Below are 56703 nucleotides of genomic sequence, written 5' to 3'. Positions count from 1 at the left end.
TCATCCAGGTCCGCGACCGCTCCAAGGACAAGACGCTCTTCCAGGTCGCCCGCGAGGGTGGCTTCGCCCCCGACGGCGAGACCCCGCGCTACCTCCAGGTGAACCTCCGCGCCCTGGCCTTCCGCCTGGACCGCGAGCCGAACCGCAAGGAGATCCCGGTGATCTGCGACGAGCAGCTCGTCGTCGAGTACTACGCCCGCTGATCACCAGCCGGACGCAGTACCACCTCAGCCCGTCGTCTCCCCGCCCTTGCGGGTGGGGGAGGCGGCGGGTTCGCGCATTCCGGCCCCGGTCCGGGCCTGCCGCACCGGCCCCGACGGCCCGGGCGGCACGGCCGGCGGCCGCGCCGGACGCCGGCCCAGCGCCCGCGCCACCGCCGCCCGACGGTCCAGCCCCGCCCCCTGCCGCCGGCACTCCTCGTACCGCCCGTCGCCCAGCGTCCGGCGCGCCGTCGCCTCGCACAGCTCGTGCGGGGCGTTGTAGTACGCCGAACCGAACAGCGGCAGCCCCACCGACGGCCACAGCCGGGCGGCCGCGCCCTGGAGCACCGCCGCCTCGGCCGCGTCGCCCTGCGTCACCGCCACCAGGGCCAGCAGCTCGATGGACAGCACCGAGCCCAGCAGGTCGTGGAAGGCGTGCGCATGACCGAGGCAGTCCGTCAGCAGCTCCCGGGCGCCCGCCGGATCCCCGTTGCGCCAGGCCGCGTACGCCAGTACGTACAGCGCGTACGACCTGGCCCAGCGCTCCCCGTGGTCCTCGCACACCCGGCGCACGTCCTCGCACAGCCGCACCGCGTGCGGCAGATCGCCCTGGAACGCCCGCGCCATCGCCAGCTCCACCTGAGCCATCAGCACGTTGCTGTTCAGCTCGCCGATCTCCCGGTAGCGCTCCAGCGCCGAGCACAGCAGCGCCTCCGCCCGCGGCATGTCGTCCGTGACCAGCGCCAGACAGCCGGTGCGGTGCTCCGCGTACGCCACCGCCGCCGGGTCGGCGGCCCGCTCCGCCGCCTCCCGGCACTCCCGCAGCGCGGCCAGCGCCGGCACCGTGTCGCCCTGGAGGATCGCCACGTACCCGAGCACCCACAGCGCCTTCAGCCGGGACTGCTCGTAGGGCGAGCGCAGCTCCACGCTCCGCTCCAGCCAGCGCCGCCCCTCCGACAGCCGCCCGCACCCCGCCCAGCAGAACCACAGCGCGCCCGCCAGGTACTGCCCCAGATGGGCGTCGTCGGGATCGGTCAGGCACTGCTCCAGGGCCACCCGCAGGTTCGGCAGCTCCGTCTCCACGCGCACGGCCACCTCGCCCTGGCGCGGGGAGAACCAGTCCAGCTCGCAGGAGGTGGCGAGCCCCAGGTACCAGTCGCGGTGGCGCCGCCGCAGCCGCTCCGCGTCCCCGGTCGCCTCCAGCCAGTCGGCGCCGTAGGCCCGGACGGTGTCCAGCATCCGGTAGCGCGGGCCGGCCGGGGTCTCCTCGCGGGCGGCCACCGACTGCGCCACCAGCTGGGCCAGCACCTCCAGCACGTCCCCGGCGGGCAGCCCGTCCCCGCTGCACACGTACTCGGCGGCCTCCAGGTCGAAGGTCCGGGCGAACACCGACAGCCGCGCCCACAGCAGCCGCTCGGGCGGCGTGCACAGCTCGTGGCTCCAGCCGATCGCGGTGCGCAGCGTGCGGTGGCGGGGCAGCGCGTCCGGGCCGCCGCCGGTCAGCAGCCGGAACCGGTCGTCGAGCCGCTGGAGCAGCTGCGCGGGGGACAGCACCCGCAGCCGGGCCGCGGCCAGCTCGACGGCCAGCGGGATGCCGTCCAGGCGCCGGCACAGCTCCCGTACCTCCGCGCAGTCCCGCACGGCCGCCCCCAGCTGTCCGGCCCGGTCCGCGAACAGCTCCACCGCCTCGTCCTCGCCGAGCGGCGCCAGCGGCACCAGCCGCTCGCCCGCCACCCCCAGCGGCCGCCGGCCCACCGCCAGCACGCGCAGGTCCGGCAGGTGGCGCAGCAGGTCGGCCACGAGCGCGGCGCAGGCGTCCACCAGGTGCTCGACGCCGTCCAGCACCAGCAGCAGCCGGCGCCCGGCCAGGTGGTCCAGCAGCGTCTCGCGCGGCGGGCGGGCGGTGTGGTCGGTCAGCCCCAGCGCCTCCACCACGGCGTAGTCGGTGAACTCCGCGTCCGGCACCGCGGCCAGCTCCACCCGCCAGGCCCCGTCCCGCGGCGCCGCGGCGGCCGCCGCCCGCGCGGCGAGCCGGGACTTGCCCACCCCGCCCGGACCGGTCACCGTCACCAGCCGGGACGCCTCCAGCGCGGCGGCCAGCCCGGCGAGTTCGGCGGACCGCCCCACGAACGCGGTGAGTTCCAGGGGGAGATTGCCGTCCGTACCGGGTCGCGTGCGCTGAGGATCTCGCATGGGACACGGAGGGTACTGAAGCGTGCGCGTTCCGTACAATCGCTTCCCCCAACTCCGGCACTTCACCCACGGCAATCCGGTATGGAGTCGCATCCCCGGCGCGATAGGCTCGGTCCACGACTTTTTCGATGTTCACGCACGTCTAGGGAGCGGGTGCGCACAGTGTCCGGTGGTGAGGTGGCCGGGATCCTGGTGGCCGTGTTCTGGGCGATCCTGGTCTCCTTCCTCGCCGTGGCACTGGTGAGACTGGCCCAGACGCTCCGGGCCACCACCAAGCTCGTCGCGGACGTGACCGACCAGGCCGTCCCGCTGCTCGCCGACGCCTCGCAGGCGGTGCGCTCCGCGCAGACCCAGATCGACCGGGTCGACGCCATCGCCTCCGACGTCCAGGAGGTCACCTCCAACGCCTCCGCGCTGTCGACCACCGTCGCCTCCACCTTCGGCGGCCCGCTGGTCAAGGTCGCGGCCTTCGGCTACGGCGTGCGCCGTGCGCTCGGCGGCCGCAAGGAGGACGTGCCCGCGAAGGCACCGAGGCGTACGGTGATCGTGGGCCGGACGGTCCCGGGCGCGCGGCGGGGCAAGCGGAAGTAAGGACTGTGACCTAGCGATGTTCCGCCGTACGTTCTGGTTCACCTCGGGTGTCGCCGCCGGTGTGTGGGCCACCACCAAGGTCAACCGCAAGCTGAGGCAGCTGACTCCGGAGAGCCTCGCCGCGACCGCGGCCAACAAGGCCCTGGAGACGGGCCGGCACCTCAAGGACCGGGCGGTCGGCTTCGCGCTCGACGTCCGCGACAACATGGCCCAGCGGGAGGCCGAACTCACGGACGCCCTCGGCATCCGCGAGGACCCCGAACTCCCCGCCCCCCGGCGGCACGCCGCCCTGGAGGACGGCACCGGCCCCCGGGCGTACGTCATCGAGGGCACCGCGTCCGAGCACCGCCCGGACCCGCACCGGATCGACGCGCACCGGCCGGACGCGCGCCGGACGGACACCGACAAGAAGAACCCGTACAACCGGAATGAGGACCACTGATGGAGTCGGCCGAGATTCGCCGCCGCTGGCTGAGCTTCTTCGAGGAGCGCGGGCACACCGTCGTCCCTTCGGCGTCGCTCATCGCGGACGACCCGACTCTGCTGCTCGTCCCGGCCGGCATGGTGCCCTTCAAGCCCTACTTCCTCGGTGAGGTCAAGCCGCCCTTCGCCCGCGCCACCAGCGTGCAGAAGTGCGTGCGCACCCCCGACATCGAAGAGGTCGGCAAGACCACCCGCCACGGCACCTTCTTCCAGATGTGCGGCAACTTCTCCTTCGGCGACTACTTCAAGGAAGGCGCCATCAAGCACGCCTGGGAGCTGCTCACCAGCCCCCAGGACAAGGGCGGTTACGGCCTCGACCCCGAGCGGCTGTGGATCACCGTCTACAAGGACGACGACGAGGCCGAGCGCATCTGGCACGAGGTCGTCGGCGTGCCCAAGGAGCGCATCCAGCGCCTCGGCATGAAGGACAACTACTGGTCCATGGGCGTGCCCGGACCGTGCGGGCCCTGCTCCGAGATCAACTACGACCGCGGCCCCGAGTTCGGCGCCGAGGGCGGCCCGGCCGTCAACGACGAGCGGTACGTGGAGATCTGGAACCTGGTCTTCATGCAGTACGAGCGCGGCGAGGGCATCGGCAAGGACAACTTCGAGATCCTCGGCGAACTGCCCAGCAAGAACATCGACACGGGCCTCGGCCTCGAGCGCCTCGCCATGATTCTGCAGGGCGTGCAGAACATGTACGAGATCGACACCTCCATGGCCGTCATCAAGAAGGCCACCGAGCTGACCGGTGTCTCCTACGGCGACGCCCACGAGTCCGACGTCTCGCTGCGCGTGGTCACCGACCACATGCGCACCTCCGTGATGCTCATCGGCGACGGCGTCACCCCCGGCAACGAGGGCCGCGGCTACGTCCTGCGCCGCATCATGCGCCGCGCCATCCGCAACATGCGGCTGCTCGGGGCCACCGGCCCGGTCGTCAGCGAACTGATCGACACCGTCATCGCGATGATGGGACAGCAGTACCCGGAGCTGGTCACCGACCGCGAGCGCATCGAGAAGGTCGCCGTCGCCGAGGAGAACGCCTTCCTCAAGACGCTGAAGGCCGGCACCAACATCCTCGACACGGCCGTCACCGAGACCAAGCAGTCCGGCGGCACGGTCCTGGCCGGCGACAAGGCCTTCCTGCTGCACGACACCTGGGGCTTCCCCATCGACCTCACGCTGGAGATGGCCGCCGAGCAGGGGCTGTCCGTGGACGAGGACGGCTTCCGCCGCCTGATGAAGGAGCAGCGGGAGCGCGCCAAGGCCGACGCCCAGGCCAAGAAGACCGGGCACGCCGGCGCGGGTGCCTACCGGGAGATCGCCGACAGCGCCGGCGCCACCGACTTCGTCGGCTACTCCGACACCGAGAGCGAGTCCACGATCGTGGGCATCCTCGTCGACGGCGCCTCCTCCCCGGCCGCCACCGAGGGCGACGAGGTCGAGATCGTCCTGGACCGCACCCCGTTCTACGCGGAGGGCGGCGGCCAGATCGGCGACACCGGCCGGATCAAGGTCGACACCGGCGCCGTCATCGAGGTCCGCGACACCCAGAAGCCGGTGCCGGGCGTGTACGTCCACAAGGGCGTCGTCCAGGTCGGCGAGGTGACCGTCGGCGCCAAGGCCCAGGCCTCCATCGACCACCGGCGCCGCAAGGCCATCGCCCGCGCCCACTCGGCCACCCACCTCACCCACCAGGCACTGCGCGACGCCCTCGGCCCGACGGCCGCCCAGGCCGGCTCGGAGAACCAGCCCGGCCGCTTCCGCTTCGACTTCGGCTCGCCGTCCGCCGTGCCGACGGCCGTGATGACGGACGTCGAGCAGAAGATCAACGAGGTGCTCGCCCGCGACCTCGACGTCCGCGCCGACGTCATGGGCATCGACGAGGCGAAGAAGCAGGGCGCCATCGCCGAGTTCGGTGAGAAGTACGGCGAGCGCGTCCGCGTGGTGACCATCGGCGACTTCTCCAAGGAGCTGTGCGGCGGCACGCACGTGCACAACACCGCCCAGCTGGGCCTGGTGAAGCTGCTCGGCGAGTCCTCCATCGGCTCCGGTGTCCGCCGTATCGAGGCGCTCGTCGGGGTGGACGCCTACCACTTCCTCGCCCGTGAGCACACGGTCGTCGCGCAGCTCCAGGAGCTGATCAAGGGCCGCCCGGAGGAGCTTCCGGAGAAGGTCTCCGCCATGCTCGGCAAGCTGAAGGACGCCGAGAAGGAGATCGAGAGGTTCCGCGCCGAGAAGGTGCTCCAGGCCGCCGCCGGTCTCGCCGAGTCCGCCCGGGACGTCCGCGGGATCGCCGTGGTCACCGGCCGGGTCCCGGACGGCACGACCGCCGACGACCTGCGCAAGCTGGTCCTCGACGTGCGCGGCCGCATCCAGGGCGGACGCGCCGCCGTGGTCGCGCTGTTCGCGGTCAGCAACGGCAAGCCGCTCACGGTCATCGCCACCAACGAGGCCGCACGCGAGCGCGGACTGAAGGCCGGTGAGCTGGTCCGCGCGGCCGCCAAGACCCTCGGCGGCGGCGGTGGCGGCAAGCCCGACGTCGCCCAGGGCGGCGGCCAGAACCCGGCCGCGGTCGGCGAGGCCGTGGAAGCGGTCGAGCGCCTGGTCGCCGAGACCGCGGCGTAGGAAGCGGCCGAGCGGATGAGAAGAGGACGCCGGCTCGCCATCGACGTCGGGGACGCCCGGATCGGGGTCGCCTCGTGCGACCCCGACGGGATCCTCGCCACCCCGGTGGAGACCGTCCCCGGCCGGGACCTGCCCGCGGCGCACCGCCGGCTGCGGCAGCTGGCCGAGGAGTACGAACCCATCGAGGTCGTCGTCGGGCTCCCGCGCTCCCTCAAGGGGGGCGAGGGCCCGGCCGCGGTCAAGGTGCGGGCCTTCGCCGCGGAGCTGGCCCGGGGCATCGCGCCGGTGCCGGTGCGCCTGCTCGACGAGCGGATGACCACGGTCACGGCCGCTCAGGGACTGCGCGCCTCGGGAGTGAAGTCCAAGAAGGGCCGGTCGGTGATCGACCAGGCGGCGGCCGTCATCATCCTTCAGCAGGCGCTGGAATCCGAACGGGTGTCAGGCAATGCACCCGGCGAGGGCGTCGAAGTGGTCATCTGATCGCGATACGGTAACGTTCCGCGCGATGCGGCGGTGTTCGAACAGCCGCCGCACAGAGAGAGGCGGAGCGGAAACCGGCCCAGCAGCCGCGTGACCGCCCGGCCTCGCGGCTCTAGGGGATCGATGACTGAGTATGGCCGGAGCCCGGGCTCCGAACCGTGGCATCCGGAGGACCCGTTGTACGGGGACGGCGGATGGGAAGGGCAGCAGGCGCAGCAGTCTGCCCACGGCGGCCGGCCGCAGCACCCGCAGGAGCAGCAGAGTCACGGCGACTGGAACGAGCAGTCCGCCGGGTACGGCCCGCAGCAGTACACGTATTACGACGAGCACGGCCGGCCCCGGTACGCCGACGGACAGCACCAGCAGCACCAGCAGTTCCAGCAGCAGCAACCCCAGCAGCAGTACGACGAGCAGCAGTACGCGCAGCAGTACGGCCAGCAGGGCTACGACCAGCAGCAGTACGCCGCGCAGGTCCAGCAGCAGCAGTACCCCCAGGGCACCTGGGACGCGACCGGCACCCACGGGCACGTGCCGTACGCCGCCGACCCCGGCGACCCCTACGGCCAGCAGCCCGTGGCGTACGGCGGGGAGCAGCCCGACTTCTACGGCACCGAGGACGCCTTCCCGCCGCCGCAGCCCCCCGGCCGCAGAGGCCCCGAACCGCAGGCCGAGCCGGAGACGGACTGGGACCCCGGCGAGGACCAGGGCGAGCACGCCTTCTTCGGCGGCGGCGATGACGACGACGATGACGACGCCGACGCGGACGACCCGAAGGCGGCTCGCGGGCGCGGGCGGAGCAAGGGCGGCAAGGGCGCCAAGAAACGCCGCAACGGCTGCGCCTGCCTGGTGGTCCTGCTGGTCTTCGGCGGCGGCCTGGGCGGTGTCGGCTACGTCGGCTACAAGTTCTACCAGAACCGCTTCGGCGTCGCCCCGGACTTCGCGGGCGACGGCACCTCCCAGGCGGTCACGGTCGAGATCCCCAAGGGCGCGGGCGGCTACGAGATCGGCCGGCGCCTGAAGGAGGCCGGGGTCGTCAAGAGCGTCGACGCCTTCGTGCACGCGCAGACGCAGAATCCCGAGGGCGGCACCATTCAGGCGGGCGCCTATCTGATGAAGAAGGAGATGTCCGCCGCCAGCGCCGTCAAGCTCATGCTCGACCCCAGGAGCCAGAACAACGTGGTCGTCACCGAGGGCGAGCGCGCGGTCGACGTGTACACGGCGATCGACAAGAAACTCAAATTGCGCTCCGGCACCACGAGAAAGATCGCCAAGAAGGAATACAAGAGCTTCGGACTGCCCGACTGGGCGCACAGCAGCGGCAAGGTCATGGACCCGCTGGAGGGCTTCCTCTACCCGGCCACCTATCCCGCCGCCAAGGGCATGAAGCCGGAATCGGTACTGAAGCAGATGGTCGCCCAGGCCAAGGAGAAGTACGCCGCCTACGACCTCGCGGGGCAGGCGAAGGCCATGAACCTGGACAGTCCGTTCCAGCTCATCACCGTCGCCAGCCTCGTCCAGGCCGAGGGCAAGACCCACGACGACTTCCGCAAGATGGCCGAGGTGGTCTACAACCGCCTCAAGCCCACGAACACGGAGACCAACCGGCTGCTGCAGTTCGACTCGACCTTCAATTACCTGAAGGGCCAGAGCAACATCCACATCAGCGAGTCCGAGATCAACAGCAACCGGGACCCGTACAACACCTACACCCGGGAAGGTCTCCCGCCCGGCCCCATCGGCAACCCGGGAGCGGACGCGCTGAAGGCGGCGGTGAATCCGACGCACGACGGCTGGCTCTATTTCGTGGCGACCGACGGTCAGAACAACACCGAATTCGCCCGGACCTACGAAGAATTCAAGCAGCTCAAGGACAAGTTCAATGCCACCTCGGGGAACTGACGCCCGCCGGGCCGCCGTGCTCGGTTCGCCGATCGCCCACTCCCTCTCCCCGGTCCTGCACCGCGCCGCCTACGACGCGCTCGGGCTCACCGGCTGGACGTACGACCGCTTCGAGGTCGACGAGGCCGCCCTGCCCGGCTTCCTGGAGCGGCTGGGAGCGGAGTGGGCGGGGCTGTCGCTGACCATGCCGCTGAAGCGGGCGGTCATCCCGTTGCTGGACGGGATCAGCGACACGGCCGCCTCGGTCGACGCCGTCAACACGGTGGTCGTCACCGACGACGGCCGCCGCCTCGGCGACAACACCGACATCCCCGGCATGGTCGCCGCGCTGCGCGAGCACGGCATCGAGCAGGTCGACTCGGCCGCGATCCTCGGCGCCGGCGCCACCGCCTCCTCCGCCCTCGCCGCCCTGGCCCGCGTCTGCACCGGCGAGGTCGTCGCCTACGTCCGCAGCGAGGCCCGGGCGGCGGAGATGCGCCGGTGGGGCGAGCGGCTCGAGGTCGACGTGCGCACCGCGGACTGGGCCGACGCCGGCCGGGCCCTGCGCGCCCCCCTGGTGATCGCCACCACGCCCGCCGGCACGACGGACGACCTCGCCGCCGCCGTGCCCGAGCGCCCCGCCGCCCTCTTCGACGTGCTGTACGAGCCCTGGCCCACCGCCCTCGCCGCCCGCTGGTCGATGTTCGGCGGGGCCGTCGTCAGCGGCCTCGACCTGCTGCTGCACCAGGCCGTCCTCCAGGTCGAGCGCATGACCGGCCGCGCCCCCGCCCCCCTGGAGGCCATGCGCCGGGCCGGCGAGAAGGCCCTGGCCGAGCGCTGACACCCGCGCCCGCCGCATCCGGAGCCGCCGTTCCGCGTCCGCCTGCTGGACCGGCGGCCGGACAGGGTCCCGGGCGTGGGAGGATCGGAGGTGGCGGGCCGGGGCCGCGCACCCGGTCGCGCCGTCGCCGTACGCGAGGACACGCGTACACAGGGCAGTACCAGGGCGCGAGCACTGAGGAGCACCGTTGAGCAGGCTGCGTTGGCTGACCGCGGGGGAGTCCCACGGTCCCGCACTCGTCGCGACGCTGGAGGGCCTTCCCGCCGGCGTGCCGATCACCACGGACATGGTGGCGGACCACCTGGCGCGGCGGCGGCTCGGTTACGGCCGCGGTGCGCGGATGAAGTTCGAGCGCGACGAGGTCACCTTCCTGGGCGGCGTCCGGCACGGGCTGACCCTCGGTTCCCCGGTCGCGATCATGGTCGGCAACACCGAGTGGCCCAAGTGGGAACAGGTCATGGCCGCCGACCCGGTGGACCCGGAGGTGCTGGCCGGCCTCGCGCGCAACGCGCCGCTGACCAGGCCCCGGCCCGGCCACGCGGACCTCGCGGGCATGCAGAAGTACGGCTTCGACGAGGCCCGCCCGATCCTGGAGCGCGCCTCGGCGCGCGAGACGGCCGCCCGCGTCGCGCTCGGCGCGGTCGCCCGGTCGTACTTGAAGGAGACGGCCGGGATCGAGATCGTCTCGCACGTCACCGAGCTGGCCGCGGCCAAGGCCCCCTACGGCGTCTACCCCACGCCCGCCGACGTCGAGAAGCTGGACGCCGACCCGGTGCGCTGCCTGGACGCCGACGCGTCGAAGGCGATGGTCGCGGAGATCGACCAGGCCCACAAGGACGGCGACACCCTCGGCGGCGTCGTCGAGGTGCTGGCCTACGGCGTGCCGGTCGGCCTCGGCTCGCACGTGCACTGGGACCGCCGCCTCGACGCCCGGCTCGCCGCCGCCCTCATGGGCATCCAGGCGATCAAGGGCGTCGAGGTCGGCGACGGCTTCGACCTGGCCCGGGTGCCCGGTTCCCAGGCCCACGACGAGATCGTCGGCACCGCCGAGGGCATCCGGCGCTCCACCGGCCGCTCCGGCGGCACCGAGGGCGGCCTGACCACCGGCGAGCTGCTGCGGGTGCGCGCCGCCATGAAGCCGATCGCGACCGTGCCGCGCGCCCTGCGGACGGTCGACGTCGCCACCGGCGAGGCCACCCAGGCCCACCACCAGCGCTCCGACGTCTGCGCGGTCCCGGCCGCCGGCATCGTCGCCGAGGCGATGGTGGCGCTGGTGCTCGCCGACGCGGTGGCCGAGAAGTTCGGCGGCGACAGCGTGCCCGAGACCCGCCGCAACGTGCGCTCCTACCTCGACGCCCTCCCGATCCGGTGACGGCCGTGCCTGCGGTCGTCCTGGTCGGCCCGATGGGCGTGGGCAAGTCCACCGTCGGGCAGCTGCTGGCCGAGCGGCTCGGCGTGGCCTACCGGGACACCGACGAGGACATCGTCGCCGCCGAGGGCCGCACCATCGCCGAGATCTTCGTCGACGAGGGCGAGGCCGCCTTCCGCGCGATCGAGAAGCGCGCGGTGCGCACGGCCCTCGCCGCCCACCCGGGCGTCCTCGCGCTCGGCGGCGGCGCGATCCTGGACGAGGACACGCGCGCGCTGCTCGCCGGACAGCGCGTGCTCTACCTGTCGATGGACGTCGAGGAGGCCGTCCGGCGCACCGGCCTCAACGTCGCCCGGCCCCTGCTCGCCGTCAACCCGCGCAAGGCGTGGCGCGAGCTGATGGAGGCCCGGCGGCACCTGTACGAGGCGGTCGCCACGGCCGTCGTGGCCACCGACGGCCGTACGCCCGAAGAGGTCACCGAAGCAGCGCTGGACGCACTGGAGTTGAAGCAAGCATGAGCGAGGCAGTCACCCGGATCCAGGTCGGCGGCGCCGGGGAGGAGCCCTACGAGGTGCTGGTGGGCCGGCAACTCCTCGACGAGCTGGGCGGGTTGATCGGACCCAGGGCCAAGCGCGTCGCGGTGATCCACCCGGAGGCGCTGGCCGAGACCGGGGACGCGCTCCGCGCCGACCTGGCCGGGCAGGGCTACGAGGCCGTCGCCATCCAGGTGCCCAACGCCGAGGAGGCCAAGACCGCCGAGGTCGCCGCCTACTGCTGGAAGGCGCTCGGCCAGTCCGGCTTCACCCGCTCCGACGTCGTCGTCGGCGTGGGCGGCGGCTCCACCACCGACCTGGCCGGCTTCGTCGCCGCGACCTGGCTGCGCGGGGTGCGCTGGGTCGCCGTCCCGACCACCGTGCTGGCCATGGTCGACGCGGCGGTCGGCGGCAAGACCGGCATCAACACCGCCGAGGGCAAGAACCTGGTCGGCTCCTTCCACCCGCCCGCGGGCGTGCTGTGCGACCTGGCCGCGCTGGACTCGCTCTCCGTCAACGACTACGTCTCCGGGCTCGCGGAGATCATCAAGGCCGGTTTCATCGCCGACCCGGTGATCCTGGACCTCATCGAGTCCGACCCCGAGGCCGCCCGCACCCCCGCGGGACCGCACACGGCCGAGCTGATCGAGCGGTCGATCCGGGTCAAGGCGGAGGTCGTCTCGGCCGACCTGAAGGAATCGGGCCGGCGCGAGATCCTCAACTACGGCCACACGCTGGGCCACGCCATCGAGAAGAACGAGCGCTACACCTGGCGGCACGGCGCCGCCGTCGCGGTGGGCCTGCACTTCGCCGCCGAACTCGGCCGTCTCGCGGGCCGGCTGGACGACGCGACGGCCGACCGCCACCGCACCGTCCTGGAGTCGGTCGGGCTGCCCCTGCACTACCGCTACGACCAGTGGCCGAAGCTGCTGGAGGCGATGAAGGTCGACAAGAAGTCCCGCGGGGACCTGCTGCGCTTCATCGTCCTGGACGGGCTGGCCAGGCCCACCGTCCTGGAGGGCCCCGACCCGGCCGTGCTGCTCGCCGCCTACGGGGAAGTGGGCCAGTAGCCCCCGCGCCGCTCCCTGCGCGGGGTCCGTCCCGCGCGCCGGGCACTTCGCACCGCCCCCGGTCGTTTCACCGAACGACGGCCGGGGACGGTACCGTTCCGGAGGGAGCGGGCCGGCGTACCCCGCTGCCGGGATCACATCGCCTGCACGAGATGGAGTGGCAACGGATGCAGCACGCAGTGGGGTCTCCGCTGCCGCCGCCCCACCTGCCGGGGCCGCCGGCCGCCGGCTGGGCGCCGGCCGCGCACCACCCGGGGGCCCACCAGGGTTCCGCACCCGTGCCCCCGCCGCCACCCGGCGTCCCCGCGCCCGGCCCCGCGGCCCCCTCCGCGGCGGTGCCGCCCGCGGCGCCCCCGCTGCACGTCCCGGTGCCCGCCCCGCAGGCCCCGCCCGCGCCGGACGCCACCGGCCATGTGCGGCTGCCGCCCGGCGGCCCGGTCGGCGTCCCCAGCGCACCGCCCGCCACCGCGTCCGCAGCGGAGGCGCCCGCGGCCACCCTGGCCGTGCTGCTCATCGGCCCGGCGGGCGCCGGCAAGACCAGCGTGGCCAAGTACTGGGCGGACCACCGCCGGGTGCCCACCGCCCACATCAGCCTCGACGACGTGCGCGAATGGGTGCGCTCGGGCTTCGCCGACCCGCAGTCCGGCTGGAACGACCACTCCGAGGCCCAGTACCGCCTCGCCCGCCGGACCTGCGGCTTCGCCGCCCGCAACTTCCTGGCCAACGGCATCTCCTGCATCCTGGACGACGCCGTCTTCCCGGACCGCCCCGTCGTCGGCCTGGGCGGCTGGAAGCGCCACGTCGGCCCCGGCCTGCTCCCGGTCGTCCTGCTGCCCGGCCTCGACATCGTGCTGGAGCGCAACGCGGAGCGGACCGGCAACCGCCGCCTCACCGACGAGGAGGTGGCCCGCATCCACGGCCGCATGGCCGGCTGGTACGGCTCGGGCCTGCCGATCATCGACAACTCCCAGCTGGACGTCCCCGAGACGGCACGGGTCCTGGACGAGGTGCTCACCCGGGCGATCGCCAGCCCCCCGACCTGGTAGCGGGGCGGGCGGGCACCCGCCGCACCCCGGTCGGCCCCCGCCGAACGGCGCGATCCGGCCACGGCTCCTACGCTCGTGTCATGTCAGAGGTGTACGCGACCCGCCGGACCCGGCTGAGGGAACGCTGCAACGCGGGCGGCAGCCCGTCCGCGCTGATCTCCCGCCCCGCCAACGTGCGCTACCTCGCGGGCGCGGCCCCGCGCGGCGCCGTGCTCCTGCTGGGCAGGCGCCAGGACCTCCTGGTGTGCTCCGGCCCGCCGGACGACCGCCCGCCGCACGGCCGGCCCGACGAGGCGCTGGCGCTGCACGTGCTGCCCTCGCCCGGCGGTGACACGGCCGTCGCGGCGGCCGGCCTCGCCGCGGCCCAGGGCGCCGACTCGATCGCCGTGGAGGAGCACCACCTCACCGTGGCCCGCCACCGCGCCGTGGCCTCCGTCGCCCCCGGGCTGCGGCTGGCCGACCTCGGCGCGGCGGTGGAGCAGCTGAGGGTGGTGAAGGACGAGGAGGAGATCTCCTTCCTGCGCATCGGCGCCGAGATCGCCGACCAGGCCCTCGGCGAGCTGCTGGAGTCGATCCTCGTCGGGCGCACCGAACGGCACCTGGCGCTGGAGCTGGAGCGCCGCCTGGTCGACCACGGCGCCGACGGGCCCGCCTTCGCCACCTCCGTGGCCACCGGCCCGAACTCCGGCCGCCGCGGTCACCGGCCCACCGACCGGCGGGTGGAGGAGGGCGACTTCCTCTCCGTCTGCCTGGGCGCGACCTACCGCGGCTACCGCTGCGAGATCGGCCGCACGTTCGTCATCGGCACCTCGCCCGCGGACTGGCAGATCGAGCTGTACGACCTCGTCTTCGCCGCTCAGCGCGCCGGGCGGGAGAGCCTGGCGCCGGGCGCCTCCTGCCGCGACGTGGACGGCGCCGCACGGCAGGTCCTGGGCAGCGCCGGGTACGCGGAGAGCCTGCCGCCGCTGACCGGTCACGGTGTGGGACTCGAAATCGACGAGGACCCGCAGCTGGCCCCCGCGGCCATGGGTAAACTGGACGCTTGCGTGCCGGTCACCGTCGAACCGGGGGTCCACCTCCCGGGACGGGGCGGAGTCCGGATCGATGACACGCTCGTCGTGCGCCCCGAGGCGGACGGCGGACCCGAGCTACTCACCATCACGACCAAGGAGCTGCTCGCGCTGTAGGCGCTTGCCCCGTGGTCGTCCACGTCAGTCCAGGAGATTCCGCAACCGTGGCTTCCACGAACGACCTCAAGAACGGCCTGGTGCTCAAGCTCGAAGGCGGCCAGCTCTGGTCCGTCGTCGAGTTCCAGCACGTCAAGCCCGGCAAGGGCCCCGCCTTCGTGCGCACCAAGCTCAAGAACGTGCTCTCCGGCAAGGTCGTCGACAAGACCTTCAACGCCGGTGTCAAGGTCGAGACGGCCACTGTCGACAAGCGCGACATGCAGTTCTCGTACATGGACGGCGAGTACTTCGTCTTCATGGACATGGAGACCTACGACCAGCTGATGGTCGACCGCAAGGCCGTCGGCGACGCCGCCAACTTCCTGATCGAGGGCTTCTCGGCCACCGTCGCCCAGCACGAGGGCGAGGTGCTCTTCGTCGAGCTGCCGGCCGCCGTCGAGCTGGTCGTGCAGGAGACCGAGCCGGGTGTCCAGGGCGACCGCTCCACCGGTGGCACCAAGCCCGCCACCCTGGAGACCGGCCACCAGATCCAGGTCCCGCTCTTCATCACCACCGGTGAGAAGATCAAGGTCGACACCCGTACGAGCGACTACCTCGGCCGGGTGAACAGCTAACCGTGGCTGCCCGCAACACGGCCCGCAAGCGCGCCTTCCAGATCCTCTTCGAGGGCGACCAGCGCGGGGCCGACGTCGTGACGGTCCTCGCGGACTGGATCAGGCACTCCCGGTCCGACACCCGGCAGCCGCCGGTGAGCGAGTACACGATGCAGCTGGTCGAGGGGTACGCGCAGCACGCGGCCCGCATCGACGAGCTGATCGCGCAGTACTCGGTCGGCTGGACCCTCGACCGGATGCCGGTCGTCGACCGCAACCTCCTGCGCCTGGGCGCCTACGAGCTGATCTGGGTCGACGAGACCCCGGACGCCGTGGTCCTGGACGAGATGGTGCAGCTGGCGAAGGAGTTCTCCACGGACGAGTCGCCCTCGTTCGTCAACGGTCTCCTGGGCCGGCTGAAGGACCTCAAGCCGTCCCTGCGCCGGGACGACGCGTAGGCCGCACCCGCCCGATGCCTCAGGGCCCGCAGCGCCACTGCTGCGGGCCCTGAGGCGTCCGCGGGACCTGTCCGGGCCCGCGGGCACCCGCGCGCCCGGTGAGGGGCGCAGAAAGCCGCCGGGGCGGCCGGAACCGTCAAGTTCCGGCCACCCCGGCGGCACGTTTCTGCTGACTTCCCGGAGGGTCAGGCCTCCTCGTGGGCGGCCACCGCGCGGCGCGCGTCCGCGTCCAGCACGCCCCAGCTGATCAGCTGCTCGGTCAGCACCGAGGGGGACTGGTCGTAGATCACGGCCAGGGTGCGCAGGTCGTCCTGGCGGATCGAGAGCACCTTGCCGTTGTAGTCACCGCGCTGGGACTGGATCGTCGCCGCGTAGCGCTGGAGGGGGCCCGCCTTCTCGGCCGGGACCGTGGCGAGGCGCTCCAGGTCGAGGACCAGCTTGGGCGGCGGCTCGGCGGCCCCGCCCGGCGTGGTGCCCGGCAGCAGCTCCTGCACAGGAACGCCATAGAAATCGGCCAGCTCCGCAAGGCGCTGTACGGTCACGGCGCGGTCGCCGCGCTCGTACGAACCGACCACCACGGCCTTCCAGCGACCCTGGGACTTCTCCTCGACACCGTGGAGGGAAAGGCCCTGCTGGGTGCGGATGGCCCGGAGCTTGGCCCCGAGCTGTTTGGCGTATTCGCTGGACATATAGCTCCCCGGACACTGTGTCGACGCGGCTGGCAGTGTTTCCAGACCGCGCGGCTGGTAACTCACTGTGAGGTTACGCAGCGTGACACTTCTGCGTCAAGCCGAATGGTCCACACCGACGCTTCCGTGCTCGCGGTGGCCGATTGGGCCAAGGGAGTGATCGGGGCGGTCCCGGGAACCTGCTACCGTGGATGGCGCAAATCCGACGTCCTTTAAGGTCCGTCCCGTGAGGCGGAGAAGGGGGTCCGTTTCGTATGGACACGCACGCGCACACCCAGGCATCCGATGCCCGGCCTGTCCTTGAGGGCCAGGACATCGCGCGGGTCCTGACCCGCATCGCCCACGAGATCGTCGAGCGCGCCAAGGGCGCCGACGACGTGGTGCTCCTCGGCATCCCGACCCGGGGCGTCTTCCTCGCCCAGCGGCTCGCCGCCAAGCTGGCGCAGATCACCGACCGCTCGGTCCCGGTGGGCTCGCTCGACATCACCATGTACCGCGACGACCTGCGCATGCAGCCGCCCCGCGCGCTGGCCCGCACGGAGATCCCCGGTGACGGCATCGACGGCAAGCTGGTCGTCCTGGTCGACGACGTGCTGTTCTCCGGCCGCACCATCCGCGCCGCCCTCGACGCGCTGAACGACATCGGGCGCCCCCGCGCGGTGCAGCTCGCCGTCCTCGTCGACCGCGGCCACCGCGAACTGCCCATCCGCGCCGACTACGTCGGCAAGAACCTCCCCACGTCGCTGCGGGAGACGGTCAAGGTCCAGCTCGCCGAGGAGGACGGCCGCGACACCGTGCTGCTCGGCTCCAAGCCGGCCGCCCCGGGCGAGCAGCGCCAGTAGCGCCCGGCCGTACGGCCGCGCGGCGTACTCCGCACGCGCCCTCACGCCCGAAACCTCCCCGTTTGAACTGCCTTACGGAGCCTGACAGATGCAGCGTCATCTCATCTCGGCCGCCGACCTCACCCGCGACGACGCCGTCCTGATCCTCGACACCGCCGAGGAGATGGCCCGGGTCGCCGACCGGCCGATCAAGAAGCTGCCGACCCTGCGCGGCCGCACCGTGGTCAACCTCTTCTTCGAGGACTCCACCCGGACCCGGATCTCCTTCGAGGCCGCCGAGAAGCGGCTGTCGGCGGACGTCATCAACTTCACCGCCAAGGGCTCCAGCGTCTCCAAGGGCGAGTCCCTGAAGGACACCGCGCAGACCCTGGAGGCGATGGGCGTCGACGCCGTCGTCATCCGGCACGGCGCCTCCGGGGCGCCCTACCGGCTGGCCAACTCCGGCTGGATCGACGCCGCCGTCATCAACGCGGGCGACGGCACCCACCAGCACCCCACCCAGGCCCTGCTGGACGCCTTCACCATGCGCCGCCGGCTCGTCGGCCGGGACGCGGGACTCGGCCACGACCTCGCCGGCCGGCGCATCACGGTCGTCGGCGACATCCTGCACAGCCGGGTGGCCCGCTCCAACGTCGACCTGCTGCACACCCTGGGCGCCGAGGTCACCCTGGTCGCCCCGCCCACGCTGCTGCCGATCGGCGTCGAGTCCTGGCCGTGCGAGGTGTCGTACGACCTCGACTCCACGCTCCCGAAGTCCGACGCGGTGATGATGCTGCGCGTCCAGCGCGAGCGGATGAACGCCGCCTTCTTCCCCACCGAGCGCGAGTACGCCCGCCGCTACGGCCTCGACGGCGACCGCATGGCGCGGATGCCCGAGCACGCCATCGTGATGCACCCCGGCCCGATGGTGCGCGGCATGGAGATCACCGCCGAGGTCGCCGACTCCGGGCGCTGCACCGCCGTCGAGCAGGTCGCCAACGGCGTGTCCATCCGGATGGCCGTCCTGTACCTGCTGCTCGGCGGCAACGAACCCGCCGTCACCCACGCCCGCACCACCGAGGAGAAGTAACCCCCATGAGCAAGATCCTGATCCGCGGTGCGAAGGTGCTCGGCGGCGAGCCGCAGGACGTGCTGATCGACGGCGAGACCATCGCCGGGGTGGGCACCGGTCTCGGCGCCGAGGGCGCCGAGGTGGTGGAGGCCGGCGGGCGCGTGCTGCTGCCGGGGCTGGTCGACCTGCACACCCACCTGCGCGAGCCCGGCCGCGAGGACTCCGAGACCGTCCTGACCGGCACCCGTGCCGCCGCCTCGGGCGGGTACACGGCCGTCTTCGCGATGGCCAACACCTTCCCCGTCGCCGACACCGCCGGCGTGGTCGAGCAGGTCTGGCGGCTGGGCCGCGAGCACGGCTACTGCGACGTGCAGCCCATCGGCGCCGTCACCGTCGGCCTGGAGGGACGCAACCTCGCCGAGCTGGGCGCCATGCACGACTCGGCCGCCGGGGTGACCGTCTTCTCCGACGACGGCAAGTGCGTCGACGACGCCGTGATCATGCGCCGGGCCCTGGAGTACGTGAAGGCCTTCGGCGGCGTGGTCGCGCAGCACGCCCAGGAGCCGCGGCTGACCGAGGGCGCCCAGATGAACGAGGGCGTCGTCTCCGCCGAGCTGGGCCTGGGCGGCTGGCCGGCCGTCGCCGAGGAGTCGATCATCGCCCGGGACGTGCTGCTCGCCGAGCACGTCGGCTCCCGCGTGCACATCTGCCACCTCTCCACGGCCGGCTCGGTGGAGATCGTGCGCTGGGCCAAGTCCCGGGGCATCGACGTCACCGCCGAGGTCACCCCGCACCACCTGCTGCTCACCGAGGAGATGGTGCGCAGCTACAACCCGGTGTACAAGGTGAACCCGCCGCTGCGCACCGACCGCGACGTGCTGGCCCTGCGCGAGGCGCTGGCCGACGGCACCATCGACATCGTCGCCACCGACCACGCCCCGCACCCGCACGAGGACAAGGACTGCGAGTGGGCCGCCGCCGCCATGGGCATGGTGGGCCTGGAGACCGCGCTGTCGGTGGTGCAGGAGACGATGGTCGACACGGGCCTGCTGGACTGGGCCGGCGTCGCCGACCGGATGTCCGTCAGGCCCGCGCAGATTGGACGGGCCACCGGACACGGCCGCCCCGTCTCGGCAGGTGAGCCCGCCAACCTCACCCTCGTCGACACGGCATACCGTGGCCCGGTGGACCCCGCGGGCTTCGCCTCGCGCAGCCGCAACACCCCGTACGAGGGACGCGAGCTGCCGGGCCGTGTCACCCACACGTGGCTGCGGGGCAAGGCCACGCTCGTCGACGGGAAGCTCACGTGACACCTGCACTCCTGCTCGCCGCCGGACAGAAGTCCGCCGAGGTCACCGACTGGGGCGCCCGGGTCGGCTGGCTGGTCGGCCTCGCCCTGTTCGTCGCGCTCGTCTACTGGCTGATGCGCGAGGGCTGGAAGTGGCGCGGCACCCTCCAGGGTGACATCCCGGAGCTGCCCAGCGCGCCGCCCGAGCCCGGTCCGGCGAGACTGAACATGAGCGGCCGCTACCACGGCTCCACCACCGCCGGGCAGTGGCTGGACCGCATCGTGGCGCACGGCCTGGGCGCCCGCAGCCGGGTCGAGCTGACCCTGACGGGCGCCGGCCTGGACGTCGTACGCCCCGGGGCGGCCGACTTCTTCGTCCCGGCGGCACAGCTGCGCGCGGCCCGGCTCGACAAGGGCATCGCGGGCAAGGTCCTCACCGAGGGCGGCCTGCTCGTGGTGACCTGGGCGCACGGCGACAGACTGATCGACTCCGGCTTCCGCTCGGACCACGCGGCCGAGCACGCCGAATGGGTCGCCACCCTGAACCAGATGATCAACCAGACGGAAGGCGCACGATGACGACCTCCACAAGGGGAGCTGCCAAGGCTCCCGCGGTTCTCGTCCTGGAGGACGGCCGGCTCTTCCGCGGCCGCGCCTACGGGGCCGTGGGGGAGACCTTCGGCGAAGCGGTCTTCTCCACCGGCATGACCGGCTACCAGGAGACGCTGACCGACCCGTCCTACGACCGCCAGATCGTGGTGGCCACCGCCCCGCAGATCGGCAACACGGGCTGGAACGACGAGGACGACGAGTCCGGCCGCATCTGGGTCTCCGGCTACGTCGTGCGCGACCCCGCGCGCGTGCCGTCCAGCTGGCGGTCCCGGCGCTCCCTCGACGACGAGCTGGCCCGCCAGGGCGTGGTCGGCATCAGCGGCATCGACACCCGCGCCCTCACCCGCCACCTGCGCGAGCGCGGCTCCATGCGCGCCGGCGTCTTCTCCGGCGAGGCCCTCGCCGCCGACGCCGACCTCCTCGCGCGCGTGCAGGCCCAGCCGCAGATGAAGGGCGCCAGCCTCTACGAGGAGGTCGCCACGAAGGAGGCCTACGTGGTCCCGGCGGTCGGCGAGAAGAGGTTCACCGTCGCCGCCATCGACCTCGGCATCAAGGGCATGACCCCGCGCCGGATGGCCGAGCGCGGCATCGAGGTCCACGTGCTGCCCGCCACCGCCACCGCCGACGAGGTGTACGCCGTCGCCCCGGACGGCGTGTTCTTCTCCAACGGCCCCGGCGACCCGGCCACCGCCGACGGTCCCGTGGCCCTGATGAGCGCCGTGCTGGAGCGCGGGACGCCGCTGTTCGGCATCTGCTTCGGCAACCAGATCCTCGGCCGCGCCCTCGGCTTCGGCACCTACAAGCTGAAGTACGGCCACCGGGGCATCAACCAGCCCGTGCAGGACCGTACGACCGGCAAGGTCGAGGTCACCGCGCACAACCACGGCTTCGCCGTCGACGCGCCGCTGGACAAGGTCAGCGATACCGCGTTCGGCCGCGCCGAGGTGTCCCACGTCTGCCTGAACGACAACGTCGTGGAGGGGCTCCAGCTGCTCGACCGGCCGGCCTTCTCCGTCCAGTACCACCCCGAAGCGGCCGCCGGCCCGCACGACGCCGCCTACCTGTTCGACCGCTTCGTATCCCTGATGGAGGGCCAGCGTGCCTAAGCGCACCGATATCCAGTCCGTCCTGGTCATCGGCTCCGGCCCGATCGTCATCGGTCAGGCCGCCGAGTTCGACTACTCCGGCACCCAGGCCTGCCGGGTGCTCAAGGCCGAGGGCCTGCGGGTCATCCTCGTCAACTCCAACCCGGCGACGATCATGACCGACCCGGAGATCGCCGACGCCACCTACGTCGAGCCGATCACCCCGGAGTACGTCGAGAAGATCATCGCCAAGGAGCGCCCGGACGCCCTGCTGCCCACCCTGGGCGGCCAGACGGCCCTCAACACGGCCATCTCCCTGCACGGCGCGGGCACGCTGGACAAGTACGGCGTGGAACTGATCGGCGCCAACGTCGAGGCGATCAACAAGGGCGAGGACCGCGACCTCTTCAAGGACGTCGTCGAGGCCGTCCGCGGCAAGATCGGGCACGGCGAGTCCGCCCGCTCGGTCATCTGCCACTCCATGGACGACGTCCTCGCGGGCGTGGAGACGCTCGGCGGCTACCCGGTCGTCGTGCGCCCCTCCTTCACCATGGGCGGCGCCGGCTCCGGCTTCGCCCACGACGAGGAGGAGCTGCGCCGCATCGCCGGCCAGGGCCTCACCCTCTCGCCGACCACCGAGGTGCTCCTGGAGGAGTCCATCCTCGGCTGGAAGGAGTACGAGCTGGAGCTGATGCGCGACAAGCACGACAACGTCGTGGTCGTCTGCTCCATCGAGAACTTCGACCCCATGGGCGTGCACACCGGTGACTCCATCACCGTCGCCCCCGCGATGACGCTCACCGACCGCGAGTACCAGGTGCTGCGCGACGTCGGCATCGCGATCATCCGCGAGGTCGGCGTCGACACCGGCGGCTGCAACATCCAGTTCGCGGTGAACCCCGAGGACGGCCGGGTCATCGTCATCGAGATGAACCCCCGCGTGTCGCGCTCCTCGGCCCTCGCCTCCAAGGCCACCGGCTTCCCGATCGCCAAGATCGCCGCCAAGCTGGCCGTGGGCTACACGCTGGACGAGATCCCCAACGACATCACCCGCGAGACCCCGGCCTCCTTCGAGCCGACCCTCGACTACGTCGTCGTCAAGGCCCCCCGGTTCGCCTTCGAGAAGTTCCCGCAGGCCGACTCCACGCTGACCACCACCATGAAGTCGGTCGGCGAGGCCATGGCCATCGGCCGCAACTTCCCCGAGGCCTTCCAGAAGGCGCTGCGCTCGCTGGAGAAGAAGGGCAGCCAGTTCGCCTTCACCGGCGACCCCGGCGACAAGGAGACCCTGCTGCGGGAGGCCGTCCGGCCCACCGACGGCCGGATCAACACGGTCATGCAGGCCATCCGCGCGGGCGCCACGCCCGAGGAGGTCTTCGAGTACACCAAGATCGACCCCTGGTTCGTCGACCAGCTGTTCCTGATCAAGGAGATCGCGGACGAGCTGGCCGGGGCGCCGGAGCTGACGGCCGAGCTGCTCGCCGAGGCCAAGCGGCACGGCTTCTCCGACCAGCAGGTCGGCGAGATCCGCGGCCTGCGCGAGGACGTCGTCCGCGAGGTCCGGCACGCGCTCGGCATCCGCCCGGTCTACAAGACGGTCGACACCTGCGCCGCCGAGTTCGCCGCGAAGACGCCGTACTTCTACTCCTCCTACGACGAGGAGAGCGAGGTCGCGCCCCGCGAGAAGCCCGCGGTGATCATCCTCGGCTCCGGCCCCAACCGCATCGGCCAGGGCATCGAGTTCGACTACTCCTGCGTCCACGCCTCCTTCGCGCTGTCCGAGGCCGGCTACGAGACCGTGATGGTCAACTGCAACCCGGAGACCGTCTCCACCGACTACGACACCTCCGACCGCCTGTACTTCGAGCCGCTGACCCTCGAGGACGTGCTGGAGATCGTGCACGCGGAGACGCTGGCCGGCCCGGTCGCCGGCGTCGTGGTCCAGCTGGGCGGCCAGACCCCGCTGGGCCTGGCGCAGGCGCTGAAGGACAACGGCGTGCCGATCGTGGGCACCCCGCCCGAGGCCATCCACGCCGCCGAGGACCGCGGCGCCTTCGGGCGCGTCCTCGCCGAGGCCGGCCTGCCCGCCCCCAAGCACGGCACGGCCACCACCTTCGAGGGCGCCAAGGCCATCGCCGACGAGATCGGCTACCCGGTGCTCGTCCGGCCGTCCTACGTCCTCGGCGGACGCGGCATGGAGATCGTCTACGACGAGACCCGCCTGGCCTCCTACATCGCCGAGTCGACCGAGATCAGCCCCTCCCGCCCGGTGCTCGTCGACCGCTTCCTCGACGACGCGATCGAGATCGACGTGGACGCGCTCTACGACGGCGAGGAGCTGTACCTCGGCGGTGTGATGGAGCACATCGAGGAGGCCGGCATCCACTCCGGCGACTCGGCGTGCGCGCTGCCCCCGATCACGCTGGGCGGCTTCGACATCAAGCGGCTGCGCACCTCCACCGAGGCCATCGCCAAGGGCGTCGGCGTGCGCGGCCTGATCAACATCCAGTTCGCCATGGCGGGCGACATCCTCTACGTGCTCGAGGCCAACCCGCGCGCGTCGCGGACGGTCCCGTTCACCTCCAAGGCGACCGCGGTGCCGCTGGCCAAGGCCGCCGCCCGCATCTCGCTGGGCGCCACGGTCGCCGAGCTGCGCGCGGAGGGCCTGCTGCCCGCGCACGGCGACGGCGGCGAGCTGCCCCTGGACGCGCCGATCTCCGTCAAGGAGGCCGTCATGCCGTGGTCGCGCTTCCGCGACATCCAGGGCCGCGGCGTCGACACCATCCTCGGCCCGGAGATGCGCTCCACCGGCGAGGTCATGGGCATCGACTCCGTCTTCGGCACGGCCTACGCCAAGTCGCAGGCGGGCGCCTACGGCCCGCTGCCCACCAAGGGCCGGGCGTTCATCTCGGTCGCCAACCGCGACAAGCGCTCGATGATCTTCCCGGCGCGGGAACTGGTCGCCCACGGCTTCGAGCTGCTCGCCACCTCCGGCACCGCCGAGGTGCTGCGCCGCAACGGCATCAACGCCACCGTCGTGCGCAAGCAGTCCGAGGGCACCGGCCCAAACGGCGAGAAGACCGTCGTCCAGCTCATCCACGACGGCGAGGTGGACCTCATCGTCAACACCCCGTACGGCACCGGCGGCCGCCTCGACGGCTACGACATCCGCACCGCGGCGGTGGCCCGCTCCGTGCCCTGCCTGACCACGGTCCAGGCGCTCGCGGCGGCGGTCCAGGGCATCGACGCCCTCAACCGGGGCGACGTGGGCGTGCGCTCCCTCCAGGAACACGCGCGGCACCTGACCGCGGCCCGCGACTAGCCGCTTTCGAGGGGGACACCGGAAACGGTGTCCCCCTCTTCATGCCAGGCCTCAAGAGGACACCTTCATGTACAAGTTTTTCTTCCGTCTGGTCTTCCGGCGGATGGACCCCGAGCGCGCCCACCACCTGGCCTTCGGCTGGATCCGGCTCGCGGTCCGCGTCCCCGTGCTGCGCACCTTCCTCGCGGCCGCCCTCGCGCCCCGCCACACCGAGCTGCGCACCGAGGCCTTCGGCCTGCGCATGCACGGCCCCTTCGGGCTGGCCGCCGGCTTCGACAAGAACGCCGTCGCCGTCGACGGCATGTCGATGCTCGGCTTCGACCACGTCGAGATCGGCACGGTCACCGGCGAGCCGCAGCCCGGCAACCCCAGGAAGCGGCTGTTCCGGCTGGTCGCGGACCGCGCGCTGATCAACCGGATGGGCTTCAACAACGACGGCTCCCTGGTGGTCGCCGCCCGCCTCGCCACCCGTGAGCCCGTCTTCCGGACGGTCGTCGGCGTCAACATCGGCAAGACCAAGGCGGTCCCCGAGGCGGAGGCCGTCGGCGACTACGTGAAGTCCGCCGAGCGCCTCGCCCCGTACGCCGACTACCTGGTCGTGAACGTCTCCTCCCCGAACACGCCCGGGCTGCGCAACCTCCAGGCCACCGAGGCGCTGCGCCCGCTGCTGACGGCCGTCCGCGAGGCCGCCGACCGCGTGGTCACCGGCCGGCGCGTCCCGCTCCTGGTGAAGATCGCACCCGATCTCGCCGACGACGACATCGACGCCGTCGCCGACCTGGCCGTGGAACTGGGCCTGGACGGCATCATCGCCACCAACACCACCATCGCGCGCGAAGGCCTCGGCCTGACCTCGCGGCCCGCGCTCGTGCGGGAGACCGGCGGACTGTCCGGCGCCCCCCTCAAGGCGCGCTCCCTGGAGGTCCTGCGCCGCCTGTACGCGCGCGTGGGCGACCGGATCACCCTGGTGGGCGTCGGCGGCATCGAGAACGCCGAGGACGCCTGGCAGCGCATCCTGGCCGGCGCCACCCTGATCCAGGGCTACAGCGCCTTCGTCTACGAGGGCCCCTTCTGGAGCCGCGCGATCCACAAGGGCCTCGCCGCCCGCCTGCGCACCAGCCCCTACGCCACCCTCGCCGACGCGGTCGGCGCCGACGTGAGGACACCCGCATGACCGCCACGACGCCCCTGGAGCCCTTCGGCGCCCGGCTGCGCCGCGCCATGGACGAGCGCGGCCCGCTGTGCGTCGGCATCGACCCGCACGCCTCCCTGCTCGCCGAGTGGGGCCTGGACGACGACGTGGCGGGCCTGGAGCGCTTCAGCCGCACGGTCGTCGAGGCGGTGGCCGACCGGGTCGCCGTGCTGAAGCCGCAGAGCGCCTTCTTCGAGCGCTTCGGCTCGCGCGGCGTCGCCGTCCTGGAGAAGTCGGTCCAGGAGGCGCGCCAAGCCGGTGCCCTGGTCGTGATGGACGCCAAGCGCGGCGACATCGGCTCGACCATGGCCGCCTACGCCGAGGCGTTCCTGCGCCCGGGCGCCCCGCTGTTCTCGGACGCCCTGACCGTCTCGCCCTACCTCGGCTACGGCTCGCTCAGCCCGGCGGTCGCCCTGGCCCGGGAGAGCGGCGCCGGGCTGTTCGTCCTGGCGCTCACCTCCAACCCGGAGGGCCGCGAGGTCCAGCACGCGGTCCGCGCCGACGGCCGAGGCGTGGGCGCGACCATGCTGGCCCACCTGGCGGCCGAGAACGCGGGGGAGGAGCCCCTGGGGTCCTTCGGCGCGGTCGTGGGTGCGACGCTGGGCGACCTGTCCTCCTACGACCTCGGCATCAACGGGCCGCTCCTCGCGCCCGGCATCGGGGCGCAGGGGGCGACCGCGGCGGACCTGCCCGCGGTCTTCGGGCCGGCCGTGCGCAACGTGGTGCCGAACGTCAGCCGGGGTGTGCTGCGCCACGGTCCCGACGCCGGGGCGCTGCGCGGGGCGGCGGAACGCTTCGCCGAGGAGATCCGGACGGCCGTCGCGGCCGCCTGAGACCTGCGACGGGTGCCCCGGCGGAGGGTCGCCGGACGACTTGAGTGTGAATACATCCTCAAATCCGGGGCATTTTGTCTCACATGTCCGTCCTGGCGCAGGCTGACCAGGACTTTTCCGCTGTTCTCGCTGACTCCGGCGGACTTGCCCGCTAGTCTCCGAGCAGTGGGGGCACCTCCCACGCCCTTCAAGGCAGTGGGGGGAGAACGGGCAAGCGTGTTGCTCGTGGCTCCCCAGGTGTGGGGCGATTAGGTTCCTCACCGGTCCGTATCCGACAGTTCGACATCCGAGGTGACGTAGGCGTGGCTCTTCCGCCCCTTACCCCTGAACAGCGCGCAGCCGCGCTCGAAAAGGCCGCCGCGGCTCGCCGGGAGCGGGCCGAGGTCAAGAATCGACTCAAGCACTCCGGCGCCTCCCTCCACGAGGTCATCAAGCAGGGCCAGGAGAACGACGTCATCGGCAAGATGAAGGTCTCCGCCCTGCTGGAGTCCCTGCCGGGCGTGGGCAAGGTCCGCGCCAAGCAGATCATGGAGCGACTGGGCATCTCCGAGAGCCGCCGCGTGCGTGGTCTCGGGTCCAACCAGATCGCCTCCCTGGAGCGTGAGTTCGGCAGCACCGGGTCCTGAGCCCGGTCCCGTGCGGGACCGGGAGTCCCGGGCACTCCGGGATTACTGGAATAATCGCCGCATGGCAGCAACACTCCGGGGGACGACCCCCGAGCCCCCGGACGCACGTCCGCGGCTGACCGTGCTCTCCGGCCCCTCGGGGGTCGGCAAGAGCACGGTCGTCGCTCATATGCGCAAGGAACACCCCGACGTCTGGCTCTCTGTCTCGGCCACCACCCGCCGGCCCCGCCCGGGCGAGCAGCACGGAGTCCACTACTTCTTCGTCACCGACGAGGAGATGGACAAGCTGATCGCCAACGGTGAGCTGCTGGAATGGGCCGAGTTCGCCGGCAACCGGTACGGCACGCCCCGTGCGGCCGTGCTGGAGCGGCTGGAGAAGGGCGAGCCGGTCCTGCTGGAGATCGACCTCCAGGGCGCCCGGCAGGTCCGCGAGTCCATGCCGGACGCCCAGCTGGTGTTCCTGGCCCCGCCCTCCTGGGAGGAGCTGGTGCGCAGGCTCACCGGGCGGGGCACCGAGCCGCCCGAGGTCATCGAGCGCCGGCTGGAGGCCGCCAGGACCGAACTGGCGGCGGAGCCGGAGTTCGACGAGACGCTGGTCAACACCTCCGTCGAGGATGTGGCCCGCGAGCTGCTAGCCTTGATGGACATTGTGTGATCGTGTCTGCTCAGGCCGGCTGATCACATCGCTAGATTCTCTCCCACCCATCGGAAGGTAGAGCGTGTCCTCTTCCATCACCGCGCCCGAGGGCATCATCAACCCGCCGATCGATGAGCTTCTCGAGGCCACCGACTCGAAGTACAGCCTCGTGATCTACGCGGCCAAGCGGGCCCGCCAGATCAACGCGTACTACTCGCAGCTCGGCGAGGGCCTCCTTGAGTACGTCGGTCCGCTCGTGGACACCCACGTCCACGAGAAGCCGCTCTCGATCGCCCTGCGCGAGATCAACGCGGGTCTGCTGACCTCCGAGGCCATCGAGGGCCCGGCGCAGTAAGTCGTATCCGCACATCGCGGCAGGTTCTTCCACAGGCCCGGCAGTCACGCTGCCGGGCCTGTGGTGTCTGATGGAGTCGTACGGCCCAGCCGTACGCGTCGAGTCGTAGGCAGCGGTACGGGTGAGCCGTCCGCGCGCAGGATGCCGAGCCGGGGAGAGACGGTGGACAAGCCGAAGGTCGTGCTGGGGGTCAGCGGCGGCATCGCCGCGTACAAGGCCTGTGAGCTGCTCAGGAGGCTGACCGAGTCGGGCCACGACGTGCGGGTCGTGCCCACGGCCTCCGCGCTGCACTTCGTCGGCGCCGCGACCTGGTCCGCGCTGTCGGGCCACCCCGTCTCCACCGAGGTCTGGGACGGCGTGCACGAGGTCCCGCACGTCCGCATCGGCCAGCACGCCGACCTGGTCGTGGTGGCCCCCGCGACCGCCGACATGCTCGCCAAGGCCGCGCACGGCCTCGCCGACGACCTGCTGACCAACACGCTCCTCACGGCCCGCTGCCCGGTGGTCTTCGCCCCCGCCATGCACACCGAGATGTGGGAGCACCCGGCCACCCAGGAGAACGTGGCCACGCTGCGCCGGCGCGGCGCCGTCGTGATCGAGCCCGCCGTCGGGCGCCTCACCGGCGCCGACACCGGCAAGGGACGGCTGCCCGACCCGGGCGAGATCTTCGAGGTCTGCCGCCGGGTGCTGACCCGCGGCGCCACCGCGCCCGACCTCGCGGGCCGGCACGTCGTCGTCTCCGCCGGCGGCACCCGCGAGCCCCTCGACCCCGTCCGCTTCCTCGGCAACCGCTCCTCCGGCAAGCAGGGCTACGCCCTGGCGCGCACGGCCGCCGCCCGCGGCGCCCGGGTGACACTGGTGGCGGCCGAGACCGGCCTGCCGGACCCGGCCGGCGTCGACGTCGTCCAGGTGGGCACCGCGGTCCAGCTGCGCGAGGCGGTCCTGAAGGCCGCGGCGGACGCCGACGCCGTCGTGATGGCCGCCGCCGTCGCCGACTTCCGCCCCGCGGCCTACGCGGCCGGGAAGATCAAGAAGAAGGACGGCCAGGACCCCGAGCCCGTCGTCCTGGTGCGGAATCCGGACATCCTCGCGGAGATTTCGGCCGATCGCGCGCGCCCCGGGCAGGTCGTCGTCGGCTTCGCCGCGGAGACCGACGACGTCCTCGCCAACGGCCGCGCCAAGCTGGTACGCAAGGGCTGCGACCTCCTCGTCGTCAACGAGGTCGGGGAGCGCAAGACGTTCGGCTCCGAGGAGAACGAGGCCGTGGTGCTGGGGGCCGACGGCAGCGAGACGCCGGTGCCGCACGGCCCGAAGGAGGCGCTCGCCGACATCGTCTGGGACCTCGTGGTCCCCCGGTTGGCCCCTACTGTTTCAGCCGTTTGACAGCTTCCCAAAACCTGACTTTCGGGCGTGGCGGCCCTGGCCAACGCCGCCGGCCATTGGGCAGAATGCCCATGCCGCAGGTCACAGCGCTCCCGAGAGGCGAGACAGGTGGGCCGGCGGCGGAGTGCGACCGATAAACTGTTCTCGGAGCGATGCCGGGCGCAGCCCCCCGCGTCGTCCGCCAATGATCAGCCAGCAGCCGCTGCAACCACAGGGAGCGTTGTGTCCCGTCGCCTGTTCACCTCGGAGTCCGTGACCGAGGGTCACCCCGACAAGATCGCTGACCAGATCAGCGACACCATTCTCGACGCGCTTCTGCGCGAGGACCCGACGTCCCGGGTCGCCGTCGAGACCCTGATCACGACCGGTCTGGTGCACGTGGCCGGCGAGGTCACGACCAAGACCTACGCGGACATCGCCACCCTGGTCCGCAACAAGATCCTCGAGATCGGCTACGACTCCTCGAAGAAGGGCTTCGACGGCGCCTCCTGCGGCGTGTCGGTGTCCATCGGCGCGCAGTCCCCGGACATCGCGCAGGGCGTCGACACGGCGTACGAGACCCGTGTCGAGGGCGACGACGACGAACTCGACCGCCAGGGCGCGGGCGACCAGGGCCTGATGTTCGGCTACGCCAGCGACGAGACCCCCACGCTGATGCCGCTGCCGATCTTCCTGGCGCACCGGCTGGCCAGCCGCCTGTCCGCGGTCCGCAAGAACGGCACCATCCCCTACCTGCGCCCCGACGGCAAGACCCAGGTCACCATCGAGTACGACGGCGACAAGGCCGTCCGTCTGGACACGGTGGTCGTCTCCTCGCAGCACGCGAGCGACATCGACCTGGAGTCGCTGCTCGCCCCCGACATCCGCGAGTTCGTCGTGGAGCCCGAGCTGAAGGCACTCCTGGACGAGGGCATCAAGCTGGAGACCGAGGGCTACCGCCTGCTGGTCAACCCGACCGGCCGCTTCGAGATCGGCGGCCCGATGGGCGACGCCGGCCTCACCGGCCGCAAGATCATCATCGACACCTACGGCGGCATGGCCCGCCACGGCGGCGGCGCCTTCTCCGGCAAGGACCCGTCCAAGGTCGACCGCTCGGCCGCCTACGCCATGCGCTGGGTCGCCAAGAACGTGGTGGCGGCGGGCCTGGCCTCCCGCTGCGAGGTCCAGGTCGCCTACGCCATCGGCAAGGCGGAGCCGGTCGGCCTCTTCGTGGAGACCTTCGGCACCCACAAGGTGGACGTCGAGAAGATCGAGAAGGCGATCGACGAGGTCTTCGACCTCCGCCCGGCCGCCATCATCCGCGACCTCGACCTGCTGCGCCCGATCTACTCCCAGACCGCCGCGTACGGTCACTTCGGCCGTGAGCTGCCCGACTTCACCTGGGAGCGCACCGACCGCGTGGACGCGCTGCGCAAGGCCGCCGGCCGCTGAGCACCGCCAGGGCTTCGTGCCGGGGCCCGGTCTCCCTCGCGGGAGGCCGGGCCCCGGCGCGTTCCCGGCCGTTCGCCGGAGCAGTCCGCGCGTGCGTGGGTGCGTTCGTGTGTGCCGGGTGTCAGTGCCGTTTGGTAAGAATGCAAGCGTGAGCAGCGAGAACGGGCCGGGGGACGGCGAGGGCGAGGCGCCCGCGCCGGCGGAGCAGCTCGCGCTCATCCGCGAGGGCGTGCGCCAGGGCCGCGCCAAGGCGCCCAAGGCGAAACCGCGGACCTGGCGCGGCGCCGCGCTGGCCGGGGAGCTGCCGGTGGCGCGGGTGCTGGTCGACAAGGGCGTGCTGCACCTGGACCGGTACTTCGACTACGCCGTGCCGCAGGAGCTGGACGCGCAGGCGCAGCCCGGGGTGCGCGTGCGGGTCCGGTTCGGCGCGGGGCGGGGCCGGGTGCGGGAGGGGCGCCGGGAGGGCGGCGGCCTGATCGACGGGTTCCTCGTGGAGCGGCGCGCCGAGTCCGACTACGCGGGCCCGCTGGCGGCGCTCGCCCAGGTGGTGTCGCCGGAGCCGGTGCTGAGCGAGGAGCTGCTGGGCCTGGCCCGCGCCGTGGCCGACCGCTACGCGGGAAGCCTCGCCGACGTCCTCCAGCTGGCCGTGCCGCCGCGCAGCGCGCGGGCCGAGCGGCGACCCTCGCCCGCCCCGCTGCCACCGCCCGCCCCACCGGGCGCCGGGTCCTGGGCACGGTACGAGCAGGGCGCCGCCTTCATCGAGTCGCTGGCCGCCGGCGGATCGCCGCGCGCGGTGTGGAACGCCCTGCCGGGGCCGGGCTGGAGCGAGGAGCTGGCCCGGGCCGTCGCCGCGGCGCTCGCCTCGGGACGCGGCGCGCTCGTCGTCGTACCCGACGGCCGGGCCGCGGCGCGGGTGGACGCCGCGCTGACCGCGCTGCTCGGCGAGGGGCGGCACGCGCTGCTGACCGCCGACGCCGGGCCCGAGAAGCGGTACGCGCAGTGGCTGGCGGTGCGGCGCGGCTCGGTGCGGGCCGTGGTGGGGACGCGGGCGGCGATGTTCGCGCCGGTGCGGGACCTGGGCCTGGTCGCCGTGTGGGACGACGGGGACGACAGCCACAGCGAGCAGCACGCGCCGCAGCCCCACGCGCGGGACGTGCTGCTGCTGCGTGCCGCGCTGGACCGGTGCGGCTTCCTGCTCGGCGGCTGGAGCTGCACCGTGGAGGGTGCGCAGTTGGTGGAGACCGGCTGGGCGCGGCCACTGGTGTCCGGGCGCGAGCAGGTGCGCCTGGCCGCGCCGCTGGTGCGGACCGTCGGCGACGGCGACCTGGCCCGGGACGAGGCGGCGCGCGCCGCCCGGCTGCCCACCCTGGCCTGGCAGGTGGCCCGGGAGGGACTGCGGCACGGCCCCGTGCTGGTCCAGGTGCCCCGGCGGGGCTACGTGCCGCGCATGGCGTGCGACCGGTGCCGTGCGTCCGCGCGGTGCCGGCACTGCGCGGGGCCGCTGCAGGGACAGGACTCCGGGGCACTGCGCTGCGAGTGGTGCGGACAGCAGGAGAGCGCCTGGCACTGCCCCGAGTGCGGCGGCTTCCGGCTGCGGGCCCAGGTCGTCGGCGCCCGCCGGACCGCCGAGGAACTGGGGCGGGCCTTCCCGGCCGTACCGGTGCGCACCTCGGGGCGTGAGCACGTGCTGGACACGGTGCCGGGCACGCCGGCGCTGGTGGTGAGCACCCCGGGGGCCGAGCCGGTCGCCGAGGGCGGGTACGCGGCGGCGCTGCTGCTGGACGGCTGGGCCATGCTCGGACGGCCCGACCTGCGGGCCGGGGAGGACGCGCTGCGGCGGTGGATCGCGGCCGGGGCGCTGGTCCGGGCGCAGGGCGAGCGGGGGACCGTGGTCGTCGTCGCCGAGCCGACCCTGCGCCCCGTGCAGGCGCTGGTGCGGTGGGACCCCGTCGGGCACGCGGTGCGGGAGCTGGCGGAGCGGGCGGAGCTGGGGTTCCCGCCGGTGTCGCGGATGGCGGCCGTGTCCGGGCCGGCCGAGGCGCTGGCCGAGTTCCTGGGCGCGGTCAGCCTGCCGGCGGACGCGGAGGTGCTGGGACCGGTCCCGGTGCCGCCCACCCTGCCCGGCCGCCCGCGCCGGCCCGGTGCGCCGCCGCCCGGTGAGCACTGGGAGCGGGCGCTGGTGCGGGTGCCGCCGGGCAGCGGCGCCGCCCTGGCGTCGGCCCTGAAGGCGGCACAGGCGGCCCGCATGGCCCGCGGCGGCGGCGAGGCGGTACGGGTGCGGATCGATCCGCCGGACATCGGCTGACAGCGGGCGGACGGCCACCGAGGGGCCGCCGGCGCTTGCCGGGCCTGCCGACACACGGCTGCCCTCCCGGGTGTGCGCCGGGAGGGCAGGGACAGAGGTCGGGTCAGCCGTTGCGGGGGCCGGGGAAGGCGGTCGGCCGGATCTCTTCGCGGAGCGTGGGGCTGCCCGCGGTCGGCTGGGTCGGCATGGAGCGGGCCGCGGGGACGGTCGGTACCGCCGGCAGACCGGCGTTCACGTTGACCGTGCGGGTGCCCGACGGCTCGGTGGCCCGCTCGGCCTCGGCGGCGGCCTGGGTGGCGGCGCGGCGGGCGCCGTAACGGCGGTGCACCGCCTGCTTGGTGACACCGAGGGCGGACCCCACCGCGTCCCAGGAGAAGCCGAGCGAGCGGTCGAAGTCCACGGCGGCCGTGACCAGCGTCTCGACGCTGTCCCGCAGCTCCTGGGCGAGGCGGACCGTCGGCGCGGGAGCGCGCCCGTAGACGACGAAGCCCGTGGAGGGGCCGGAGCGGCGCGGACGGTAGACGTTGCCCAGCTGGGCGGTGAGGGTGCGCAGTGCGTCCACCTGCCGGCGGACCCGCTCGATGTCCCGCACCAGCAAGTGCAGGCTGGCCCGGGCCTGGGCGTCGTGGGTTGCGTGGTCGGCCATGAACAAGCCTCTCGAACCGGCGTTGAAAGGAATTGGGCCGCGCGGGCGGCCCTTTGTGGTCAACTCTTCCTTGACCAACGCGTACGCGCGCCGCTGGTAACGGGGTGGGGGCGCGCGGTGCGGCACGCACGCCGTACACCCGCCCCGCGCACCACCCGCCTCCCGTTCCAGCCGCTCCACGGGGCGTCGGACACCCGCCTCACGGGGCGTCGAGCAAGCGGCGGGCACCCGCCTCACCGGGGTGTTGACCTGCCGCTGGTCCTAGACTGGTGCGCTGCCCGTCCACCCCCGCCCGAGAGGCCCGATCCCGCCCATGAAGCTCGTCTTCGCCGGTACCCCCGAGGTCGCCGTTCCCGCCCTGGACGCCCTGCTCGCCTCCGGGCGGCACGAGGTGGCCGCCGTCGTCACGCGGCCCGACGCACCGGCCGGGCGGGGGCGCAGGCTGGTCGCGTCCCCGGTGGCCGACCGGGCGGAGGAGTCCGGGATCGAGGTGCTGAAGCCCGCGAAGCCGCGCGACCCGGACTTCCTCCGGCGGCTGACGGAGATCGCCCCGGACTGCTGCCCCGTCGTCGCCTACGGCGCGCTGCTGCCCCGGGTCGCCCTCGACATCCCCGCGCACGGCTGGGTCAACCTGCACTTCTCGCTGCTGCCCGCCTGGCGCGGCGCGGCTCCCGTGCAGCACGCCCTCATGGCGGGCGACGAGATCACCGGAGCGTCCACCTTCCTCATCGAGGAGGGTCTCGACTCCGGGCCGGTGTACGGCACGGTCACCGAGGAGATCCGGCCCACCGACACCAGCGGCGACCTCCTCACCCGGCTCGCCTTCGCCGGGGCCGGGCTGCTCGCGGCCACCATGGACGGCATCGAGGACGGCACCCTGAAGGCCGTACCGCAGCCCACCGAGGGCGTCACCCTGGCGCCGAAGATCACCGTCGAGGGCGCCCGGGTCGACTGGAGCGCCCCGGCCCTGCGCGTGGACCGGGTCGTGCGCGGCTGCACGCCCGCCCCCGGCGCCTGGACCACGTTCCGCGGCGAGCGGCTGAAGCTGATCCAGGTCACGCCGGTGCCCGCCCGTACCGACCTGGTTCCCGGGCGGCTCGCGGTCGGGAAGAACAGCGTGCACGCGGGCACCGGTTCGTACGCGGTGGAGCTGGTGTGGGTGCAGGCCCAGGGCAAGAAGCCGATGCGGGCCGCCGACTGGGCCCGCGGTGTGCGGATCGCCGACGGCGAGACGCTGGGCGGCTGAGCGGTCGCCGCGGGCGGCACCGCGTGCGGTGCCGCCCTCCGGCGGTGCCCGCGGTGCCGCCCTCCGCCGGTCCCGGCGGTGACGTCTGGACGTAGGCTGGGGCTCGCACCCTTCTCACACCCGGAGCACCTTTTTCGTGAGCGAGTCCTCCCGGCGGCCCCGCAGGCCCGCCAAGCCCTACCGCCGTCCCCAGAAGGACCCCGTCCGCATCCTCGCCTTCGAGGCGCTGCGCGCGGTGGACGAGCGGGACGCGTACGCCAACCTCGTGCTGCCGCCGCTGCTGCGCAAGGCGCGGGAGAAGGGCGACTTCGACGGCCGGGACGCCGCCCTCGCCACCGAGCTGGTCTACGGCACGCTGCGCCGGCAGGGAACCTACGACGCGATCATCGCCGCCTGTGTCGACCGGCCGCTGCGGGAGGTCGACCCGCCGGTGCTTGACGTGCTCAGCCTCGGCGCCCACCAGCTGCTCGGCACGCGCATCCCGACGCACGCGGCGGTCTCCGCCTCCGTCGAGCTGGCCCGGGTCGTGCTCGGCGACGGGCGGGCGAAGTTCGTCAACGCCGTCCTGCGCAAGGTGGCCCAGCACGACCTCGACGGCTGGCTGGAGAAGGTCGCGCCGCCCTATGACGAGGACCCCGAGGACCACCTCTCCGTCGTGCACTCGCACCCCCGCTGGGTCGTCTCGGCCCTGTGGGACTCGCTGGGCGGCGGGCGGGCCGGTGTGGAGGAGCTGCTGGAGGCCGACAACGAGCGGCCCGAGGTCACTCTCGTCGCCCGCCCCGGCCGGGCCACCACCGAGGAACTGCTGGCCGCGGAGGCCGCCGTACCGGGGCGCTGGTCGCCGTACGCCGTGCGGCTCACCGAGGGCGGCGAGCCGGGCGCCATCGAGGCGGTGCGCGAGGGGCGGGCCGGCGTCCAGGACGAGGGCAGCCAGCTCGTCGCCCTGGCCCTGGCGAACGCGCCGCTGGAGGGACCGGACGAGAAGTGGCTCGACGCGTGCGCCGGGCCCGGCGGCAAGGCCGCGCTGCTCGCCGCCCTGGCCGCCGAGCGCGGGGCCGTGCTGCTGGCCTCGGAGAAGCAGCCGCACCGGGCCGGGCTGGTCGCCAAGGCGCTGGCCGGGAACCCGGGGCCGTACCAGGTCATCGCCGCCGACGGCACCCGGCCGCCGTGGCGTCCCGGCGCCTTCGACCGGGTGCTGGTGGACGTGCCCTGCACCGGCCTCGGCGCCCTGCGCCGACGCCCCGAGGCCCGGTGGCGGCGGCGCCCGGAGGACCTGGACAGCTTCGCGCCGCTCCAGCGGGGCCTGCTGCGCACCGCGCTGGAGTCGGTCCGGACCGGCGGTGTGGTCGGCTACGCGACCTGCTCGCCGCACCTGGCGGAGACCCGGGCCGTCGTGCAGGACGTGCTCAAGCAGCACCCGGACACCGAACTGCTCGACGCCCGCCCGCTGCTGCCAGGCGTGCCCGCGCTCGGCGACGGCCCCGACGTGCAGCTGTGGCCGCACCTGCACGGCACCGACGCCATGTACCTGGCCCTGATCCGCCGGACCGGCTGACCGACGGGACGGAAGCGGAGCGGCACCGGGGCGAACAAACGTGCCCGGGCATGGCAGTCTTGGGGCATGGCCGTGCAGATCAACCCCAGCATCCTGTCCGCCGACTTCGCCCGCCTCGCGGACGAGGCACGGGCGGTCGAAGGCGCCGACTGGCTCCACGTCGACGTCATGGACAACCACTTCGTCCCGAACCTCACGCTCGGTGTGCCGGTCGTGGAGTCCCTGGCCCGGGCGACGGACACCCCGCTGGACTGCCACCTGATGATCGAGGACGCCGACCGCTGGGCGCCGCAGTACGTGGAGGCGGGCGCCTCGTCCGTCACGTTCCACGTCGAGGCGGCGGCCGCGCCAGTGCGGCTGGCCCGTGAGATCCGCGCCAAGGGCGCCCGCGCCTCCATGGCGCTGAAGCCCGCGACGCCCATCGAGCCGTACGAGGACCTGCTCCCCGAACTCGACATGCTGCTGATCATGACGGTAGAACCGGGCTTCGGCGGGCAGGCGTTCCTGGACATCATGCTGCCCAAGATCCGCCGCACCCGCGAGCTGATCGCCAAGCACGGACTCGAGCTGTGGTTGCAGGTCGACGGAGGCGTCTCGGCGTCGACGATCGAGCGGTGCGCGGACGCCGGGGCCGACGTCTTCGTGGCCGGTTCGGCCGTCTACGGGGCGAAGGACCCGGCCGAGGCGGTACGTGCACTGCGCACGCAGGCGGAGGGCGCGACCGCCAGGGCCAGCTGGGCGTGCGGCCACTGAGCCACGGCTACGTGAACAGCTGAGGGTACGCCGTCCATCAGGGCGGATCGAGCGCGCCGGATCTGCGAGGATGAACGGCGAATCCAGAGTGTGAACACCAGAGTGTGAACAGCAGTGAGGAGATCGCCGTGTCGGGTATGTCGGCGGGCCGGTCAGCCATGCGGATGGGACCCGCTGAGCTGGTGCAGGCGGCGGCCATGGCCCGCCGCTTCTACCTCGAGGGGAAGTCCAAGATCCAGATCGCCGAGGAGTTCGGCGTCAGCCGCTTCAAGGTGGCCCGCGTCCTGGAGACCGCCCTCGAGCGGGATCTCGTACGCATCGAGATCCGTGTCCCGGCCGAACTGGACGCCGAGCGCTCGGACGCGCTCCGGGCCCGTTACGGCCTCAGGCACGCGGTGGTGGTCGAGTCCCCGGCCGACGCCGAGGAGACCCCCGACCCCGAGAACCTGGGGGAGGTGGCCGCCGACCTGCTCGGCGAACTCGTCGACGAGGGAGGGGTGCTGGGCCTGGCCTGGGGCCGGTCGACCATCCACATGGCGGCCGCCCTCGACCGGCTGCCGCCCTGCACGGTGGTGCAGCTGACGGGCGTGTACGACGCCGGGACCGCCGAGCGCGGCTCGGTCGAGGCCGTGCGCCGCGCCGCCCAGGTCTCCGGCGGGGACGCGCACCCCATCTACGCGCCGATGCTGCTCCCCGACGAGGCCACCGCGGGGGCGCTGCGCCACCAGACCGGCATCGCCCGGGCCTTCGAGTACTTCGACAAGGTCACGGTCGCCTGCGTCTCCATCGGCTCCTGGGAGCCCGGCATCTCCACGGTGCACGACATGCTCACCGACGAGGAGCGCGCGCACTACGCCTCGCTCGGCGTCGCCGCCGAGATGTCCGCGCATCTCTTCGACGCCGAGGGCCGCCGGATCGGGCGCGACCTGGGCGAGCGGTGCATCACCGTCAAGGCCGACCAGCTGCGCCGGATCCCCGAGGTGGTGGCCATCGCGGGCGGGCAGCGCAAGGCGTCCGCCATCGACGCGGTGCTCCGCTCCGGCCTGGTCACCAGCCTGGTCACGGACACCTCGGCCGCCGACTACCTGATGGCGGCGGGACCGGCACCCCGGCCCGCGCTCAACCGCGCGGACCCGGACGGTCCCTGACCCGCGGCCGCGGGGGACGGCGGGCACCCGGGGCTCCGCCGTGAGGGGCCTTGGACTTTTGTCCAAGGCCCCTGCGGCCAGCCTGGATGTTTCGCCGGGGGCCCGCCGGGTGGTCCCCGTGGGAGAATGAAGTACGTGCTTTGCCCTTGGCCGACCCGGCCGTGGGTCACCTCTGATCGACTGGGATGTGCAGCACGTGCGTTTCCTCAATGACATCCAGCCCGCGTACGACCTGACGTACGACGACGTGTTCATGGTGCCGAGCCGCTCCGCGGTCGGCTCGCGTCTGGGCGTGGACCTCAGCTCGCCGGACGGCACGGGCACCACCATCCCGCTCGTCGTCGCCAACATGACCGCCATCGCGGGCCGCCGGATGGCGGAGACGGTGGCCCGGCGCGGCGGCCTCGTGGTGATCCCGCAGGACATCCCGATCGACGTGGTCACCGACGTCATCTCCTGGGTCAAGAGCCGCCACCTGGTGCTGGACACCCCCATCGTGCTGGCCCCGCACCAGACCGTCGCCGACGCCCTGGCCCTGCTGCCCAAGCGGGCCCACAACGCCGGTGTCGTCGTCGACGGCGACCAGCGGCCCGTCGGCGTGGTCACCGACGCGGACCTCACCGGCGTCGACCGCTTCACCCAGCTCGCCGAGGTCATGTCCCGCGACCTGCTGCTGCTCGACGCGGACATCGACCCGCGCGAGGCCTTCAACCGGCTGGACGCGGCCAACCGGCGCTACGCCCCGGCCGTCGACCGGGACGGCCGCCTGGCCGGCATCCTGACCCGCAAGGGCGCCCTGCGGGCGACGCTCTACACCCCGGCGACCGACGAGCACGGACGGCTGCGGATCGCCGCCGCCGTCGGCATCAACGGCGACTTCGTGGCCAAGGCCGGGCAGCTGCTCGCCGCGGGCGTGGACACCCTCGTCATCGACACCGCCCACGGTCACCAGGAATCGATGATCACCGCCATCAAGCTGGTGCGCGACCTCGACCCCCGGGTGCCGATCGTGGCGGGCAACATCGTCTCCGCCGAGGGCGTCAAGGACCTCATCGACGCGGGCGCGGACGTCATCAAGGTCGGTGTCGGCCCGGGCGCCATGTGCACCACCCGCATGATGACCGGCGTCGGACGGCCGCAGTTCTCGGCGGTCCTGGAGTGCGCCGCCGAGGCCAGGAAGCACGGCAAGCACGTGTGGGCCGACGGCGGTGTCCGCCACCCGCGCGACGTGGCCATGGCGCTCGCCGCCGGCGCGTCCAACGTGATGGTCGGCTCCTGGTTCGCGGGCACCTACGAGTCCCCGGGCGACCTCCAGCACGACGCCGACGGCCGCGCCTACAAGGAGTCCTTCGGCATGGCCTCGGCGCGCGCCGTGCGCAACCGCACCTCCGAGGAGTCGGCGTACGACCGCGCCCGCAAGGCGGTCTTCGAGGAGGGCATCTCCACCTCCCGGATGTTCCTCGACCCCTCCCGCCCGGGTGTGGAGGACCTGATCGACTCGATCATCGCGGGCGTCCGCTCGTCCTGCACCTACGCCGGCGCCGCCTCCCTGGAGGAGTTCGCCGCGAAGGCCATCGTCGGCATCCAGAGCGCGGCCGGCTACGCCGAGGGCAAGCCCCTGCACGCCAGCTGGAGCTGATCCCGGACTGCCCTGCCGGAGCCGATCCGCACCTCGATCCGCACCCCGTTCCGCACGGCCCCCGCCGGCCCCCCGCGCTGCTCAGCGCCGGGCCCGGCGGGGGCCGTCGGCGTACCCGGCCCGCGACCTCACCGGTCTGGCGCCGGCCGGCGGCGCAACGGTCGGTACGTCCGGGCGCAACGAATGGGCATCCCGGGCGGATGAACGCAATGATCATGCGGGTATGCGCAAGGTTGCTGCATTACGCTCGTGAAGTCCGGCCTCGTAGGGTTCTGCGACGTACGTGGTGCGGCGGGGACTTCCGCTCGGCGGGTTCCTGCCCCGGCAGGGTGCCGTCGCCCCCACCCACCCTGACCGGCAGCGAAAAGGAGCCAGCGCGTGCTCGACCACGGCGCACCCCCGCCCCTCGGCAGATCGGCCGACCCCGCGTCCCCGGGCGTCGCCGCGCGCCTCATGCGCCGCAAGCCCGTGGAACGCCTGGTCGCCGAGGGCGGCCACGGTGAGGGAGGCTCGCTGCGGCGCTCCCTCGGGCTGTGGCAGCTGACCATGATCAGCGTCGGTGCCACCCTTGGCACCGGCATCTTCGTCGTCCTCGGCCAGGCCGTCCCCAAGGCCGGACCGGCGGTGACGCTCTCCTTCGTGATCGCCGGCCTCACGGCGCTGTTCTCCGCCCTGTCCTACGCCGAGCTGGCCGGCACCATCCCGGTCGCCGGCTCCTCCTACTCGTACGCGTACGCAACGATGGGCGAGCTGATCGCCTGGATCTGCGGCTGGTGCCTGGTCCTGGAGTACGGCGTCTCGGTCGCCGCCGTGGCCGTCGGCTGGGGCGAGTACCTCAACGAGCTGCTCGACGGCACCCTCGGCGTCACCATTCCGGACGCCCTCTCCGCCCCGCCCGGCGACGGCGGCATCTTCAACCTGCCCGCCCTGATCGTCGTCCTGCTCGCGATGACGTTCCTGCTCGGCGGCGCGAAGGAGTCGGCACGCGCCAACACCGTCATGGTGTGCGTCAAGATCGCCGCGCTGGTGCTGTTCTGCACCATCGGCTTCATGGGCTTCAAGTCCGGCAACTACGCCCACTTCATGCCGCTCGGCATGGCCGGGGTGAGCGCGGCCGGCGCCACCCTGTTCTTCTCCTACATCGGCTTCGACGCCGCCTCCACCGCCGGTGAGGAGGCGAAGGACGCCCAGCGCGACCTGCCGCGCGCCATCATGCTGTCCCTCGTGATCGTCACGGCCCTGTACGTCCTGGTCGCGGCCGTCGCCGTGGGCGCGAGGCCCTGGCGGACGTTCAACGACTCCGAGGCCGCCCTCGCCCAGATCATGACGGACGTCACCGGGCACAGCTTCTGGGGCACCCTGCTGGCCGCCTGCGCCGTCGTCGCCATCGCCAGCGTCGTGCTGACCGTGCTCTACGGCCAGACCCGCATCCTGTTCGCGATGTCCCGCGACGGCCTGGTGCCCAAGGTCTTCGCCCGGGTGCACCCGCGCACCGGCGCCCCGCGCGCCAACACCGTCATCGTCTCCCTGTTCTGCGGTGTCCTGGCCGCCGCGATCCCGCTGGGCCAGCTGGCCGACGCCACCAGCATCGGCACGCTGTTCGCCTTCGGGCTGGTCAACATCGCCGTCGTGGTGCTGCGCCGGACCCGCCCGGACATGCCCCGCACCTTCCGGGTGCCGCTGTCGCCGGTGCTGCCCGCGCTGGGCTTCCTGTTCTGCGTGTGGATGATGGGCAGCCTGTCGGCCGTCACCTGGGTGGTCTTCGGTGCCTGGATGGCGGTGGGGCTCGTGTTCTACTTCGTGTACGGCTACCGCCGTTCCCGCCTCGCGACCGGTGACAGCGTCGCGGTGGCGCAGCAGTGACCGACCCGAAGAAGTGAACGACCCGACGTGCTGAACACTCTCGACGAACGCATCGTGCACGCCCTCGCCGAGGACGCCCGCCGCTCCTACGCCGACATCGGGCAGGAGGTCGGCCTGTCCGCGCCCGCCGTGAAGCGGCGCGTGGACCGGCTGCGGGCCACCGGAGCCATCACCGGCTTCACCGTACGGGTGGATCCCGCGGCCCTCGGCTGGGAGACCGAGGGGTTCGTCGAGATCTACTGCCGGCGCAACACCTCCCCGGAGACCATCCAGCGGGGCCTGGAGCGCTACCAGGAGGTCGTGGCCGCGTCCACCGTCACCGGGGACGCGGACGCGGTCGTCCAGGTCTTCGCCTCCGACATGCGGCACTTCGAGCGGGTGCTGGAGCGCATCGCCGGGGAGCCGTTCGTGGAGCGGACCAAGTCGGTGCTGGTGCTCTCCCCGCTGCTGCGCCGCTTCTCCTCCGGCGCACCCGGTTAGGCCGTGTCCGCGAGGTCCCGGCCGCCCGGCCCGTGGGCCGTCGCCTCCCGGCGGATGCCGTGCAGCAGGTGCCGCATGCCCCGTGCGTGGGCGCCGGTGCCGATGACCAGCAACCGGTACAGCGTCCCGGCCGGGCCGGGGAAGTCGGCCCGGGTCTGTGCCCGTACGCGGGTGCGGCCCGGGCCGTCCGGCTCCAGGCGCAGGATCAGCGCGTACACCGAGAAGCGGTGCCGCCCGGCCAGGACCAGCTCCCGGCCCGGATCGGCGATGATCACGCGGAAGCCGGGGACCGTCGAGCCGACGGCGAGCGGGCGCGGCCCGGACGCGGCCTGGTCGACGCTGCCGACCAGCCGGGCGTAGCGGCCCGCGGCGGGCCCGGCGAAGGACCGCTCCACCCTGCGGCCGATCGCCCGCCACACGGCGTCCGGGCCGGCCGCGACCACCGCGGTGTGGCAGTCGACGTACGGCAATGTGTCCGGCTCCACCGGATTCCCCCTTAGGCGCCGCCCCGCAGGCCGGCCGTCGTCCCTGATCAGTGCCCTCGCCGTGGGGCCGCGCAACGAATCGCCGCCATGGCCCCGCTCGACGCAACGAACCGCGCACCGGAGCGCAACGGCTCCTTCTTGTCCGGCCGAGCGCCCCGCCCGTACCGTCTATCTGACCCCCTGAACCCCTTTCTTACCGGTGAGGATGCCGCATGCGTACCGCCCTGCTCCAGAGCTCCGGCCGCCCCGGCTCCGTCGTCGAGAACCTCAAGGTGCTCGATGAGGCCGCGGGCCGGGCCGCCGCCGCGGGCGCCGGGCTGCTGGTGGCGCCGGAGCTGTTCCTCACCGGCTACGCGATCGGCGACGACGTCGCCCGCCTGGCCGAGCCCGCCGACGGCGAGTGCGCCGACACGATCGCCGCCATCGCCTCCCGGCACGGCCTGGCGCTCGCCTACGGCTACCCCGAGCGCGACGGCTCCGCCGTGTACAACTCCGCGCAGCTGATCTCCGCCGACGGCACCCGCCTGGCCAACTACCGCAAGACCCACCTCTTCGGCTGCTTCGAGCGCGAGCAGTTCACCCCGGGTGACCGGCCGGTCGTGCAGGCCGAGCTGAACGGGCTCACCGTCGGCCTGATGATCTGCTACGACGTCGAGTTCCCGGAGAACGTCCGTGCCCACGCCCTGGCCGGCACCGACCTGCTGCTGGTGCCCACGGCTCAGATGCACCCCTTCCAGTTCGTCCCCGAGTCCCTGGTGCCGGTGCGGGCCTGGGAGAACCAGATGTACGTCGCGTACGTCAACCGGGCCGGCGCCGAGGGCGAGTTCGAGTTCGTCGGGCTGTCCGTGCTGGCCGGCCCCGACGGCATCGCCCGGGTCCGGGCCGGCCGCGCCGAGCAGCTGGTGTTCGCCGACGCCGACCCCGTCGCCCTGGCCGCCGCCCGCGAGGCCAACCCGTACCTGAAGGACCGCCGCCCCGGCCTCTACGGGTCCCTGGTCTGACACCCCCAGCCTCCACCCCGTTCTTCCCCGCAAGGAGTCCGTACCCCATGACGTCCACGGTGCCCAACGCCGTCGAGCACGCCGACGAGCAGCAGCCGCCGATCACCATGTTCGGCCCGGACTTCCCCTACGCCTACGACGACTTCCTCGCCCACCCGGCCGGCCTCGGCCAGGTGCCGGCGACCGAGCACGGCACCGAGGTCGCCGTCATCGGCGGCGGCCTGTCCGGCATCGTGGCCGCCTACGAGCTGATGAAGATGGGCCTCAGGCCCGTCGTCTACGAGGCCGACCAGCTCGGCGGCCGGCTGCGCACCGTCGGCTTCGACGGCTGCGACCCGTCCCTCACCGCCGAGATGGGCGCGATGCGCTTCCCGCCGTCCTCCACGGCCCTCCAGCACTACATCGACCTGGTCGGCCTGGAGACGCGCCCGTTCCCCAACCCGCTGGCCGAGGCGACCCCCTCGACCGTCGTCGACCTCAAGGGCGAGTCGCACTACGCCGAGACCATCGAGGACCTGCCGCAGGTCTACCGGGACGTCGCCGCCGCCTGGGGCAAGTGCCTGGAGGAGGGCGCCGACTTCTCCGACATGAACCGCGCCATGCGCGAGCGCGACGTCCCGCGCATCCGCGAGATCTGGTCCCGGCTCGTCGAGAAGCTCGACAACCAGACCTTCTACGGCTTCCTCTGCGACTCCGAGGCGTTCAGGTCCTTCCGGCACCGCGAGATCTTCGGCCAGGTCGGCTTCGGCACCGGCGGCTGGGACACCGACTTCCCGAACTCCATCCTGGAGATCCTGCGCGTCGTCTACACCGAGGCCGACGACCACCACCGCGGCATCGTCGGCGGCTCCCAGCAGCTGCCGCTGCGCCTGTGGGAGCGCGAGCCGGAGAAGATCGTCCACTGGCCGTACGGCACCTCGCTGAAGTCCCTGCACGTGAACGGCGAGCCCCGCCCGGCCGTGACCCGGCTGCACCGCACCGCGGGCAACCGGATCACCGTGACCGACGCGAACGGCGACATCCGCACCTACCCGGCGGCCGTCTTCACCGCGCAGTCCTGGATGCTGCTGTCGAAGATCGCCTGCGACGACTCGCTGTTCCCGATCGACCACTGGACGGCGATCGAGCGCACCCACTACATGGAGTCCAGCAAGCTGTTCGTGCCCGTGGACCGGCCGTTCTGGCTGGACAAGGCCGTCGACGACAGGGGAAACCCCACCGGCCGGGACGTCATGTCGATGACGCTGACCGACCGCATGACCCGCGGCACCTACCTGCTGGACGACGGCCCGGACAAGCCGGCCGTCATCTGCCTCTCCTACACCTGGTGCGACGACAGCCTCAAGTGGCTGCCGCTGTCCGCGAACGAGCGGATGGAGGTCATGCTGAAGTCGCTCGGCGAGATCTACCCGAACGTCGACATCAGGAAGCACGTCATCGGCAGCCCGGTGACCGTCTCCTGGGAGAACGAGCCCTACTTCATGGGCGCGTTCAAGGCCAACCTGCCCGGCCACTACCGCTACCAGCGGCGCCTGTTCACGCACTTCATGCAGGACCGGCTGCCCGAGGACAAGCGGGGCATCTTCCTGGCCGGCGACGACATCTCCTGGACGGCCGGCTGGGCCGAGGGCGCGATCCAGACCGCGCTGAACGCGGTGTGGGGCGTCATGCGCCACTTCGGCGGCGAGACCGACGCCGCCAACCCGGGCCCGGGTGACGTCTACGACGAGATCGCCCCCGTGGAACTGCCCGAGGACTGACCAGGTCCCCGGCGACGCGGCGGCGGCCCGGGGCCGGGGCCGACCGGCCCCGGCCGCCTCAGCCGGGCAGCGGGGTGAGCAGCATGCGGCCGGCGAAGCCGACCGCCGCGTCCAGCCGTTCGGCCAGCTCCCCGGCGACGTCCTCGCACCGGCGCAGCGCCCACAGGGCCCGCGCCGCCGCCCAGGTCGCCTCCCGCGCCCGCTCCAGGCTCCACGAGCCGAGCAGGTGGGTGAGCGGGTCGGCGATCTGGAGCAGGTCGGGACCCGGCATCAGATCCTCGCGGATGCGCTCCTCCAGCGACACCAGCAGGTCGCCCACCCGCTCGAACTCGTCCTCCAGCTCGGCCGGTTCGCACTCCAGCGCCCGGCAGATGTCCACGACGGCCAGCGCCAGGTCGTGCCCGATGTGCGCGTTGATGCCCGCGAGCGCGAACTGCAGCGGCCGTACGCCCGGGTGGCGGCGGAACTGGAACAGCGGCCGCCAGCAGGCCGGCGGGCGGCGGTCCCGCGCGACCGCGTCGACGGCGGCCAGATAGCGCTCGGCGAACCGGGCGTCCAGCGTGCTCGCCGCCCGGGCGTCGGCGAAACCGCCGGCGCCCACGACGCGGCCGACCTCCTCGGTGACGGCCAGGTAGACGCGGTTGAACACGGCGATCCCGTCCCGCTCGGGCAGGGCCGCGTCGAGGGCGCGCATCCGGGAGACGACGGCGTCGACGGGTGCGGTGAGGTGTTCCAGCTGCGCCATGGGGGAAGCGTCCCAGCCCGGGCCCGGCGGACGCGCCGACGGGCCCGGCGCTTCCCCGGAACGGGGGACCGCGGTCGTCACTCGGGAGAGGGACGGACGGGCGCCGCCAGGGCCTGCCGTTCGGGTCAGGCCGGGTCCTGCGGCTGACCGCGCCGGGCCGCCTCGGCGTCGTAGGACGACGTGCCCTCGTCGAGCAGCGGGTGCTGCGTCCTGAGGTGGGCGGGGGCGAAGGCGCGCAGCGCGTGGTAGCCGGTGATGACGACCAGGGTGCCGAGTGCGATGCCGCTGAGGGAGAAGGTGTCGGAGAACGTCATGGTGACGTTGCCGACGCCGATGACGATGCCCGCGGCGGCGGGCACCAGGTTCAGCGGGTTGCGCAGGTCGACCCCGGCGTTGAGCCAGATCTGGGCGCCCAGCAGGCCGATCATGCCGTAGAGGATGACGGTGATGCCGCCGAGCACGCCGCCGGGGACGGCGGCCACCACGGCGCCGAACTTGGGGCACAGGCCGAACAGCAGGGCGAAGCCGGCCGCGGCCCAGTAGGCGGCGGTGGAGTAGACGCGGGTGGCGGCCATGACGCCGATGTTCTCGGAGTAGGTGGTGTTGGGCGGGCCGCCCACGGCGGTGGACAGCATCGAGGCGGCGCCGTCCGCCGAGATCGCCGTGCCGAGCCGGTCGTCGAGCGGGTCGCCGGTCATCTCGCCGACCGCCTTGACGTGCCCGGCGTTCTCCGCGACCAGCGCGATGACCACGGGCAGCGCGACCAGGATCGCCGACCACTGGAAGGACGGGCCGTGGAAGGACGGCAGGCCGATCCAGTCGGCCTTGCCGACGCCGGACAGGTCCAGCCGCCAGTGGTAGGTGAGCTTGCCGCTCGCGTCCACCGAGTGGATCTTGCCGAAGATCCGGTCGAGGGCCCAGGACAGGACGTATCCGAAGAGCAGACCCAGGAAGATGGCGATCCGGGACCAGAAACCGCGCAGGCAGACGATCGCCAGACCGGTGCAGAGCATGACCAGCAGCGCGGTCCACTGGTCCTGCGGCCAGTAGGTGGTCGCGGTCACCGGGGCCAGGTTGAAGCCGATCAGCATGACGACCGCGCCGGTGACGATCGGCGGCATCGCGGCGTGGATGATCCGCGCGCCGAAGCGCTGGACGGCGAGCCCGATCAGGAACAGCGCGAAGCCGACCACCAGGACCGCACCCGTCACGGTCGCGCTGGTGCCGCCCTGGGCGCGGATGACGGCGGCCACGCCGACGAAGGACAGGGAGCAGCCCAGGTAGCTGGGCACGCGGCCGCGGGTGGCGAGCAGGAACAGGACGGTGGCGACGCCCGACATCATGATCGCCAGGTTGGGGTCGAGGCCCATCAGGACGGGAGCCACGAAGGACGCCCCGAACATTGCCACGACGTGCTGGGCGCCGAGCCCGACCGTGCGGGGCCAGGAGAGCCGTTCGTCGGGCCTGACCACCGCTCCGGGAGCGGGTGTCCGCCCGTCACCGTGCAGCTTCCAGCGCACGCCGAGGTCCATGAGGTTTCGCCTTCTCTGTACGTGTTACCTGTCCGGACCATTGTCACGGCTGCGGCGCACCCCGCGGCGGCGACGGCCCGCACCTCGCCCCGGGGACGTCCGCACCACTGAGCGCTCGCTTAGGATGGTGGGCGATCACCGCTCATCGAACACCGCACATCGAACACGCACCGCCCACCGCACACCGAAACGCCCTCCCGCGACGCCCAGGAGCCCCACCCGTGACCGCCGAAGCCCCGACCGCCCCCGCCCTGTCGTACGGCCGGCTGATGCCCGTCACCGTCCACTTCGACGACCTGGACGCGCTCGGCCTGCTGCACAACGCCCGCTACCCGCTGATGGTCGAGCGCGCCTGGACCGAGCTGTGGAACGAGCACGGCATCCGCTTCGACGGCGACTGGGCCGCGGCCGGCGACGCCTGCAACGCCGTCCGGGAGCTGACGATCAGCTATGAGGCGCCGGTCACCCGCACCGGTGGGTACGCCGTCCACCTCTGGCTGGAACGGCTCGGCACCACCGGCCTGACCTACGGCTTCCGCTTCTGCTCGGCCGACGGGGCGCTCACCTACGCGCGCGGCACCCGGGTGCTGGTCCGGCTGGACGCGGCGACGCTGCGCCCCGCCCCCTGGAGCGACGCGTTCAGGGCCGCGGGCCGGGAACTGCTTCGGCCCGCGGACTGACCTCGTCGCGGCCGCCGCGCTCGGCGGTGCGCAGCACCCCGGCGAAGGCGGCGACCCCGCCGGCCAGCACGCTCACCACGCAGAACGAGACCACCAGGCTGGTCGCCTGGGCCACCCCGCCGATCAGGCTCGGCGCGATCAGCCCCGAGGTGTAGGTGATGGTCGCCACGCCCGCGATGGCCTGGCTGGGGTTGGGCCCGGCGTGTCCGGCCGCCGCGAAGCACAGCGGTACGACCACGGCGATGCCCAGCCCCATCAGCGCGAACCCGGCCATCGCCACCAGCGGGTGCGCCGCGGTCACGATCATCAGGGCGCCGAGCACGGCCAGCACTCCGCCGGCGCGCACGGTGCGGACGGCGCCGAAACGGTTCACCACCGCGTCCCCGGCGATCCGGGCCACCGCCATGGTCAGCATGAACCCGGTCGTCGACGCCGCCGCGAGGCCGGCCGAGCTGTCCAGCCGGTCCCGCAGGAACACCGCCGACCAGTCCAGGCTGGCCCCTTCCGCGAACACGGCGCAGAAGCCGACCGCGCCGATGAGCAGCGCCGAGCGGGGCGGCAGCGCGAACCGCGGCGGCGGCTCCTCGTCCTCGGCGGGCTGCACGTCCAGCACCCAGCCGGAGGCCGCCACGCCCAGCAGGGTGAGCACCGCGGCGGCGAGCGCGAAGTGCAGGCGGGCGTCCGCGCCGAGGTGCGCCGCCAGGGTGCCCGCGGCCGAGCCGACCAGCGCGCCCGCGCTCCACATGCCGTGCAGGCCCGACATGATCGACTTCCCGAGCAGCCGCTCCACCTCGACGCCGAGCGCGTTCATCGCGACGTCGGCCATGCCCGCGCTGGCGCCGTAGAGGAACATCGCCAGGCACAGGGTGTACAGGTTCGGCGCGAGGGCGGGCAGGACCAGCGAGAGCGTCCACAGCGCGATCAGCCCGCGCAGCGCGGTGCGGCTGCCGAAGGTGTGGCTGATCCGCCCGGCCAGCGGCATCGAGCACGAGGCGCCGAACGCCGTGAACGCCAGGGCGAACCCCAGCTGGCCGGCGCTGAGCGAGGCGTGGTCCTGGACCCACGGCACGCGGGTGGCGAAGGAACCGGTCACGGCGCCGTGCACCGCGAACACGGCCGCCACGGCGTACCGCGCGCGCCTCACCTGGTCCTGCTGCTGTCGCACGCCGTCCACCTCACCCATGGTCCCAGCCCTTCTCCGGCGGTGGCACACCGCCGTGCGCGGCCCTCACCGCCACACTCCGGCGTAAACTATCAGGGACCCTGCCTGATAGATAGGCGTCGACGGCCGCCGGGGCGGGGCAGGCCGCCTCGCGATCTGGGAGGATTCCCGCCATGCCCGCATCACCGAGCACCGCCCGGGCCATCAACGACCGGCTCGCCCTGCGGCTGCTGCAGCAGGAAGGGCCGCTGACGGCAGGGCAGTTGAAGCAGCTCACCGGTCTGTCCCGGCCCTCCGTCGCCGACCTGGTGGAACGGCTCACCGCCGCCGGCCTGATCAGCGTGGTGGGGGAGTCCGGCGAGCAGCGCCGCGGCCCCAACGCCCGGCTGTACGGCATCGTCGCCGACCGGGCCCAGCTGGCCGCGCTCGACGTGCGCACCGGGGGCGTCGCCGTGCTGGTGTCCGACCTGCTGGGGCGGGTGCTCGCGCAGGCGTCGGTACCGATCCACGGGGAGAGCGGCACGGGGCCGGCGGTGGAGCAGGCGGTCGCGGCGGTCGAGCGGGCGGCGAAGGAGGCGGGGGCGGACCGGCTGCACACCGTCGGCATCGGGGCGCCCGGGCTCATCGATCCCGCCACGGGCGAACTGCGCGGCGCCAGCGGCCTGCCCCTGTGGCACCGCCGCCTGGTCGCCGCCCTCCAGGAGCGGCTGCCCGAGGCCCGCGTCAGCGTGGAGAACGAGACCAACCTGGCCGCCTTCGCCGAGATGCGCGAGGGCGCCGCCCGCGACCGGGACACCTTCGTCCTGCTGTGGCTCGGCCACGGCACCGGTGCCGCCGTGGTCCTCGACGGCCACCTGCGCCGCGGCGCCTCGGGCGGCACCGGCGAGATCGGCTTCCTGCCGGTGCCGGGCACGACGTCGCTGCCCTCGGCGACGGACTGCGAGGGCGGCTTCCACTCACTCGCGGGAGCGGCCGCCGTCGCGGAACTGGCCCGCGCCTCGGGCCTGCCGGTACCGGCGCCGGCCGACGGCCCCGGCGTCGCGGTGGTCGTCGCCGCGGCGGTGGCCGAGGTGGCGGGCGAGGAGCCGGCGGGCGAGGAGCCGGGCGGCGCCGCCGGGCCAGGCCCGGCCGCCTCCGGGGGCGCGCGGACCCCGGCGGCCCCGGAGGCCCCGGGGGATGGGCACACCCCGGCCGCCCGCTTCCTCGACGCCCTGGCCGACCGGGTCGCCCTCGCGGCCGCCTGCGTCACCGCCATCCTGGACCCGGGCTGCGTGGTGCTGGGCGGCGAAGTGGGGCAGGCCGGCGCCGCCGCGCTGGCCCGGCGCGTGGAGGAGCGGCTGCGCCGGATGTCACCGCTGGCCACCGAGGTGCGGGCCGGCCGTCTGGGCGGCGCGGCGGTGCTGCGCGGCGCGCTGCTGGCGGCCCGCGAGCGCGCGCAGGACGACCTGTTCGCCCCGCCCGGCCACCGGCCCGCCCCCGCCCGGCCGTTCGGCGCCCCGGGCGGCACCGCCGACGGCCGGACCGGCTGAACCACGCGGCGCCCGCGCCCGGCCGCCGCTCCGTCAGCGGGCGTGAGCGACCCGGCGGCGGGCAAGGGCCTTCGTCACCGCCGCCGGGTCAGATCCGCACCCTAGAAAGGTCCAGACCATTGCGTCAATGGTCTGGACCGCTCCTGCTGACGGATCGTCTGCCACGGCACCCGCCCGCCGCCGCGGAGGCCGGCGCGCTCGCGCGCGCCCCGGCGTACTCGGCGGCCGGTGGAGGGCGGGTGGTGCTGTGAGCCACCCCACACCCCGCCCCTGTCTGGGTGACCATCGGACATGGCACACTGGCCCTGTACCAGAAGCAGCGCACTCCGGGGTCGGTGAAAGTCCGAACCGGCGGTTACAGTCCGCGACCCGGTCGCTTCCAGCGGCCGGTTGACCAGGTGAAATTCCTGGACCGACGGTTAAAGTCCGGATGGGAGGCAGTGCGCGGCGGGCGGGCACACATGTGCGCGCGTCGTCGAATCCGGGCTCGTCCGTGAGCGGACGGGTCCGCTCCGGCGTCGCCCCGGTGTGTTCCACCCGTACCTGCTGTCGTCATCGACAGGCCCCGGAGTCCGTGCCCGAAGAGGCAGGAGGACCCGGGAAGTGTTCACCGGAATCGTCGAAGAGCTGGGTGAGGTCACCGCCGTCGAGAATCTCGGCGACGCCTCCCGCTTCCGGCTCCGCGGCCCCGTCGTGACCGAGGGCGCGCAGCACGGCGACTCCATCGCCGTGAACGGGGTCTGTCTCACCGTCGTCGACCACGCGGACGGCGAGTTCACCGCCGACGTCATGGCCGAGACGCTGAACCGCTCCAGCCTCGGCGCGCTCGGCGTCGGCTCCCGCGTCAACCTGGAGCGCCCCACGGCCCTGGGCGCGCGCCTGGGCGGTCACATCGTGCAGGGGCACGTCGACGGCACCGGCGAGGTGCTGGCGCGCACGCCGTCCGAGAACTGGGAGATCGTGAAGATCTCGCTCCCCGCGGACCTGGCCCGCTACGTCGTCGAGAAGGGCTCCATCACCGTCGACGGCATCAGCCTCACCGTCGTCGAGGCCGGCCCCGACTTCTTCACCGTCAGTCTCATCCCCACCACCCTCGCCCTGACCACGCTCGGCCACAAGCAGCCCGGCGACCCGGTCAACCTCGAGGTCGACGTCATCGCCAAGTACGTGGAGCGGCTGCTCGCGGCCGGACAGGGGGCCGGCCGGTGAACTCGCTCAACTCCGAGGCGTTCGTCCTGTTCGACCAGCACATCCTCTGGTCGGACATGGTCGGCAACATCTTCGGCCTGATCGCCCTCGCGCTCGGCTGGCGGCGCTCCCTGTGGAGCTGGCCCGTGCAGTTCCTGGCCGGTCTCATCCTGTTCGGCGCGTTCTACGGCCATCTGACCGGCAGCGCCGGCAAGCAGGCCGTCGTCATGGCCGTCGCCCTGTACGGCTGGTGGCAGTGGAGCCGCGGCCGGGGCCAGGGCGAGGACGGCCACATCTCCGTCCGGTTCGCCACCTGGCGCGAGCGCGCGGTCATGGTCGCCGCGGCCGCCGCCGGCACCGTCGCCGTCGCCCTCCTCTTCAAGGCCTACCCCAGCCTGTCCTGGGACCCCTGGCCGGACGCCTACATCTTCGTCGGCACCGTCGTCGCCATGTACGCCCAGGCCAAGGGCATGGTCGAGTTCTGGTTCGCCTGGCTGCTCGTCGACCTCGTCGGCGTGCCCCTCAACTTCGCCAACGGCTACGCCTTCTCCGGCTTCGTCTACGTCATCTACGGCGCACTCGTCCTGTGGGGCATGCGCGACTGGTGGCTGCGCTCCCGCAGGAGCCCGCGGCCCACCCTGGAAGGAGCGCCGGCATGAGCACCGCACCCGCCCTGTACAGCACCGACGGCATCGAGGACTTCGCGCTGGACCCCGTCGCCCAGGCCGTCGCGGACATCGCGGCCGGCCGCCCGGTCGTGGTCGTCGACGACGAGGACCGGGAGAACGAGGGCGACCTCGTCGTCGCCGCCGAGAAGGCGACCCCCGAGATCGTCGCCTTCATGATGAGCGAGTGCCGCGGCCTCATCTGCGCCCCCATGGAGGGCCCGGAACTGGACCGGCTGCGGCTGCCGCAGATGGTCGAGGACAACACCGAGTCGATGAAGACCGCGTTCACCGTCTCCGTGGACGCCTCGGCCGCGCACGGCGTGAGCACCGGCATCTCCGCCGCCGACCGCGCCACCACCCTCCAGCTCCTGGCGGGCGGCACCGCCGGACCCGCCGACTTCGTCCGGCCCGGCCACGTCTTCCCGCTGCGCGCCCGGCCCGGCGGCGTCCTGGCCCGTGACGGCCACACCGAGGCCGCCGTCGACCTCGCCCGGCTCGCCGGCCTGCGCCCGGCCGGCGCGATCGTCGAGATCGCCGGCGAGGACGGCCGGATGCTGCGCCTGCCCGAACTGATCCCGTTCGCCCGCAAGCACGGCCTGACGATCATCTCCATCAAGGACCTGATCGCCTACCGCCGCGACAGCGAACCCACCGTCCGCCGCGAGGCCGAGACCCGGCTGCCCACCGCCCACGGCACCTTCACGGCGTACGGCTACCGCTCCACCGTCGACGGCGTCGAGCACATCGCCCTCGTCCACGGCGACCTCGGCGACGGCGCGGACGTCCTGGTCCGGGTGCACTCCGAGTGCCTCACCGGTGACGTGTTCGGCTCCCAGCGCTGCGACTGCGGCCCCCAGCTGGACACCTCCCTGCGGCGCATCCAGGCCGAGGGCCGCGGGGTCGTCGTCTACCTGCGCGGACACGAGGGCCGCGGCATCGGCCTGCTGTCCAAGCTGCGCGCCTACGAACTCCAGGAACGCGGCCACGACACCCTCGACGCCAACCTGGAGCTGGGCCTGCCCGCCGACGCCCGCGACTACGGCGCCGGCGCCCGCATCCTGGCGGACCTCGGCGTGCGCAGCGTGCGGCTGATGACCAACAACCCCGAGAAGAGCGAGGCGCTGCTGCGCCACGGCATCGAGGTCACCCGCCGCGAGCCGATGCCCGTGCAGGCGGGCGAGCACAACCTCCGCTACCTGCGCACCAAGCGGGACCGGATGGGACACGACCTGCCCTGGCTGGACACACCCCCCGGGCCGGCGTCCGCGCCCGGGCCGGCGGCGTCCGTGACCGCCTCCGCGGTCACCTGCGGCAACCAGTAAGCGAAAGCACTTAGGAGAAACGTGAGCGGCAAGGGTGCACCGGAACTGTCCGTACGCAACGCGAGCGACCTCAGGGTCGCCGTCATCGCGGCGCAGTGGCACGAGAAGGTGATGGACGGTCTGGTGAACGGCGCTCTGCGCGCCCTGCACGACCTGGGGATCGACGAGCCGACCCTGATCCGGGTCCCGGGCAGCTTCGAGCTGCCGGTCGCCGCCAAGGTCCTGGCCGGCCGCGGCTACGACGCGGTGGTCGCCCTCGGCGTGGTCATCCGCGGCGGTACCCCCCACTTCGAGTACGTGTGCCAGGGCGTCACCCAGGGGCTGACCCAGGTGTCCGTGGAGACCGGCGTCCCCGTCGGCTTCGGCGTGCTCACCTGCGACACCGAGGAGCAGGCCCTGGACCGCGCCGGGATCGAGGGCTCGAACGAGGACAAGGGGCACGAGGCGGTCACCGCGGCGGTGGCCACCGCGACCACGCTCCGCTCAGTATCCGAACCCTGGCACTGAGGCACCGGCCGGAGCGCGTAGGGTAAGGACCACCATGTCCAAGAAGACGTTCGAGGAGCTGTTCACCGAGCTCCAGCACAAGGCCGCCCACGGCGATCCCGCCACCTCCCGCACCGCGGAGCTGGTCGGCAAAGGGGTCCATGCCATCGGCAAGAAGGTCGTCGAAGAGGCCGCCGAGGTCTGGATGGCCGCCGAGCACGAGGGCAAGGAAGCGGCCGCCGAGGAGATCTCGCAGCTGCTGTACCACGTCCAGGTGATGATGGTCGCCCGCGGCATCTCCCTGGACGACGTCTACGCCCACCTGTAGATCCCGGCCCGCCCCACCCATCCCGCACACCGAAGGAAGCCGACCTCATGCTGCGCATCGCCGTCCCCAACAAGGGTTCCCTGTCCGGCCCTGCGGCGGAGATGCTGCATGAGGCCGGCTACCAGCAGCGCCGCGAGGCCAAGGAACTGCGGATCGTCGACCCGGAGAACGAGGTCGAGTTCTTCTACCTCCGCCCCCGCGACATCGCGATCTACGTCTCCTCCGGCCGCCTCGACATCGGCATCACCGGCCGTGACCTGCTGGTCGACTCCGGCGCCAACGCCGAGGAGATCCTGCCGCTCGGCTTCGCCCGCTCCACCTTCCGCTTCGCCGCGAAGCCCGGCACCGCCACCGGTGTGGCCGACCTCGGCGGCCGGACGGTCGCCACCTCCTACGAGGGCATCGTCGCCAAGCACCTCGCCGACCACGGCGTCGACGCGGCCGTCGTCCACCTCGACGGCGCCGTCGAGACCGCCATCGAGCTGGGCGTCGCCGAGGTCATCGCGGACGTCGTCGAGACCGGCACCTCCCTGCGCAACGCGGGCCTGGAGGTCTTCGGCGAGCCGATCATGACGTCCGAGGCCGTCGTCGTCCGCCGTACCGGAGCCGGCAGCGACGAGCCCAAGGTGCAGCAGTTCCTGCGCCGCCTCCAGGGCGTCCTGGTGGCCCGGACCTACGTGATGATGGACTACGACTGCCGGGTCGAGCAGCTGGAGAAGGCCGTCGCCCTGACCCCGGGGCTCGAGTCCCCGACCGTCTCCCCGCTGCACAACGAGGGCTGGGTCGCCGTCCGTGCCATGGTCCCGGCCAAGGAGGCCCAGCGGATCATGGACGACCTCTACGACATCGGTGCCCGGGCCATCCTGACCACGGCCATCCACGCCTGCCGCCTCTGAGGGACCGCACGCACATGTCCGGTACGTCCGAAACGACGCCGCCACCCCGCCTCCCCGTCACCTTCCGGCCGGGCCACACCAGGGTGATCCTGCTCACCGCCGGTGCCGTCATCTTCCTGGTGATCTCCGGCGTCGCGCTGCTGCTGGAGCAGCTCGGCCCGGGGGACCGGATCACCTTCGTGGTGACCGGTGCGCTGCTGTTCTGGGCGCTGGCCCGCTTCGCCCGGGTGAAGGTGCTCGCCGACGAGAGCGGCGTGACGGTCGTCAACATCGCCCGCCGACACCGGCTGGCCTGGGCGGAAATCATCCAGGTGAACCTCCGCCCGGGTGATCCCTGGGTCTTCCTCGACCTCAGCGACGGCACCAGCCTGGCCGCCCTCGGCATCC

At 72.9% G+C, this 56703-nt stretch carries 53 protein-coding genes and 1 riboswitch (2 of these 54 cut by a window edge); of the genes, 46 read left to right on the top strand and 7 right to left on the bottom strand.

Features of this window, described 5'->3' with window-relative positions; genetic code table 11:
• On the top strand, positions 1 to 203 hold the final stretch of the coding sequence (gene rpsD / locus ACZ6CZ_RS28710; protein ID WP_469026850.1) for a 30S ribosomal protein S4. Its footprint begins 412 nt before the window's first position; only the last 203 of its 615 coding nucleotides appear in the window; its start codon lies beyond the left edge, outside the window; its stop codon occupies positions 201 to 203.
• Between the two features lie 24 nt (positions 204 to 227).
• Here the strand turns inward: rpsD and ACZ6CZ_RS28705 are convergent, their stop codons facing one another.
• Positions 228 to 2393 carry an ATP-binding protein gene (locus tag ACZ6CZ_RS28705; RefSeq protein WP_469026848.1) on the bottom strand — a complete coding sequence of 722 codons (2166 nt, stop codon included), beginning with the start codon at positions 2391 to 2393 and terminating at the stop codon, positions 228 to 230.
• A 162-nt stretch (positions 2394 to 2555) separates the two neighbouring features.
• Between ACZ6CZ_RS28705 and ACZ6CZ_RS28700 the strand changes: the two genes are divergently transcribed.
• The 13 genes from ACZ6CZ_RS28700 to nusB all read left to right on the top strand — a co-directional run bounded on the left by ACZ6CZ_RS28700 (position 2556) and on the right by nusB (position 15553).
• Positions 2556 to 2984, top strand: a complete 429-nt coding sequence (locus ACZ6CZ_RS28700) for a DUF948 domain-containing protein (protein WP_469026895.1) — start codon at positions 2556 to 2558, stop codon at positions 2982 to 2984.
• A gap of 16 nt (positions 2985 to 3000) precedes the next feature.
• A complete protein-coding gene (locus tag ACZ6CZ_RS28695) occupies positions 3001 to 3426 on the top strand; it encodes a hypothetical protein (protein ID WP_469026845.1) in 426 nt (141 codons plus the stop codon).
• A complete protein-coding gene (gene alaS / locus ACZ6CZ_RS28690; RefSeq protein ID WP_469026843.1) occupies positions 3426 to 6098 on the top strand; it encodes an alanine--tRNA ligase in 2673 nt (890 codons plus the stop codon). Before ACZ6CZ_RS28695 ends, alaS begins: the two co-directional genes overlap by 1 nt.
• Positions 6099 to 6113: 15 nt before the next feature.
• Positions 6114 to 6578, top strand: coding sequence for a Holliday junction resolvase RuvX (gene ruvX / locus ACZ6CZ_RS28685; RefSeq protein ID WP_469026840.1), 465 nt, complete (start codon positions 6114 to 6116; stop codon positions 6576 to 6578).
• A 123-nt stretch (positions 6579 to 6701) separates the two neighbouring features.
• Positions 6702 to 8477, top strand: a complete 1776-nt coding sequence (mltG, locus tag ACZ6CZ_RS28680; protein ID WP_469026838.1) for an endolytic transglycosylase MltG — start codon at positions 6702 to 6704, stop codon at positions 8475 to 8477.
• Positions 8458 to 9297 carry a shikimate dehydrogenase gene (locus tag ACZ6CZ_RS28675; protein ID WP_469026836.1) on the top strand — a complete coding sequence of 280 codons (840 nt, stop codon included), beginning with the start codon at positions 8458 to 8460 and terminating at the stop codon, positions 9295 to 9297. The genes mltG and ACZ6CZ_RS28675 overlap by 20 nt, the downstream gene beginning before the upstream one ends.
• A 187-nt stretch (positions 9298 to 9484) precedes the next feature.
• Positions 9485 to 10669, top strand: coding sequence for a chorismate synthase (gene aroC, locus ACZ6CZ_RS28670; protein WP_469026833.1), 1185 nt, complete (start codon positions 9485 to 9487; stop codon positions 10667 to 10669).
• Positions 10670 to 10701: 32 nt separating this feature from the next.
• Positions 10702 to 11184, top strand: coding sequence for a shikimate kinase (locus ACZ6CZ_RS28665; RefSeq protein ID WP_469026893.1), 483 nt, complete (start codon positions 10702 to 10704; stop codon positions 11182 to 11184).
• Positions 11181 to 12269: a 3-dehydroquinate synthase gene (gene aroB, locus ACZ6CZ_RS28660; RefSeq protein ID WP_469026830.1), complete on the top strand. Its 1089-nt coding sequence runs from the start codon at positions 11181 to 11183 to the stop codon at positions 12267 to 12269. Before ACZ6CZ_RS28665 ends, aroB begins: the two co-directional genes overlap by 4 nt.
• Positions 12270 to 12436: 167 nt before the next feature.
• Positions 12437 to 13315 carry a Pro-rich N-terminal domain-containing protein gene (locus tag ACZ6CZ_RS28655; RefSeq protein WP_469026828.1) on the top strand — a complete coding sequence of 293 codons (879 nt, stop codon included), beginning with the start codon at positions 12437 to 12439 and terminating at the stop codon, positions 13313 to 13315.
• 80 nt (positions 13316 to 13395) lie between these two features.
• Complete coding sequence (locus ACZ6CZ_RS28650) at positions 13396 to 14502, top strand: aminopeptidase P family protein (protein WP_469026825.1); 1107 nt, start codon at positions 13396 to 13398, stop codon at positions 14500 to 14502.
• A gap of 47 nt (positions 14503 to 14549) precedes the next feature.
• Positions 14550 to 15116, top strand: a complete 567-nt coding sequence (gene efp, locus ACZ6CZ_RS28645) for an elongation factor P (RefSeq protein WP_018570203.1) — start codon at positions 14550 to 14552, stop codon at positions 15114 to 15116.
• A 2-nt stretch (positions 15117 to 15118) separates the two neighbouring features.
• Entirely contained in the window at positions 15119 to 15553 is a 435-nt protein-coding gene (nusB, locus tag ACZ6CZ_RS28640) for a transcription antitermination factor NusB (protein ID WP_469026823.1), read from the top strand.
• A 185-nt stretch (positions 15554 to 15738) separates the two neighbouring features.
• Here the strand turns inward: nusB and bldD are convergent, their stop codons facing one another.
• Positions 15739 to 16242, bottom strand: a complete 504-nt coding sequence (gene bldD, locus ACZ6CZ_RS28635) for a transcriptional regulator BldD (protein ID WP_019984640.1) — start codon at positions 16240 to 16242, stop codon at positions 15739 to 15741.
• Between the two features lie 254 nt (positions 16243 to 16496).
• Between bldD and pyrR the strand changes: the two genes are divergently transcribed.
• The 14 genes from pyrR (at position 16497) to ACZ6CZ_RS28565 (ending at position 33204) form a co-directional block, all read left to right on the top strand.
• A complete protein-coding gene (gene pyrR / locus ACZ6CZ_RS28630; protein ID WP_469026820.1) occupies positions 16497 to 17084 on the top strand; it encodes a bifunctional pyr operon transcriptional regulator/uracil phosphoribosyltransferase PyrR in 588 nt (195 codons plus the stop codon).
• 88 nt (positions 17085 to 17172) lie between these two features.
• Complete coding sequence (locus ACZ6CZ_RS28625; RefSeq protein ID WP_469026817.1) at positions 17173 to 18153, top strand: aspartate carbamoyltransferase catalytic subunit; 981 nt, start codon at positions 17173 to 17175, stop codon at positions 18151 to 18153.
• 5 nt (positions 18154 to 18158) lie between these two features.
• Positions 18159 to 19445 (top strand): dihydroorotase, encoded by a 1287-nt coding sequence (locus ACZ6CZ_RS28620; RefSeq protein WP_469026815.1) that lies wholly within the window; start codon positions 18159 to 18161, stop codon positions 19443 to 19445.
• On the top strand, positions 19442 to 20002 hold the full coding sequence (locus ACZ6CZ_RS28615) for a PH-like domain-containing protein (RefSeq protein ID WP_469026806.1): 561 nt from the start codon (positions 19442 to 19444) through the stop codon (positions 20000 to 20002). Before ACZ6CZ_RS28620 ends, ACZ6CZ_RS28615 begins: the two co-directional genes overlap by 4 nt.
• Positions 19999 to 21141: a glutamine-hydrolyzing carbamoyl-phosphate synthase small subunit gene (carA, locus tag ACZ6CZ_RS28610; protein ID WP_469026804.1), complete on the top strand. Its 1143-nt coding sequence runs from the start codon at positions 19999 to 20001 to the stop codon at positions 21139 to 21141. The genes ACZ6CZ_RS28615 and carA overlap by 4 nt, the downstream gene beginning before the upstream one ends.
• Entirely contained in the window at positions 21134 to 24442 is a 3309-nt protein-coding gene (carB, locus tag ACZ6CZ_RS28605) for a carbamoyl-phosphate synthase large subunit (RefSeq protein WP_469026801.1), read from the top strand. Before carA ends, carB begins: the two co-directional genes overlap by 8 nt.
• A 67-nt stretch (positions 24443 to 24509) precedes the next feature.
• Entirely contained in the window at positions 24510 to 25616 is a 1107-nt protein-coding gene (locus tag ACZ6CZ_RS28600; RefSeq protein ID WP_469026799.1) for a quinone-dependent dihydroorotate dehydrogenase, read from the top strand.
• Positions 25613 to 26467, top strand: coding sequence for an orotidine-5'-phosphate decarboxylase (pyrF, locus tag ACZ6CZ_RS28595; protein WP_469026796.1), 855 nt, complete (start codon positions 25613 to 25615; stop codon positions 26465 to 26467). The genes ACZ6CZ_RS28600 and pyrF overlap by 4 nt, the downstream gene beginning before the upstream one ends.
• A gap of 302 nt (positions 26468 to 26769) precedes the next feature.
• The gene (locus ACZ6CZ_RS28590) at positions 26770 to 27093 is read left to right on the top strand and encodes an integration host factor (RefSeq protein ID WP_003977346.1); all 324 of its coding nucleotides are present in this window, start codon (positions 26770 to 26772) and stop codon (positions 27091 to 27093) included.
• 61 nt (positions 27094 to 27154) lie between these two features.
• A complete protein-coding gene (gene gmk, locus ACZ6CZ_RS28585) occupies positions 27155 to 27748 on the top strand; it encodes a guanylate kinase (protein ID WP_469026794.1) in 594 nt (197 codons plus the stop codon).
• Positions 27749 to 27812: 64 nt separating this feature from the next.
• Positions 27813 to 28085 (top strand): DNA-directed RNA polymerase subunit omega, encoded by a 273-nt coding sequence (gene rpoZ / locus ACZ6CZ_RS28580; protein ID WP_005319902.1) that lies wholly within the window; start codon positions 27813 to 27815, stop codon positions 28083 to 28085.
• Between the two features lie 162 nt (positions 28086 to 28247).
• Positions 28248 to 29468 carry a bifunctional phosphopantothenoylcysteine decarboxylase/phosphopantothenate--cysteine ligase CoaBC gene (gene coaBC / locus ACZ6CZ_RS28575; protein ID WP_469026792.1) on the top strand — a complete coding sequence of 407 codons (1221 nt, stop codon included), beginning with the start codon at positions 28248 to 28250 and terminating at the stop codon, positions 29466 to 29468.
• A 222-nt stretch (positions 29469 to 29690) separates the two neighbouring features.
• Complete coding sequence (metK, locus tag ACZ6CZ_RS28570) at positions 29691 to 30899, top strand: methionine adenosyltransferase (protein ID WP_469026789.1); 1209 nt, start codon at positions 29691 to 29693, stop codon at positions 30897 to 30899.
• A gap of 148 nt (positions 30900 to 31047) precedes the next feature.
• A complete protein-coding gene (locus tag ACZ6CZ_RS28565) occupies positions 31048 to 33204 on the top strand; it encodes a primosomal protein N' (RefSeq protein WP_469026786.1) in 2157 nt (718 codons plus the stop codon).
• 103 nt (positions 33205 to 33307) lie between these two features.
• Here the strand turns inward: ACZ6CZ_RS28565 and ACZ6CZ_RS28560 are convergent, their stop codons facing one another.
• Positions 33308 to 33850 carry a hypothetical protein gene (locus ACZ6CZ_RS28560; protein WP_469026785.1) on the bottom strand — a complete coding sequence of 181 codons (543 nt, stop codon included), beginning with the start codon at positions 33848 to 33850 and terminating at the stop codon, positions 33308 to 33310.
• A 313-nt stretch (positions 33851 to 34163) separates the two neighbouring features.
• Between ACZ6CZ_RS28560 and fmt the strand changes: the two genes are divergently transcribed.
• The 7 genes from fmt (at position 34164) to ACZ6CZ_RS28525 (ending at position 42534) form a co-directional block, all read left to right on the top strand.
• Entirely contained in the window at positions 34164 to 35096 is a 933-nt protein-coding gene (fmt, locus tag ACZ6CZ_RS28555; protein WP_469026783.1) for a methionyl-tRNA formyltransferase, read from the top strand.
• A 136-nt stretch (positions 35097 to 35232) separates the two neighbouring features.
• Positions 35233 to 36651 carry an RsmB/NOP family class I SAM-dependent RNA methyltransferase gene (locus tag ACZ6CZ_RS28550; RefSeq protein ID WP_469026780.1) on the top strand — a complete coding sequence of 473 codons (1419 nt, stop codon included), beginning with the start codon at positions 35233 to 35235 and terminating at the stop codon, positions 36649 to 36651.
• Between the two features lie 66 nt (positions 36652 to 36717).
• The gene (rpe, locus tag ACZ6CZ_RS28545; protein WP_469026778.1) at positions 36718 to 37404 is read left to right on the top strand and encodes a ribulose-phosphate 3-epimerase; all 687 of its coding nucleotides are present in this window, start codon (positions 36718 to 36720) and stop codon (positions 37402 to 37404) included.
• Positions 37405 to 37508: 104 nt separating this feature from the next.
• Positions 37509 to 38552 carry a sugar-binding transcriptional regulator gene (locus ACZ6CZ_RS28540; RefSeq protein WP_469026776.1) on the top strand — a complete coding sequence of 348 codons (1044 nt, stop codon included), beginning with the start codon at positions 37509 to 37511 and terminating at the stop codon, positions 38550 to 38552.
• A 196-nt stretch (positions 38553 to 38748) separates the two neighbouring features.
• The gene (locus tag ACZ6CZ_RS28535) at positions 38749 to 40191 is read left to right on the top strand and encodes a GuaB1 family IMP dehydrogenase-related protein (protein ID WP_469026773.1); all 1443 of its coding nucleotides are present in this window, start codon (positions 38749 to 38751) and stop codon (positions 40189 to 40191) included.
• 378 nt (positions 40192 to 40569) lie between these two features.
• The gene (locus ACZ6CZ_RS28530) at positions 40570 to 42054 is read left to right on the top strand and encodes an amino acid permease (protein ID WP_469026771.1); all 1485 of its coding nucleotides are present in this window, start codon (positions 40570 to 40572) and stop codon (positions 42052 to 42054) included.
• 27 nt (positions 42055 to 42081) lie between these two features.
• Positions 42082 to 42534, top strand: coding sequence for an Lrp/AsnC family transcriptional regulator (locus tag ACZ6CZ_RS28525; RefSeq protein WP_469026768.1), 453 nt, complete (start codon positions 42082 to 42084; stop codon positions 42532 to 42534).
• Here the strand turns inward: ACZ6CZ_RS28525 and ACZ6CZ_RS28520 are convergent.
• A complete protein-coding gene (locus ACZ6CZ_RS28520) occupies positions 42531 to 43019 on the bottom strand; it encodes an SRPBCC family protein (protein ID WP_469026766.1) in 489 nt (162 codons plus the stop codon). The genes ACZ6CZ_RS28525 and ACZ6CZ_RS28520 overlap by 4 nt on opposite strands.
• A gap of 212 nt (positions 43020 to 43231) precedes the next feature.
• Between ACZ6CZ_RS28520 and ACZ6CZ_RS28515 the strand changes: the two genes are divergently transcribed.
• Positions 43232 to 44020: a carbon-nitrogen hydrolase family protein gene (locus ACZ6CZ_RS28515; RefSeq protein ID WP_469026764.1), complete on the top strand. Its 789-nt coding sequence runs from the start codon at positions 43232 to 43234 to the stop codon at positions 44018 to 44020.
• 47 nt (positions 44021 to 44067) lie between these two features.
• Positions 44068 to 45780, top strand: a complete 1713-nt coding sequence (locus tag ACZ6CZ_RS28510) for a flavin monoamine oxidase family protein (RefSeq protein WP_469026761.1) — start codon at positions 44068 to 44070, stop codon at positions 45778 to 45780.
• Between the two features lie 58 nt (positions 45781 to 45838).
• On the opposite strand, the gene ACZ6CZ_RS28505 is transcribed toward ACZ6CZ_RS28510, so the two are convergent.
• Together ACZ6CZ_RS28505 and ACZ6CZ_RS28500 are read right to left on the bottom strand one after the other, a co-directional pair.
• Complete coding sequence (locus ACZ6CZ_RS28505; RefSeq protein ID WP_469026758.1) at positions 45839 to 46525, bottom strand: DUF5995 family protein; 687 nt, start codon at positions 46523 to 46525, stop codon at positions 45839 to 45841.
• Between the two features lie 125 nt (positions 46526 to 46650).
• Positions 46651 to 48057 (bottom strand): uracil-xanthine permease family protein, encoded by a 1407-nt coding sequence (locus ACZ6CZ_RS28500; RefSeq protein WP_469026756.1) that lies wholly within the window; start codon positions 48055 to 48057, stop codon positions 46651 to 46653.
• A gap of 221 nt (positions 48058 to 48278) precedes the next feature.
• Between ACZ6CZ_RS28500 and ACZ6CZ_RS28495 the strand changes: the two genes are divergently transcribed.
• Positions 48279 to 48737, top strand: a complete 459-nt coding sequence (locus ACZ6CZ_RS28495) for an acyl-CoA thioesterase (RefSeq protein WP_469026753.1) — start codon at positions 48279 to 48281, stop codon at positions 48735 to 48737.
• Here ACZ6CZ_RS28495 and ACZ6CZ_RS28490 read toward each other — a convergent pair.
• Positions 48697 to 49920, bottom strand: a complete 1224-nt coding sequence (locus ACZ6CZ_RS28490; protein WP_469026751.1) for an MFS transporter — start codon at positions 49918 to 49920, stop codon at positions 48697 to 48699. The two genes, ACZ6CZ_RS28495 and ACZ6CZ_RS28490, sit on opposite strands and share 41 nt — an antisense overlap.
• A gap of 152 nt (positions 49921 to 50072) precedes the next feature.
• Between ACZ6CZ_RS28490 and ACZ6CZ_RS28485 the strand changes: the two genes are divergently transcribed.
• The 8 genes from ACZ6CZ_RS28485 to ACZ6CZ_RS28450 all read left to right on the top strand — a co-directional run.
• Entirely contained in the window at positions 50073 to 51428 is a 1356-nt protein-coding gene (locus ACZ6CZ_RS28485; protein ID WP_469026748.1) for an ROK family transcriptional regulator, read from the top strand.
• A gap of 317 nt (positions 51429 to 51745) precedes the next feature.
• Positions 51746 to 51876: riboswitch (FMN riboswitch) on the top strand.
• Between the two features lie 155 nt (positions 51877 to 52031).
• Entirely contained in the window at positions 52032 to 52637 is a 606-nt protein-coding gene (locus tag ACZ6CZ_RS28480; protein WP_469026745.1) for a riboflavin synthase, read from the top strand.
• Positions 52634 to 53275, top strand: coding sequence for a nicotinamide mononucleotide transporter family protein (locus ACZ6CZ_RS28475; RefSeq protein WP_469026744.1), 642 nt, complete (start codon positions 52634 to 52636; stop codon positions 53273 to 53275). Before ACZ6CZ_RS28480 ends, ACZ6CZ_RS28475 begins: the two co-directional genes overlap by 4 nt.
• Positions 53272 to 54606, top strand: a complete 1335-nt coding sequence (locus tag ACZ6CZ_RS28470; protein ID WP_469026741.1) for a bifunctional 3,4-dihydroxy-2-butanone-4-phosphate synthase/GTP cyclohydrolase II — start codon at positions 53272 to 53274, stop codon at positions 54604 to 54606. The genes ACZ6CZ_RS28475 and ACZ6CZ_RS28470 overlap by 4 nt, the downstream gene beginning before the upstream one ends.
• A 21-nt stretch (positions 54607 to 54627) precedes the next feature.
• Positions 54628 to 55113 (top strand): 6,7-dimethyl-8-ribityllumazine synthase, encoded by a 486-nt coding sequence (gene ribH / locus ACZ6CZ_RS28465; protein WP_469026738.1) that lies wholly within the window; start codon positions 54628 to 54630, stop codon positions 55111 to 55113.
• 34 nt (positions 55114 to 55147) lie between these two features.
• Positions 55148 to 55420, top strand: coding sequence for a phosphoribosyl-ATP diphosphatase (locus ACZ6CZ_RS28460; protein ID WP_016434182.1), 273 nt, complete (start codon positions 55148 to 55150; stop codon positions 55418 to 55420).
• 47 nt (positions 55421 to 55467) lie between these two features.
• A complete protein-coding gene (gene hisG, locus ACZ6CZ_RS28455; protein WP_469026734.1) occupies positions 55468 to 56316 on the top strand; it encodes an ATP phosphoribosyltransferase in 849 nt (282 codons plus the stop codon).
• Between the two features lie 14 nt (positions 56317 to 56330).
• On the top strand, positions 56331 to 56703 hold the 5' portion of the coding sequence (locus ACZ6CZ_RS28450) for a PH domain-containing protein (RefSeq protein WP_469026731.1). Its footprint extends 98 nt past the window's final position; only the first 373 of its 471 coding nucleotides appear in the window; it begins with the start codon at positions 56331 to 56333; its stop codon lies beyond the right edge, outside the window.

Source organism: Streptomyces sp. NPDC041135, assembly GCF_055592085.1.
This window is presented reverse-complemented; position numbering and strand designations above follow the sequence as displayed.

What these genes read in the sequence shown, in the direction of transcription:
- ACZ6CZ_RS28705 (WP_469026848.1), bottom strand. Translation starts at nt 2,393, where the DNA reads ATGCGAGATCCTCAGCGCACGCGACCCGGTACGGACGGCAATCTCCCC.
- ACZ6CZ_RS28500 (WP_469026756.1), bottom strand. Translation starts at nt 48,057, where the DNA reads ATGGACCTCGGCGTGCGCTGGAAGCTGCACGGTGACGGGCGGACACCC.
- ACZ6CZ_RS28620 (WP_469026815.1), top strand. Translation starts at nt 18,159, where the DNA reads ATGAGCAAGATCCTGATCCGCGGTGCGAAGGTGCTCGGCGGCGAGCCG.
- ACZ6CZ_RS28505 (WP_469026758.1), bottom strand. Translation starts at nt 46,525, where the DNA reads ATGGCGCAGCTGGAACACCTCACCGCACCCGTCGACGCCGTCGTCTCC.
- ACZ6CZ_RS28470 (WP_469026741.1), top strand. Translation starts at nt 53,272, where the DNA reads ATGAGCACCGCACCCGCCCTGTACAGCACCGACGGCATCGAGGACTTC.
- alaS (WP_469026843.1), top strand. Translation starts at nt 3,426, where the DNA reads ATGGAGTCGGCCGAGATTCGCCGCCGCTGGCTGAGCTTCTTCGAGGAG.
- ACZ6CZ_RS28695 (WP_469026845.1), top strand. Translation starts at nt 3,001, where the DNA reads ATGTTCCGCCGTACGTTCTGGTTCACCTCGGGTGTCGCCGCCGGTGTG.
- hisG (WP_469026734.1), top strand. Translation starts at nt 55,468, where the DNA reads ATGCTGCGCATCGCCGTCCCCAACAAGGGTTCCCTGTCCGGCCCTGCG.
- ACZ6CZ_RS28485 (WP_469026748.1), top strand. Translation starts at nt 50,073, where the DNA reads ATGCCCGCATCACCGAGCACCGCCCGGGCCATCAACGACCGGCTCGCC.
- ACZ6CZ_RS28655 (WP_469026828.1), top strand. Translation starts at nt 12,437, where the DNA reads ATGCAGCACGCAGTGGGGTCTCCGCTGCCGCCGCCCCACCTGCCGGGG.
- ACZ6CZ_RS28600 (WP_469026799.1), top strand. Translation starts at nt 24,510, where the DNA reads ATGTACAAGTTTTTCTTCCGTCTGGTCTTCCGGCGGATGGACCCCGAG.
- ACZ6CZ_RS28515 (WP_469026764.1), top strand. Translation starts at nt 43,232, where the DNA reads ATGCGTACCGCCCTGCTCCAGAGCTCCGGCCGCCCCGGCTCCGTCGTC.
- ACZ6CZ_RS28490 (WP_469026751.1), bottom strand. Translation starts at nt 49,920, where the DNA reads ATGGGTGAGGTGGACGGCGTGCGACAGCAGCAGGACCAGGTGAGGCGC.
- aroB (WP_469026830.1), top strand. Translation starts at nt 11,181, where the DNA reads ATGAGCGAGGCAGTCACCCGGATCCAGGTCGGCGGCGCCGGGGAGGAG.
- ACZ6CZ_RS28560 (WP_469026785.1), bottom strand. Translation starts at nt 33,850, where the DNA reads ATGGCCGACCACGCAACCCACGACGCCCAGGCCCGGGCCAGCCTGCAC.
- ACZ6CZ_RS28460 (WP_016434182.1), top strand. Translation starts at nt 55,148, where the DNA reads ATGTCCAAGAAGACGTTCGAGGAGCTGTTCACCGAGCTCCAGCACAAG.
- ACZ6CZ_RS28510 (WP_469026761.1), top strand. Translation starts at nt 44,068, where the DNA reads ATGACGTCCACGGTGCCCAACGCCGTCGAGCACGCCGACGAGCAGCAG.
- pyrF (WP_469026796.1), top strand. Translation starts at nt 25,613, where the DNA reads ATGACCGCCACGACGCCCCTGGAGCCCTTCGGCGCCCGGCTGCGCCGC.
- gmk (WP_469026794.1), top strand. Translation starts at nt 27,155, where the DNA reads ATGGCAGCAACACTCCGGGGGACGACCCCCGAGCCCCCGGACGCACGT.
- carA (WP_469026804.1), top strand. Translation starts at nt 19,999, where the DNA reads ATGACGACCTCCACAAGGGGAGCTGCCAAGGCTCCCGCGGTTCTCGTC.
- ruvX (WP_469026840.1), top strand. Translation starts at nt 6,114, where the DNA reads ATGAGAAGAGGACGCCGGCTCGCCATCGACGTCGGGGACGCCCGGATC.
- bldD (WP_019984640.1), bottom strand. Translation starts at nt 16,242, where the DNA reads ATGTCCAGCGAATACGCCAAACAGCTCGGGGCCAAGCTCCGGGCCATC.
- ACZ6CZ_RS28625 (WP_469026817.1), top strand. Translation starts at nt 17,173, where the DNA reads ATGCAGCGTCATCTCATCTCGGCCGCCGACCTCACCCGCGACGACGCC.
- mltG (WP_469026838.1), top strand. Translation starts at nt 6,702, where the DNA reads ATGACTGAGTATGGCCGGAGCCCGGGCTCCGAACCGTGGCATCCGGAG.
- rpe (WP_469026778.1), top strand. Translation starts at nt 36,718, where the DNA reads ATGGCCGTGCAGATCAACCCCAGCATCCTGTCCGCCGACTTCGCCCGC.
- ACZ6CZ_RS28675 (WP_469026836.1), top strand. Translation starts at nt 8,458, where the DNA reads ATGCCACCTCGGGGAACTGACGCCCGCCGGGCCGCCGTGCTCGGTTCG.
- ACZ6CZ_RS28650 (WP_469026825.1), top strand. Translation starts at nt 13,396, where the DNA reads ATGTCAGAGGTGTACGCGACCCGCCGGACCCGGCTGAGGGAACGCTGC.
- pyrR (WP_469026820.1), top strand. Translation starts at nt 16,497, where the DNA reads ATGGACACGCACGCGCACACCCAGGCATCCGATGCCCGGCCTGTCCTT.
- fmt (WP_469026783.1), top strand. Translation starts at nt 34,164, where the DNA reads ATGAAGCTCGTCTTCGCCGGTACCCCCGAGGTCGCCGTTCCCGCCCTG.
- ACZ6CZ_RS28665 (WP_469026893.1), top strand. Translation starts at nt 10,702, where the DNA reads ATGGGCGTGGGCAAGTCCACCGTCGGGCAGCTGCTGGCCGAGCGGCTC.